This window comes from Candidatus Trichorickettsia mobilis, assembly GCF_034366785.1.
Lineage (GTDB): Bacteria > Pseudomonadota > Alphaproteobacteria > Rickettsiales > Rickettsiaceae > Trichorickettsia > Trichorickettsia mobilis_A.
Genome location: NZ_CP112932.1, coordinates 1 through 57,671 on the forward strand (window position 1 = coordinate 1; position 57,671 = coordinate 57,671).

General features: G+C 33.7%; 57 protein-coding genes and 1 tRNA gene. 39 read left to right on the top strand and 19 right to left on the bottom strand.

Features of this window, described 5'->3' with window-relative positions; translation table 11 throughout:
* The 6 genes from dnaA to Trichorick_RS00030 all read left to right on the top strand — a co-directional run bounded on the left by dnaA (position 1) and on the right by Trichorick_RS00030 (position 5,762).
* Positions 1-1,401 carry a chromosomal replication initiator protein DnaA gene (gene dnaA, locus Trichorick_RS00005; RefSeq protein WP_323738232.1) on the top strand — a complete coding sequence of 467 codons (1,401 nt, stop codon included), beginning with the start codon at positions 1-3 and terminating at the stop codon, positions 1,399-1,401.
* 26 nt (positions 1,402-1,427) lie between these two features.
* On the top strand, positions 1,428-2,579 hold the full coding sequence (dnaN, locus tag Trichorick_RS00010; RefSeq protein ID WP_323738233.1) for a DNA polymerase III subunit beta: 1,152 nt from the start codon (positions 1,428-1,430) through the stop codon (positions 2,577-2,579).
* A 444-nt stretch (positions 2,580-3,023) separates the two neighbouring features.
* On the top strand, positions 3,024-3,239 hold the full coding sequence (gene infA / locus Trichorick_RS00015; RefSeq protein WP_316353481.1) for a translation initiation factor IF-1: 216 nt from the start codon (positions 3,024-3,026) through the stop codon (positions 3,237-3,239).
* 397 nt (positions 3,240-3,636) lie between these two features.
* Entirely contained in the window at positions 3,637-4,230 is a 594-nt protein-coding gene (locus tag Trichorick_RS00020; RefSeq protein ID WP_323738234.1) for a Maf family protein, read from the top strand.
* Positions 4,231-4,248: 18 nt separating this feature from the next.
* A complete protein-coding gene (locus Trichorick_RS00025; protein ID WP_323738235.1) occupies positions 4,249-4,995 on the top strand; it encodes a YebC/PmpR family DNA-binding transcriptional regulator in 747 nt (248 codons plus the stop codon).
* Positions 4,996-5,069: 74 nt separating this feature from the next.
* The gene (locus tag Trichorick_RS00030; protein WP_323738895.1) at positions 5,070-5,762 is read left to right on the top strand and encodes a sugar phosphate nucleotidyltransferase; all 693 of its coding nucleotides are present in this window, start codon (positions 5,070-5,072) and stop codon (positions 5,760-5,762) included.
* A 171-nt stretch (positions 5,763-5,933) separates the two neighbouring features.
* Here Trichorick_RS00030 and Trichorick_RS00035 read toward each other — a convergent pair whose 3' ends face one another.
* Positions 5,934-6,227: a hypothetical protein gene (locus Trichorick_RS00035; RefSeq protein WP_323738236.1), complete on the bottom strand. Its 294-nt coding sequence runs from the start codon at positions 6,225-6,227 to the stop codon at positions 5,934-5,936.
* 182 nt (positions 6,228-6,409) lie between these two features.
* Here Trichorick_RS00035 and Trichorick_RS00040 point away from each other — a divergent pair, with 182 nt between their 5' ends.
* Complete coding sequence (locus tag Trichorick_RS00040) at positions 6,410-7,246, top strand: DEAD/DEAH box helicase family protein (RefSeq protein WP_323738237.1); 837 nt, start codon at positions 6,410-6,412, stop codon at positions 7,244-7,246.
* A gap of 191 nt (positions 7,247-7,437) precedes the next feature.
* Here the strand turns inward: Trichorick_RS00040 and Trichorick_RS00045 are convergent, their stop codons facing one another.
* Entirely contained in the window at positions 7,438-7,824 is a 387-nt protein-coding gene (locus tag Trichorick_RS00045; protein WP_323738238.1) for a hypothetical protein, read from the bottom strand.
* Positions 7,825-8,242: 418 nt separating this feature from the next.
* Positions 8,243-8,692 carry an arginine repressor gene (locus tag Trichorick_RS00050; RefSeq protein ID WP_323738239.1) on the bottom strand — a complete coding sequence of 150 codons (450 nt, stop codon included), beginning with the start codon at positions 8,690-8,692 and terminating at the stop codon, positions 8,243-8,245.
* Between the two features lie 123 nt (positions 8,693-8,815).
* On the opposite strand from Trichorick_RS00050, the gene Trichorick_RS00055 reads away from it, so the two are divergent.
* The 6 genes from Trichorick_RS00055 (at position 8,816) to recJ (ending at position 15,868) form a co-directional block, all read left to right on the top strand.
* The gene (locus tag Trichorick_RS00055) at positions 8,816-9,559 is read left to right on the top strand and encodes a substrate-binding periplasmic protein (protein WP_323738240.1); all 744 of its coding nucleotides are present in this window, start codon (positions 8,816-8,818) and stop codon (positions 9,557-9,559) included.
* Positions 9,547-10,194, top strand: a complete 648-nt coding sequence (locus tag Trichorick_RS00060) for an amino acid ABC transporter permease (protein WP_323738241.1) — start codon at positions 9,547-9,549, stop codon at positions 10,192-10,194. The genes Trichorick_RS00055 and Trichorick_RS00060 overlap by 13 nt, the downstream gene beginning before the upstream one ends.
* The gene (locus Trichorick_RS00065; protein ID WP_323738242.1) at positions 10,178-10,837 is read left to right on the top strand and encodes an amino acid ABC transporter ATP-binding protein; all 660 of its coding nucleotides are present in this window, start codon (positions 10,178-10,180) and stop codon (positions 10,835-10,837) included. The genes Trichorick_RS00060 and Trichorick_RS00065 overlap by 17 nt, the downstream gene beginning before the upstream one ends.
* A gap of 187 nt (positions 10,838-11,024) precedes the next feature.
* Positions 11,025-11,453 (top strand): HIT family protein, encoded by a 429-nt coding sequence (locus Trichorick_RS00070; protein ID WP_323738243.1) that lies wholly within the window; start codon positions 11,025-11,027, stop codon positions 11,451-11,453.
* Positions 11,438-14,113: a DNA mismatch repair protein MutS gene (mutS, locus tag Trichorick_RS00075; protein ID WP_323738244.1), complete on the top strand. Its 2,676-nt coding sequence runs from the start codon at positions 11,438-11,440 to the stop codon at positions 14,111-14,113. The genes Trichorick_RS00070 and mutS overlap by 16 nt, the downstream gene beginning before the upstream one ends.
* 3 nt (positions 14,114-14,116) lie before the next feature.
* Entirely contained in the window at positions 14,117-15,868 is a 1,752-nt protein-coding gene (gene recJ / locus Trichorick_RS00080) for a single-stranded-DNA-specific exonuclease RecJ (RefSeq protein ID WP_323738245.1), read from the top strand.
* Between the two features lie 59 nt (positions 15,869-15,927).
* On the opposite strand, the gene Trichorick_RS00085 is transcribed toward recJ, so the two are convergent.
* From Trichorick_RS00085 to lon, 5 genes are all read right to left on the bottom strand, one after another.
* A complete protein-coding gene (locus Trichorick_RS00085) occupies positions 15,928-16,422 on the bottom strand; it encodes an RNA pyrophosphohydrolase (protein WP_323738896.1) in 495 nt (164 codons plus the stop codon).
* Between the two features lie 8 nt (positions 16,423-16,430).
* Complete coding sequence (locus Trichorick_RS00090; RefSeq protein ID WP_323738246.1) at positions 16,431-17,363, bottom strand: divergent polysaccharide deacetylase family protein; 933 nt, start codon at positions 17,361-17,363, stop codon at positions 16,431-16,433.
* 164 nt (positions 17,364-17,527) lie between these two features.
* Positions 17,528-18,868 carry a S41 family peptidase gene (locus Trichorick_RS00095; RefSeq protein ID WP_323738247.1) on the bottom strand — a complete coding sequence of 447 codons (1,341 nt, stop codon included), beginning with the start codon at positions 18,866-18,868 and terminating at the stop codon, positions 17,528-17,530.
* A 13-nt stretch (positions 18,869-18,881) separates the two neighbouring features.
* Complete coding sequence (parE, locus tag Trichorick_RS00100; RefSeq protein WP_323738248.1) at positions 18,882-20,870, bottom strand: DNA topoisomerase IV subunit B; 1,989 nt, start codon at positions 20,868-20,870, stop codon at positions 18,882-18,884.
* A gap of 378 nt (positions 20,871-21,248) precedes the next feature.
* Positions 21,249-23,561 carry an endopeptidase La gene (lon, locus tag Trichorick_RS00105; RefSeq protein WP_323738249.1) on the bottom strand — a complete coding sequence of 771 codons (2,313 nt, stop codon included), beginning with the start codon at positions 23,559-23,561 and terminating at the stop codon, positions 21,249-21,251.
* Positions 23,562-23,839: 278 nt separating this feature from the next.
* Between lon and Trichorick_RS00110 the strand changes: the two genes are divergently transcribed.
* The 7 genes from Trichorick_RS00110 (at position 23,840) to Trichorick_RS00140 (ending at position 30,455) form a co-directional block, all read left to right on the top strand.
* Positions 23,840-24,835, top strand: coding sequence for a serine/threonine dehydratase (locus Trichorick_RS00110; protein WP_323738250.1), 996 nt, complete (start codon positions 23,840-23,842; stop codon positions 24,833-24,835).
* Positions 24,836-24,942: 107 nt separating this feature from the next.
* Positions 24,943-26,394: a leucine-rich repeat domain-containing protein gene (locus tag Trichorick_RS00115; RefSeq protein ID WP_323738251.1), complete on the top strand. Its 1,452-nt coding sequence runs from the start codon at positions 24,943-24,945 to the stop codon at positions 26,392-26,394.
* Positions 26,395-26,836: 442 nt separating this feature from the next.
* Positions 26,837-27,232 (top strand): dihydroneopterin aldolase, encoded by a 396-nt coding sequence (locus Trichorick_RS00120; RefSeq protein WP_323738252.1) that lies wholly within the window; start codon positions 26,837-26,839, stop codon positions 27,230-27,232.
* Between the two features lie 12 nt (positions 27,233-27,244).
* Positions 27,245-28,567, top strand: a complete 1,323-nt coding sequence (gene folP, locus Trichorick_RS00125) for a dihydropteroate synthase (protein WP_323738253.1) — start codon at positions 27,245-27,247, stop codon at positions 28,565-28,567.
* A complete protein-coding gene (locus Trichorick_RS00130) occupies positions 28,564-29,061 on the top strand; it encodes a dihydrofolate reductase (RefSeq protein WP_323738254.1) in 498 nt (165 codons plus the stop codon). Before folP ends, Trichorick_RS00130 begins: the two co-directional genes overlap by 4 nt.
* A gap of 4 nt (positions 29,062-29,065) precedes the next feature.
* Entirely contained in the window at positions 29,066-29,728 is a 663-nt protein-coding gene (locus Trichorick_RS00135) for a CADD family putative folate metabolism protein (protein ID WP_323738255.1), read from the top strand.
* Positions 29,718-30,455 carry a coenzyme F420-0:L-glutamate ligase gene (locus Trichorick_RS00140; RefSeq protein ID WP_323738256.1) on the top strand — a complete coding sequence of 246 codons (738 nt, stop codon included), beginning with the start codon at positions 29,718-29,720 and terminating at the stop codon, positions 30,453-30,455. Before Trichorick_RS00135 ends, Trichorick_RS00140 begins: the two co-directional genes overlap by 11 nt.
* 145 nt (positions 30,456-30,600) lie before the next feature.
* On the opposite strand, the gene Trichorick_RS00145 is transcribed toward Trichorick_RS00140, so the two are convergent.
* Together Trichorick_RS00145 and Trichorick_RS00150 are read right to left on the bottom strand one after the other, a co-directional pair.
* Complete coding sequence (locus Trichorick_RS00145) at positions 30,601-30,840, bottom strand: hypothetical protein (RefSeq protein ID WP_323738257.1); 240 nt, start codon at positions 30,838-30,840, stop codon at positions 30,601-30,603.
* A 346-nt stretch (positions 30,841-31,186) separates the two neighbouring features.
* On the bottom strand, positions 31,187-31,354 hold the full coding sequence (locus Trichorick_RS00150) for a zinc-finger domain-containing protein (protein ID WP_323738258.1): 168 nt from the start codon (positions 31,352-31,354) through the stop codon (positions 31,187-31,189).
* Between the two features lie 88 nt (positions 31,355-31,442).
* Here Trichorick_RS00150 and Trichorick_RS00155 point away from each other — a divergent pair, with 88 nt between their 5' ends.
* The 4 genes from Trichorick_RS00155 (at position 31,443) to Trichorick_RS00170 (ending at position 36,990) form a co-directional block, all read left to right on the top strand.
* Positions 31,443-32,222, top strand: a complete 780-nt coding sequence (locus Trichorick_RS00155) for a 3-hydroxybutyrate dehydrogenase (protein WP_323738259.1) — start codon at positions 31,443-31,445, stop codon at positions 32,220-32,222.
* 102 nt (positions 32,223-32,324) lie between these two features.
* Positions 32,325-35,135 (top strand): tetratricopeptide repeat protein, encoded by a 2,811-nt coding sequence (locus Trichorick_RS00160; protein WP_323738260.1) that lies wholly within the window; start codon positions 32,325-32,327, stop codon positions 35,133-35,135.
* 34 nt (positions 35,136-35,169) lie between these two features.
* On the top strand, positions 35,170-36,072 hold the full coding sequence (gene ftsY / locus Trichorick_RS00165; protein ID WP_323738261.1) for a signal recognition particle-docking protein FtsY: 903 nt from the start codon (positions 35,170-35,172) through the stop codon (positions 36,070-36,072).
* Positions 36,073-36,189: 117 nt separating this feature from the next.
* Positions 36,190-36,990, top strand: a complete 801-nt coding sequence (locus Trichorick_RS00170) for a hypothetical protein (RefSeq protein ID WP_323738262.1) — start codon at positions 36,190-36,192, stop codon at positions 36,988-36,990.
* 6 nt (positions 36,991-36,996) lie between these two features.
* Here Trichorick_RS00170 and Trichorick_RS00175 read toward each other — a convergent pair whose 3' ends face one another.
* Complete coding sequence (locus Trichorick_RS00175) at positions 36,997-37,788, bottom strand: RMD1 family protein (RefSeq protein WP_410250270.1); 792 nt, start codon at positions 37,786-37,788, stop codon at positions 36,997-36,999.
* 125 nt (positions 37,789-37,913) lie between these two features.
* On the opposite strand from Trichorick_RS00175, the gene ygfZ reads away from it, so the two are divergent.
* The 7 genes from ygfZ (at position 37,914) to Trichorick_RS00210 (ending at position 45,462) form a co-directional block, all read left to right on the top strand.
* Positions 37,914-38,723, top strand: a complete 810-nt coding sequence (ygfZ, locus tag Trichorick_RS00180; RefSeq protein WP_323738264.1) for a CAF17-like 4Fe-4S cluster assembly/insertion protein YgfZ — start codon at positions 37,914-37,916, stop codon at positions 38,721-38,723.
* Between the two features lie 27 nt (positions 38,724-38,750).
* A complete protein-coding gene (locus Trichorick_RS00185; RefSeq protein WP_323738265.1) occupies positions 38,751-40,016 on the top strand; it encodes a sigma-54-dependent transcriptional regulator in 1,266 nt (421 codons plus the stop codon).
* Between the two features lie 155 nt (positions 40,017-40,171).
* Positions 40,172-41,872: a tetratricopeptide repeat protein gene (locus tag Trichorick_RS00190; protein WP_323738266.1), complete on the top strand. Its 1,701-nt coding sequence runs from the start codon at positions 40,172-40,174 to the stop codon at positions 41,870-41,872.
* Between the two features lie 11 nt (positions 41,873-41,883).
* Positions 41,884-42,357: a hypothetical protein gene (locus Trichorick_RS00195; protein ID WP_323738267.1), complete on the top strand. Its 474-nt coding sequence runs from the start codon at positions 41,884-41,886 to the stop codon at positions 42,355-42,357.
* A gap of 133 nt (positions 42,358-42,490) precedes the next feature.
* Positions 42,491-42,946 carry a hypothetical protein gene (locus Trichorick_RS00200; protein WP_323738268.1) on the top strand — a complete coding sequence of 152 codons (456 nt, stop codon included), beginning with the start codon at positions 42,491-42,493 and terminating at the stop codon, positions 42,944-42,946.
* An 88-nt stretch (positions 42,947-43,034) separates the two neighbouring features.
* Entirely contained in the window at positions 43,035-44,642 is a 1,608-nt protein-coding gene (locus Trichorick_RS00205; protein ID WP_323738269.1) for an Npt1/Npt2 family nucleotide transporter, read from the top strand.
* Between the two features lie 466 nt (positions 44,643-45,108).
* Entirely contained in the window at positions 45,109-45,462 is a 354-nt protein-coding gene (locus tag Trichorick_RS00210) for a hypothetical protein (RefSeq protein WP_323738270.1), read from the top strand.
* A 161-nt stretch (positions 45,463-45,623) separates the two neighbouring features.
* Here the strand turns inward: Trichorick_RS00210 and def are convergent, their stop codons facing one another.
* Complete coding sequence (gene def, locus Trichorick_RS00215; protein WP_323738271.1) at positions 45,624-46,196, bottom strand: peptide deformylase; 573 nt, start codon at positions 46,194-46,196, stop codon at positions 45,624-45,626.
* A gap of 267 nt (positions 46,197-46,463) precedes the next feature.
* Between def and Trichorick_RS00220 the strand changes: the two genes are divergently transcribed.
* Entirely contained in the window at positions 46,464-47,306 is an 843-nt protein-coding gene (locus tag Trichorick_RS00220) for a TatD family hydrolase (RefSeq protein WP_323738272.1), read from the top strand.
* Here Trichorick_RS00220 and fliQ read toward each other — a convergent pair.
* The 5 genes from fliQ to sdhC are packed head-to-tail and all read right to left on the bottom strand — an operon-like array spanning position 47,256 to position 50,434.
* Positions 47,256-47,522 (bottom strand): flagellar biosynthesis protein FliQ, encoded by a 267-nt coding sequence (gene fliQ, locus Trichorick_RS00225; RefSeq protein ID WP_316353351.1) that lies wholly within the window; start codon positions 47,520-47,522, stop codon positions 47,256-47,258. The two genes, Trichorick_RS00220 and fliQ, sit on opposite strands and share 51 nt — an antisense overlap.
* 39 nt (positions 47,523-47,561) lie before the next feature.
* Positions 47,562-47,813 carry an HU family DNA-binding protein gene (locus Trichorick_RS00230; protein WP_323738273.1) on the bottom strand — a complete coding sequence of 84 codons (252 nt, stop codon included), beginning with the start codon at positions 47,811-47,813 and terminating at the stop codon, positions 47,562-47,564.
* 21 nt (positions 47,814-47,834) lie between these two features.
* A complete protein-coding gene (sdhA, locus tag Trichorick_RS00235; RefSeq protein WP_323738274.1) occupies positions 47,835-49,625 on the bottom strand; it encodes a succinate dehydrogenase flavoprotein subunit in 1,791 nt (596 codons plus the stop codon).
* Between the two features lie 15 nt (positions 49,626-49,640).
* Positions 49,641-50,024, bottom strand: a complete 384-nt coding sequence (sdhD, locus tag Trichorick_RS00240; RefSeq protein WP_323738275.1) for a succinate dehydrogenase, hydrophobic membrane anchor protein — start codon at positions 50,022-50,024, stop codon at positions 49,641-49,643.
* Positions 50,025-50,044: 20 nt separating this feature from the next.
* On the bottom strand, positions 50,045-50,434 hold the full coding sequence (gene sdhC / locus Trichorick_RS00245; RefSeq protein ID WP_323738276.1) for a succinate dehydrogenase, cytochrome b556 subunit: 390 nt from the start codon (positions 50,432-50,434) through the stop codon (positions 50,045-50,047).
* A gap of 207 nt (positions 50,435-50,641) precedes the next feature.
* Here sdhC and Trichorick_RS00250 point away from each other — a divergent pair.
* Positions 50,642-50,717, top strand: a tRNA-Phe gene (locus Trichorick_RS00250).
* 350 nt (positions 50,718-51,067) lie between these two features.
* Here Trichorick_RS00250 and gltX read toward each other — a convergent pair.
* On the bottom strand, positions 51,068-52,411 hold the full coding sequence (gltX, locus tag Trichorick_RS00255; RefSeq protein ID WP_323738277.1) for a glutamate--tRNA ligase: 1,344 nt from the start codon (positions 52,409-52,411) through the stop codon (positions 51,068-51,070).
* Positions 52,412-52,438: 27 nt separating this feature from the next.
* Positions 52,439-53,314 (bottom strand): branched-chain amino acid transaminase, encoded by an 876-nt coding sequence (locus tag Trichorick_RS00260; RefSeq protein ID WP_323738278.1) that lies wholly within the window; start codon positions 53,312-53,314, stop codon positions 52,439-52,441.
* A 76-nt stretch (positions 53,315-53,390) separates the two neighbouring features.
* Between Trichorick_RS00260 and Trichorick_RS00265 the strand changes: the two genes are divergently transcribed.
* The 6 genes from Trichorick_RS00265 to Trichorick_RS00290 are packed head-to-tail and all read left to right on the top strand — an operon-like array spanning position 53,391 to position 57,656.
* Positions 53,391-54,071 carry a response regulator transcription factor gene (locus Trichorick_RS00265; RefSeq protein WP_323738279.1) on the top strand — a complete coding sequence of 227 codons (681 nt, stop codon included), beginning with the start codon at positions 53,391-53,393 and terminating at the stop codon, positions 54,069-54,071.
* Positions 54,055-55,383: a sensor histidine kinase gene (locus Trichorick_RS00270; RefSeq protein WP_323738280.1), complete on the top strand. Its 1,329-nt coding sequence runs from the start codon at positions 54,055-54,057 to the stop codon at positions 55,381-55,383. The genes Trichorick_RS00265 and Trichorick_RS00270 overlap by 17 nt, the downstream gene beginning before the upstream one ends.
* Complete coding sequence (gene uppS, locus Trichorick_RS00275; RefSeq protein WP_323738281.1) at positions 55,373-56,065, top strand: polyprenyl diphosphate synthase; 693 nt, start codon at positions 55,373-55,375, stop codon at positions 56,063-56,065. The genes Trichorick_RS00270 and uppS overlap by 11 nt, the downstream gene beginning before the upstream one ends.
* Positions 56,058-56,705, top strand: a complete 648-nt coding sequence (locus Trichorick_RS00280) for a phosphatidate cytidylyltransferase (RefSeq protein WP_323738282.1) — start codon at positions 56,058-56,060, stop codon at positions 56,703-56,705. Before uppS ends, Trichorick_RS00280 begins: the two co-directional genes overlap by 8 nt.
* Positions 56,702-57,046 (top strand): FtsB family cell division protein, encoded by a 345-nt coding sequence (locus Trichorick_RS00285; protein WP_323738283.1) that lies wholly within the window; start codon positions 56,702-56,704, stop codon positions 57,044-57,046. The genes Trichorick_RS00280 and Trichorick_RS00285 overlap by 4 nt, the downstream gene beginning before the upstream one ends.
* Positions 57,030-57,656: a ribonuclease D gene (locus Trichorick_RS00290; protein ID WP_323738284.1), complete on the top strand. Its 627-nt coding sequence runs from the start codon at positions 57,030-57,032 to the stop codon at positions 57,654-57,656. Before Trichorick_RS00285 ends, Trichorick_RS00290 begins: the two co-directional genes overlap by 17 nt.
* Positions 57,657-57,671: the final 15 nt, after the last annotated feature.

Genomic DNA, 57,671 nt, shown 5'->3' on the forward strand with positions numbered 1-57,671 from the left:
ATGCTGGACAATGGAGTAGCAGTAATCGAGCGTAGCTATAATCACCAAGAAATTTGGTGTTTAGTATCTCGTGATCTAAGAGATTACTATGGAGAAGCAATCCATAGAAGTTGGTTTAGTAAAATATATTTTATGGAGTGTACAACTCATAATGTGGTGTTATCTACTCCAACAAATTTTATTCGTGATTGGGTTAAATCTCATTATTTAACTGTTATTTTGCAATTTTGGCAACATTACGACCAGAATATTAAAGTTATTGAGCTTATTACCAAGGTGTTATCAACTCAGGAGCAAGAACTGTTATCACCTAATGTGGGTACACAAATTGTTGTAGAAAGTAGTAGTAAGCAAATATTGGGTTCAGATAATAGTTTTGCAAACCTCGATCCACGATTCACTTTTGAAAATTTTGTTGTTGGTCCACCGAATGAACTTGCTTATGCAGCAGCGAGAGCGGTGGCAGAATCACGAAATGTAGTCGTTGAGTCTAATCCGTTATTTCTTTATGGTGGTGTTGGTCTTGGCAAAACTCATTTAATGCATGCAATCGCGTGGTACATAAGACATCATAATCCTTTGCGAAAAGTGATTTATATGTCAGCAGAAAAATTTATGTATCAGTTTGTTAAAGCTTTGCGTAATAAAGATGTGATGTCATTTAAAGAAGAGTTTCGTTCAGTAGATGTGCTAATGATTGATGATATTCAATTTATTTGTGGTAAAGATAGTACTCAGGAAGAATTTTTTCATACCTTTAATGCCTTAATTGATAATAATCGTCAGATGGTTATTTCTTGTGATCGATCTCCATCAGATCTAGACGATATAGAAGACCGCATTAAATCAAGACTCGGTTGGGGTTTGGTGGCTGATGTCCATAGTACTACCTATGAATTGCGGTTAGGGATTCTGGAATCAAAACTCGAGCAAATGAATATTCATATTCCACAAGATGTAATTGAGTTTTTGGCTGCTAAAATAACTTCTAATGTTAGAGAGTTAGAAGGAGCTTTAAATAAGGTAATAGCACATTCTACTCTTGTAAATAGAGAGGTTAACCTTAACAATACTCAGGATATATTACGTGACTTATTACGTTCTAATGAAAGAATTATCACTATAGAGGATATTCAAAGAAAAATTGCTGAACGTTATAATATTAAAGTGTCGGATATGTCGTCACCACGTAGGGTAAGATCGGTTGCAAGACCAAGGCAGCTAGCAATGTATCTGTCTAAAATACTAACCCCCAAAAGCTTGGCTGATATTGGCAAAAAATTTGGTAAAAAAGATCACACTACGGTAATGCATGCAATCAAGAAAATTGAAGAATTATGTGCGCTTGATGTAGAATTTCGAGAAGAAGTTAGTACCTTAACTAGAATATTACAAAGTTAATTTTCGTGTCATAGGAGTATGGAATAATGAATAAAAATGATCTGGAAATTATTGTTGAAACCAGAGAGTTAGTGCATGTATTAACTTTTGCCAATTCAGTGGTAGAAAAAAGGCATGTAATAGCAGAATTAGGCAATGTAAAATTAGCTACTATAGATAATAGCCTGGAAATTGCAGCAACAGACATGGATTTATATTTTAGTCAGAATATTGGTGCACAAATATTAAAATCAGGAGTTACTACCGTATCTACCAGAGTATTAACTGATATTATCAGAAAAATACCGGATAAGGAAATCAGAATCAAACAAACTAGTGATGGTAATCAGCTAGAACTAATTGGTAAGAATTGCTTTTTTAGCTTGCCGACATTGCCGGCAAGTCAATTTCCAGAGATGGATACCATAAAAGCAGAAACCGTGTTAACCGTACCTTGCTCAAGCCTAGTTAGATTAATTGACTGTACACAATTTGCAATGTCTACAGAAGAGACTAGATATAATTTAAATGGTATCTATTTGCATGTAAAGGAAAATCAACTTTGTGCTGCTGCTACTGATGGTCATAGATTATCGGTAGTTTCCGTAGAAATAGAGGCAGTAGTACAGGAGTTTGGTATTATTTTACCACGTAAAACTGTGCATGAATTATTAAAATTAATAAAAGATCCTAGATATGCGAATGCAGATATTGAAATATCTTTGGCAGTTAATAAAGTAAAATTTGTTTGTGGTAATGTAATTATTGTGTCTAAACTAATTGATGGTCAATTTCCAGAATATTCTGCTTTTATTCCCACTGAAAGCAATCATAAGTTAACTGTAAACCCTAAAGAATTAGCTAATATTATTGATCGAGTGGCAACTGTCACTATCGATAAATTCCGTGCCATTAAAATTACTTTAACCGATGCATTTATGCAGGTTACTGCTTCAGGTGAGGCAAGGGGAGTAGCAAAGGAACAATTGGCGTATTCTGAAATATTAGAAAATTATTGTATTTTTGAAGGTAATAGCGGAATCACTATAGGGTTTAACCCTAAATATTTAAGTGATGTATTAAATATTATTAAATGCGATCAAGTAGAATTACATTTTAAAGATTCTTTCTCTCCTGCTTTAATTAAAGTTCTCGAAAATCCCACAGATTATTTTGTGATTATGCCGGTAAAAGTATAAAACTTATATAGTTGGCACTTAAGTGAGTATACCGCAGATACCTCAATGAGCTATGCTCGTTAAGTTGAGAAAAAAGAGACGATACAAATCGTCAATCTTTGAGGTCATGTATGGTCGCAATCTAGATGTAGTTACTCGTTTTACTAGGCTCTGTGAACATTTCTCCATAATGGCCTTATCTTGCGTTGTTTTCGTCCTCGAATCCAAAATAAACTGAAGCAGCTGCGCGTCGAGAGAGCGAGAACGCTATATTAAGATCCGCTCATTACGTAGAAATGTTCACAGAGCCTAATGTAGTTTTTAATGGTTTATTGTGGATGCGAGTGCCAGAGGCACTCACATTATCCGCAAGAATGTAGAGTTTGTGAGAAGAAGTCTAATATAAATTGTTGATTTTAATATCTGATTTGGCTATTCTAACTCAACATTTATTTCAGGCATTTGATGACGAAAGAAGAGCTGATTACATTTATGGGTACGGTACTTGAATTATTACCCAATGCGACATTTAGAGTTAAATTGGAGAATGATCATATCATCATCGCTCATACCTCAGGTAGGATGCGCAAGAATCGTATCAGGATACTGATTGGTGATAAAGTGACTATCGAAATGACACCATATGATTTGACTAAGGGGCGTGTTATTCACCGCCATTAGTAGCTCGGTGAAAATTGAGAATTGCGTTGTCGCTCTCGAAGAATCTGCGATGCTCGCGTACCAAAGTGTACGCTGTGCTTCTCAGACGGAGGAACTCCTAGCACTTCTGCAATTTTGACTGTTGTCGGCTAATTCTTCACTTTGGTTTACCAATTTTTGTTATTATTTAGTGTCTGCTACTTAACCATACGCGTCAAGTTAAGGAAATGTAAGTAATATAATTCGTCATTGCGAGGCGTTGCCGAAGCAATCCAGAAAATAAAAACATGTTTAACTGGGTTGCCGCGACCACTAACGTGGTCTCAGCTCAGACGAATTATATTACTTACATTTCCTTAACTTGATGCGTATGGCTACTTTAACTTAACATCAGAAAAACATATACGGAATATAGTACATGTCTGGTTTGCCGATTATTTTAGCATCACAATCTCCTGCCAGGTTAGCGCTACTTAAGCAGGTAGGAATCACTCCTGATAAGATCATTGCGGCAGATATTGATGAATCATCAATGCGTAGAGAATTACCGCTGCATCTTGCAACTCGGCTAGCTTTAGCTAAAGCAAATAAAATTACCAATCAAATAGAGCAGGGAATTGTAATAGCAGCTGATACTGTAGTAGCTACCGGTAGGAAGATATTGCCTAAGGCTTTGAATAATGAAGATATTAAAGATTGTTTGCAAGAGCTTTCTGGTAGGCGTCATCGAGTATATACCGGCGTTTGTGTTATCAGGAAACTTGATGGACAATTGCAGGTCCGACAAAAACTAGTGCAAACAGTTGTCAAGTTTAAGAATCTAACTAATCAGGATATTGCGTTTTACTGTGACTTAGGTGAGGGATTAAATAAAGCTGGTGGTTATGCTCTGAGTGGCTTTGCTGAATCTTTTGTCATATTTCTTTCTGGATCTCATTCCAATGTTATTGGTTTGCCTTTATATGAAACTTTAAATATGTTAAATTCACTCAAAATTTTGACTGAGAGATAATTTTTTAAATGAGAGCATATGGCGGGGCATTCAAAATTTAAAAATATTCAACATCGTAAAGGTGCACAAGACAAAAAACGTGCAAAGATGTTTACTAAATTAGTGAGAGAAATAATTACAGCAGCTAAATTAGGAGGAAGCGATGTCCAAAATAATCCTAGGTTACGTAATGTAATTATTGCAGCACGTACTCATAATTTACCAAAAGAAAGAATAGAAAAGGCTGTAAATCAAGCTAGTAGTGATACTGAAACAGATAATTATGTAGAAATGCGATATGAAGGGTTTGCGCCATCGGGTATTGCGATAATTGTTGAAACTCTTACTGATAATAAAAACCGAACAGCGGCTGATGTGCGCGCTGCTTTTACCAAATTTGGTGGAAATTTAGCTGAAACTGGTAGTGTAAGTTTTATGTTCGATCATTTAGGAATGATACAATATGATGCTGCAATTGCAACTAATGATGTTATACTTAATGATGCAATTGAGTTGGCTGCAAATGATGTAGTGTCGGACGATTTATATCACTATATATACACTGAGATCGATAAATTTTCAGATTGTCTTAATTTTCTCACGCAAAAATATGGGGAACCAATTGAATCATATATCGGCTGGAAACCACATGATATCATCACTGTTGATGATCACGCTGCAGCTGAAAAATTACTTAAATTGGTAGATATTTTAGAAGAAAGTGATGATGTGCAAAGAGTATTTAGTAACTATCAAATATCAGATGAAGTACTAGCTTCGTTTTAACTTTAGAAATAGTAAATTAGGTTAAGTTTGTGAGTTGTCAAATTATCATTTTGGCGGCAGGAAATGGAAGTCGTATGGCTTCAGATTTGCCAAAAGTAATGCATGAGGTTGGTGGTAAGCCAATGATTGCAAGAGTGTTATCAAACACTCTTGCTGTGACTGAAGATATTGTTCTAGTTTATTCTGAGCAACTAAAACCTCATTTGGCTCCTTATAAAGAATTTTGTAAGTTTGCTTTACAAAAGCAGGCACTGGGCACTGCTCATGCTGTATATTGTGTATTGGATTTAATCGCAGAACACGTACCTGTAACTGTGGTATATGGTGATAATCCTTTTATTTCTTCATCGATTATTAAAAAGTTATTAAATCATTTAATATCAACAAATTCAGCTGTAAGTACTTTAATATTTGAGCGTAATGATCCTGGACAATATGGAAGAATAGTTACTGATAAATTTGGTAATCTTGTTAAAATTGTTGAATTTAAACATGCTAGTGAAGAAGAAAAGAAAATTACTTTATGTAATTCAGGAGTTATGGTATTTGCACCAGGTATATTAAAAAAATATATACCATATTGTGTAACACCAGAGCAAAAATTATCCAGTGAGTTTTATCTAACAAGTATAATTGAGATATGTCAGAATTATAATGAAAAAGTATCTTATTTATTATCTACTGATAACCAAATTGTAGTTGGTGTAAACACTCAACAGGAATTACTTGAGGCAAATAATATTATAAAAACACAGCATGAAGTATAACAAAAAGCACTTTAGGAAATGTTCAATAAATCATACGTGTTAAGTTAAAGAAAATTAATACTCAACCGTCAAGCTTTGAGACCACGTTAGTGGTCGAAGCAATCCAGTTCTTTGCACTGCATTTACTGGATTGCTTCGAGTTTTAGCTCTTGCAATGACGAGTTAAATACACTATTCATCATCACGAAAATATATTGCACCCCCCGGTTTAACATCAACATGTTGGAAATGATTATTTAGTTCTATTTCTGTGTTACCGATAAAAGTAACTATAATTCCATCCTCTACTAATATACTGGAGTGTAAAAAGCTTTTTGCAGTATTGTAAACTTCTTGGTCAAGGTTATTGGTTAATAAATTTATTGTTACTGATTGAGTAAATCGCCAAATAATAGCATTATTATCTATGTAACCATTCTTGCTGTAAGATGGAAGAAAATCCCAAGCACTATCTTCTATTGTCATACATCATCTCTTAATAAATTTTAGTTAAAGTTATAATACCATAAATAGTAAAAAAAACAATAGATTTATTAATAATTATAAATATTATTTAAATAATAATTTAAGTAGATCTTTTGCATAATATTTATTGCTATTTTTATATTTTTATATTACTAAGTTAGTTACAAAAATATAGGTAATGCATGAAGTTATTTCTAAATGAGTCTATTGTTAATTATTTATTGATGGAGTCATCTTTTCAGGCGCAATTAGCAGAGTTTCACTATTTTCCGTGTTATGTCGGTAAAGGAGATTTTATTCTCATTGCTGGAACCTCAACTGTCGGCAAATCATCTATTGTTAAAGGTTTAAAAGAGCTAGAGCCAGATCGTTTTGAAGAAGATCTTGATTTGCGTCGTGATCCACGAGACCCAACAGATCCATCGATGCAGTTTGCAATGTTTGATGACGCCATCAATCATTCATTAAATGGAAGATCGGTGATTATGCATGCTGATCAGAGTAGTCACTTTTTAGAATATCTTTCTACGCAAAATATTATTTTACCATTGAGATCAGTGTTGATATTTTGTCCGTTTACAGAGCTTTTAAAACGATTAGAAGATCGTAATGATCAGGCTCAACAACAAGATGGTGATATTAAAAATTTTCGTGATCCTTTAGTGCCACTTGATCAGTTTAGTAGAATTTATACGCAAAAACAAAGCTCCGAAGAAGCGTTGGAGCTACTTACTCGATCGCAAGTAATAGCGGCCTATAATAGCCAATTTGATAAAATGATTGCCTATGCCAGAAAGGCATTGCATCTACTGCCCACAGATGAACAAATTGCGATTGATAAGACTCTTTCCTTAAAGGAATTCTTATTAAATCTCGGTTTCAATGAAAAATTGGAAATTGTTGAAATTGCGCCAAGACATGCAACACATTACGATCTTATCTTTAATAGTGATGAGCTTAATTGCATTGAGATAGCAGGAGCTCTTCATGCAGAAACTATGATTTCTCTAGCTGAATAGGTGAAGGTACAAATGAGAGTGTTCGCTAAACTAAATTATATAAATTGAAATAATACTCGTCTCTTTTTCCTTAGCTTGATGCGTATGGTTTATTGAACACTCTTTACAAAGCCTCTCTCGCAAAATTCACTTTTGAAAGAGAGGTTTTGTTAACAAGCGGTACTATTTAGTACCAAGTGTATTATTGATTATTAGTTTTGTAGATCTAGATTAATTTCATTATGCTGTTGTCCAGCAAGATTGGTTTGTATTACATTATCATGAACTTGAAAGTCTACAAAAGGGACTGTAGAGTTTTTTTCATGTGATGCAACAAGTTTTATAGTGCTCTCTACATGTTGTTTAGTCCAATCGTTTAACGCTTGTTCTGTAACCACTGCGCCACCGTTAATGAATGTTTGAGCAGAATCTTTGATTGCCTGTTTAATTCCGTCATCTATATTATGCTTGCTTAATTCGTCATTCAATTTTTCTTCTAATAATTTAGCACCTACTTCTATTACTTTTTCAATCACAGGTTTGCAGCAAGTGCAAATCTTTTTTACAATATTAGTAAAACTTTCCCAACAGCCAGCCATAAATTTTCTCCATATAGTTAATTTATAATTAAAATATTAACATATAATAAACCAACTAAAACAGGAAAATATGTTTTATAATTAAGTTATTATTTAATGTGAGTTTATTGTAACACAACGGTTTAATGCATTTTTTGGCCATTAGATACTTTGAGATCAGCAGCGATTAAACAAATACTGTCGTTTGCATCAGCAAAACCAACCAGTAAAAATTGAGAGAGAAAACCGGCGATATTTTTCTCGCTTAAATTTACACAGCCAACAATAGAGCGTCCTAGTAGAGATTCCGGTGTGTAATGTATAGTAACCTGAGCTGAGGTTTGAAGAACGCCTATCTCAGATTTGTGTGTCGGGATGATGTTCAGTGTGTGCAGGAGGTAGATTATGGCAAAATTTGCTTAAACATAAAACTCCAGATTTAAGTAATTCTTAAATACGGAAATTCTGCTTGCAGAAGTTTTAGCACTTTGTTTAAATCATTTTTGCTTTTGATAATTAAAAGAATAGTATCATCTCCTGCTATTGTTCCTAGGATTCCAGAGTCTGAATTACGATAGTTTACATATTTCTGGTCTATAAAATAAGCAAGGCTACTAGCATTTCCTGGATGAGTATGCAATATAATCAAGCCAAATTCTGAGATTTGAATATTAAGCACAATGGGGAGAGTTGGCATATTTAAATCTATCGCTTTATATACCCCACTGACTTTGGCAATTTTTAATTTCTTTAATCTTCTGCTAAGAGTTGCTTGGGGTATATCATGTCCTCGTTCTTTTAGCATATTCTGTAAATCTATTTGCTCATGAATTTCATGACTCTGAATAATACTTAAAATATGACCATCTATTGCGTTACTGCGTGACATCTATAAACCTCTAATAAATGAATATGTAATCATTATTATTGAAATAATATTCATAAATCATTGACAATGCAAGTAGGAATTTGTATATTCATAAAGTGAATAAAATATGAATATAGGTAGATTATGAAAAAATATATTACCAGTTTACTAGTTGTTTCAACGTTTTTCTTTGCAGGTTGTAATAATAAAGAATCCGCAAATATTCTTAAGTTTGGCACTTCTGCTGAATATCCACCATTTGAATATTATGACCATGGTGAAATCAAGGGTTTTGATATTGACTTGGCTAAATTGGTTGCTAAGGAATTAGGAAAAGAAGCGGTTTTTGAAAATATACAATTTAGCAGTATTTTGCCGGCTCTTACGGGCGGGCAGGTTGATATAGGGATTGCTACTATAACAATCACTGAAGAACGTCAGCAAAATTTTGATTTCTCAGAACCGTATTATAACGAGAATTTTGCTACATTGTATAAAGATGAGCAGCCTATTACCAATAAATCACAATTATCCGGTAAGAAAATTGCCTGTCAGCTTGGGTCGACCATGGAAATATGGTTAAAAGCTAATATCCTTAAAGCAGAAATAATAGCTGTTGATCATAATAATCAAGCTGTAGAAATGTTAAAGGCAGGCAATTCTGATGTTGTTTTTGTAAATGGGGTGCAGGGTGCCATATTTAGTAAAGAAAACCCAGGTTTATCTTATGCGGTTATTGCTGAATCCGGCGATGGCTATGGCATGGCTTTTAATAAAGGTTCACCATTAAAAGATAAAGTAAATCTTGTTCTTAAAGCTTTAAAGGCGAGGGGTGAAATTAAAAAACTGGAAGCAAAATGGATGGAGAATATTGAATGGAAAAATTAATTCAGCATATTTCATTTATAGGTGGTGGAATTTTACTTACTTTACAACTTTTAATTGGTGGCATTCTTATCGGATTATTATTTGGGGCATTGTTAGCAATATTGCGATATAACAATATTGCCAATACTGTTATCAATCGTTTTATTTCAATAATACGTGGTACACCATTAATTTTACAACTTAGTTTTGTATATTTTCTGGCACCGATAATCATTGGAATTAAGTTAAATATTCTAGTAGCTGGCATATTAACTTTTGGATTAAATAGTTCTGCTTATATCGCAGAAATTCTAAGATCAGGGATTGAAAGTCTATCAAAAGGACAATTTGAAGCGGCAAAGACTTTACAAATTCCAAATTTTTATATGTGGAAAGATATAATCTTGCCGCAAGTTGCTAGAAATATCTTGCCGGCAATGATAAATGAAGTAATCGGGTTGCTTAAAGAGACTGCTTTAATTTCAACAATTGGCGGCATGGATCTGTTACGTAGAGCCCAAGTAATAGCAGCTGAGCAATTTACTTATTTTATACCGCTTTGTATAGCAGGTTGTTATTATTATGGCTTAGTCTTATTAATTGAATATACTGGTAAAAAACTTGAATTGAGATGGAATTATGCTAAGCATAAATAATATTTACAAGAAATATGGTACTAGCTTAGTCTTAAATAATATTAACTTGAACATAGAAACAAATAGTATTGTTGGTATTGCGGGGCCTTCTGGTGGAGGAAAATCAACCTTACTTAGATGTATTCAAAAATTGGAAGAGTTGGATTCCGGGGAAATCATATTTACTGGTAAAAGTGGTTTTATGTTTCAAGATTTTCAGCTTTTTCCGCATATGACTATATTGAAAAATTTGGTTTACGCACCAAATATTCATGACAGAAAATCGCTAGCTAATCATAATAATAATGCTATTAGGCTATTGCAGAATCTGGGCATGGCTGATAAGGTGGAATGTTTTCCTCACCAATTATCTGGTGGACAAAAACAAAGGGTTGCTCTGGCAAGAAGTTTAATGATGCAACCTGAAATATTACTTTGTGATGAGCCTACTTCTGGTTTAGACGTGGCCACTATCATCGATGTGGTGTCTTTATTAATCTCTATACGCGATATGAAAGTAACTATGGTAATAGCCTCACATGATTTAGATTTCATAACTAAGATTGCTGATCGTGTGATATTATTAAAAAATGCAACGGTAGCAGCTGATGTCAGGTTACAAGATTTAGAAAATCCGATTCAATATTTAAAGGCTTTTTATTAAAATTATAATAGTTTATTAAACATTCTCTATTTTGAGGTAATAATAGACCTCTTGCATAACCTAGAGACGGTTGAGGAATTTTTAGGAGACACGCAGGCGAGTACCGCAGCGTACCCTTGTACGTGAAGAACGGAGACAAGTTTTGACAACAAAATTACCAACCGGAATAGGTTATGCAAGAGGTCTAATGAATAATGATATATTTTATCTTGATCCAAGATTAAGTAATGATAGCTTTGAACTGATAAACCTTGCATTAAGTAAAGTAATGCTGGTAAATAATTCTTTCTTTCCATGGGTTATGTTGATACCTAGAAAAAATAATTTAAAAGAAATAATCGACTTAAATCAACAAGACAGAATAATTTTGATGGAGGAGATAAGTTTAGTTTCTCAAGTGATGATTGATGCCTTTGCTCCAGATAAATTAAATATAGCAGCTTTAGGCAATATAGTACCCCAGCTACACATTCACATTGTTGCCAGATATAGTCATGATCTTGCTTGGCCTCAACCGGTTTTTGGTGGTGATAAGAAAGCTTATGATCCGAATGTACGTAAAGATATAACCGATAAATTAGTAAAGCTCGTAGAAAGCAGATGGCAACCAACATGAACTTAGCTGAATTTCATCAAAAATATGGTTATGAACAATCTACTGTTGTTATGCAACAATATTTGGATCTTAAATTTGCTCATCTTGATTATTTGCTATTATTTCAAATGGGTGATTTTTATGAATTATTTTTTGAAGACGCAATTCTAGCTAGCAAAATCCTTGGTATTACTTTAACTAGGCGCGGCAAAATCGGTGAAGATGCTATTGCTATGTGTGGTGTTCCAGTGCATGCATTGGAACATTATTTAAATAAATTACTTGAAGCAGAACAGAAAGTTGCCATTTGTCAGCAGCTCGAAACTCCAGAAGATGCAAGAAAAAGAGGAGGTTACAAGGCGATAGTTAGAAGAGAAGTAACACGAATTATAACCCCTGGTACTATTACTGAAGATATATTAGTAAGTACAGCAACGCCAAATTATTTAACCAGTGTAGTCACAGTAAAAGATAAAGCAGCAATCTGTTATGTGGATCTGTCTACATCTTTTATTGCTGTAGTTGAATTGCCGTTATCGGAGGTGGTTAATGAGCTGGCTAAGCTGGCTTCAAAAGAAATTTTATTAAGTGATAGCCTAAGAGCCGGAGCATTAGCAGAAGCAATCCATAAGTTATTACAACCAATTACTTTTCAGGTTAATAGTTTTTTTAGCACCAATAAAACTCTAAAAATTATTTTAGATTTTTATAATATCTCGGATATCAGCGCTATTGGCGAAGTTTCAGAATTACAGATCAGTGCTATTGGTAGTATTCTTGAATATTTATCATTAACTCAAAAACAGCACCTAAATAAGTTACCTTTCCCTAAAATTGTAAACTACCATCATTTCATGAATATTGATATTGCTGCTAGGCGTAACCTGGAATTAACGGTAAATCTTAGCGGTCACGTTAAAGGTAGTGTTTTAGGTGTTATTGATCATACTATTACCAAAGCTGGTAGTCGTCTTTTATATCAATTCCTATCCGCTCCCTTAACTCAGATTGCGGCCATAAATGACCGTTTAGCAATAGTTGATTTCTTTTATAATAATTTAGTAATAACAACAAAAATCAGGGGCTTATTCAAAAAAGTTGACGATCTTGAACGTTGTTTGACGAGAGTAATTATGGGTCGTAGTTTACCTAGGGATTTATTAGGTATAAAAAATACTCTGGCTGTAGCTCTAGAAATTAAGGCGCTGTTTATCAGTAATTTTAGTATAAAGTTAGCTGATAATATAGAGCACTTAACTCAATTTTTATCCGGAGATACTGAATTATATGAGCTAATCAGTCAATCGATACTGGACACTGCTCCAAATAGTTTAAGTGAAGGCGGCATTATTCGCCCTGAATATCACCCACGAGTAGCAGAATTATACATGTTAATCAATGACGGTAAAACTCATATTGATAAGCTTAAAATAAAGTATCAGCAGGAAACTGGTATTGAAAATTTAAAAATATCGCATAATAACGTTATTGGCTTGTTTATTGAAATTACTGCACGTCATAGTAATAAAATTACTGATGAGCAGTTTATCCACCGGCAAACTACTGCTAATGCGGTGCGTTATACTACTGTTGAGTTACAGAAACTGGAAAGTGATATGGTTAATGCGCGTAGTCTGGTGGTAGCCTTTGAACAGGAGTTGTATGTTAAGATATGTCAGCAAGTTATTGATAAATCAACTATTATAGCTAGATTAGCTGAGAGCTTAAGCGCTCTTGATGTATTTTGTAATCTGGGTTACATTGCTGATGAATATAATTATACCAAACCCGAAATTGTTGATGATAGTAGTTTTGTGGTAAATGCCGGCAGACATCCGGTCGTAGAAAGAAGTCAGAACATCAATAGTAAATCATTTACTCATAATGATTGTGTTCTTTCTGAGCAAAATCGCATTCAGCTATTAACCGGACCAAATATGTCTGGTAAAAGTACTTTTTTAAGGCAGAATGCGATTATCACCATCTTAGCGCAAATTGGAAGTTTTGTGCCGGCAAGTTTTGCAAAAATAGGCATAGTTGATAAGATTTTTAGTCGTATTGGTTCTGGCGATGATCTGTTCAAAGGGCAGTCTACTTTTATGGTTGAGATGCTAGAAACTTCAGCAATTTTAGCGCAAGCTACCAGTAAATCACTGATTATTCTTGATGAGGTTGGTAGAGGTACTTCAACTTATGATGGTGTTGCTATTGCTTGGGCGGTACTTGAATATGTGCATGATACTTTAAGATGTAGATGTTTGTTTGCTAGCCATTATCATGAATTGATTAAGCTTGATAAATTATTACCAGCTTTAACTAACTATACTATGGATATTGAAGAACTAGGCAATGAAATTTTATTTTTACACCGAATCATTCCAGGCCATGCTGATAAATCATATGGAGTACATGTGGCTCAGCTTGCTGGACTGCCGTCAGCAGTAATATTAAGAGCCAATGAAATTTTACAGAAATTTGAAAATATTAGTGATAAACAGGAAAAAAAGATATTAAATACTGAATCTAATAATTTAAGTTTATTTAATTTCAATAATAGCGCTCAAGAAATAAAAATAGCGAAATACAGTAAGATAGTACAAGAACTTGGTAGTATCAATCCAGACAATTTATCACCAAAAGAGGCGTTAGAAGTACTCTATATCTTAAGAAGCATGATGTAAATTATGAGGAAATCAGTAAATGGTAAAATCTGGCAACAGAATCCATTAAACGAAAATTATATTCGAGATTTAAGTAATCAGTTAGTAATCAGTGATTTGCTGGCAAAATTATTATCATTTAGAACTAGCTCGCTGACAGAGGCTTCTGAATTTTTATCGCCAAAAATCAAGAACTTATTACCAGATCCTCTGCATTTACTAGATATGGATAAAGCGGTTGCCAGGACAGTCACTGCAATCAAAAATAAGCAAAAAATTTGTATATTTGCTGATTATGACGTTGATGGTGCTACTTCCAGTGCCTTGCTCAAATTATTTTTTCAAGATATTGGTGTAGCAGTTGATATTTATGTTCCGGATAGAATTCTAGAAGGATATGGCCCAAATATGACGGCGATGCAGCGTATTCGTGATGTTGGTACAGAATTGGTGATTACTGTAGATTGTGGCACGGTAGCTTTTGAGGCTGTAGAGCATGCCAATAATATTGGACTTGAAGTAATAGTAATCGATCACCACCTAAGTGTTGAGGGAATACCAAATGCCATTGCCGTGGTTAATCCAAATCGTATTGATGAAATTAGTGAATATAAATACCTAGCGGCCGTTGGAGTGTCGTTTTTATTTATTGTCGCATTAAGGACAAAGCTGATAAATGATGGTTACTTTAAAGGACAGTTACCACCAAATTTAATGCAATATCTAGATTTAGTAGCACTTGGAACCGTATGTGATGTGATGCCGATAATTGCTTTAAATAGGGCTTTTGTTGCTCAAGGGCTTAAAATAATGCTGCAACGTCAGAATATTGGCCTTAAAACATTATGTGATAATACTAATATAGCAGAGAAATTAAATTGTTATCATTTAGGCTTTGTTATTGGTCCACGGATCAATGCTGGTGGTAGAGTAGGGAAGGCTAGCCTTGGTGCAAATTTATTATCTACTAATATAATAAGTGAAGCTATAAAATTTTCTCAGGAATTGGAAGTATATAACAGTGAACGAAAGACTATAGAACTGCTAATACTTGAAGAAGCAATCGCAAAAGCAGAAGCTCAAAGCAGTGAAAATATACTGTTTATTGTTGGAGAAGGGTGGCATATAGGAGTTATTGGCATTATCGCAAGCCGGTTGAAAGATAAGTTTAATAAGCCAACAGCGGTGATTGCATTAAATAATGGTATAGGCAAAGCTTCGTGTCGTTCAATTAAAAATATTGATTTTGGTAGTAAGATTATTAATGCTAAGCATCAAGGCCTAATTGTAAATGGAGGAGGTCATGCAATGGCTGGAGGTTTTACTGTGGTGCAAGAGCAGTTAACGGCGCTTCAACAATATTTTAATCAGTCATGTTCGCTTGATGAGATGAGTGTTGATGAACAGTGTATGGTTTATTATGATGCAGAGCTAACCAGCAAAAGCCTAACTCCAACATTTATGGAAGAGATAAACCGTTTAGAGCCATTTGGTAATGGTAATCCTGAACCAATATTTAAATTCTCTAATCTCTTTGTCTTAAAAGCAAATATTGTTGGCACTAATCATATTAGTTGTTTATTAGCTCCTAATAAAGATAGTTATAATAATAAGTCGATCAGCGCAATAGCGTTTAATGCGATTGATAGTGCAATTGCTGATATTTTACTAAATGCGAAACCTTATACCTTATCTGTCATTGGTACATTAAAATTAAACAGCTGGCAACAAATGACAAAAATTCAATTGCAGATAAAAGATATTATTATAGAGTGAAGCGTTGTTCATGATTTTAGAAAAAGTCGTCTGAGCTTAGAGCTTGTTAAAAATCGAAGCTATGCACCTAGTAATAATGAAGATAATACTTCAGAAAATTCATCGATGACGGCTTGATATAGTTTACGTTTAAAAGGAATAATAATTATTGGCAATTCTGCAAAACTAACCCATCGCCATTCACTAAATTCTGGATTATACGCGTTAATATTAATATCATGATCGGATCCAGTGAATCTAATCAAAAACCAGCGTTGTTTCTGTCCACGAAAACTACCATTCCACAATTTTGGAATTAAAAATTTAGGCAAATCATAACTGTACCAATATTTACTTTCTGCCAAAATATAGCCCTTATCAGAACCAATTTCTTCTGCCATTTCTCGCATTGCTGCACTGCTTGGAGTTTCTCCGAGGTCAATACCACCCTGAGGCATCTGCCATGCTTCAACTCTAGTATCAACACGTTTACCAACAAACACCATATTTTTGTCATTGATTATCATCATCCCGACTCCTGGCCGATATGGTAAAGTGCTGTAATTTTTTTGCATAATATTATTCACAGATCTGACTCTTTGAATAATTCAGATATTGGCACTAGTTCAATATTATGCTGTTTTAATTTTGGTAGCCAATCTTTTATTATATCTAGAGTAATAGCATAACCATGCACATAAGCTATAGCAGTTTTATCTGTTTTTGCTTGTTCTATTAATAAATCAAGCTTTTTCTTTATTTCTTCATCTTCCGCTTCTTGATCTATTATTATACTAGTTGGCATAATTTGTTTTTTACCTAAGATATATTTCGGTAAAACTGTATTTATATCTTTACCGACTATAAAAATAAGTTTCCTGGCAATCAATTCCTCTAGTATTAAATTTATAAAATTATGGTTATTAATGAAATTTTCTTGATTTTTACTATAGACTCCATGATATCCACTACAAGTAGCTAATATATTTTTTAACTTCTTAATATTTTCATCAGCAGAGAAATTAGTACTAAGTCCATGATTAGTATAATGATCTGTTTCAAATGGTATATTAATGTATATTTCATGACCATCTTCTTTAGCTTTATACAACAAAGGTTTTAAGCTTGTAGTATATGGCAAAAATCCTAAAGCAATCTGAGGTGGCATAGTTAAAGCAAGCTCTGTCAGTAATCTATTTAATCCAAGGTTAGTAATAATTATTGCTATGCGGGGATGTTGAGTTCGGTGAATAAATTTATGGCCATCATCTATTTTTGCTTCTTTATGTTCAGTAGTTTTTTGTTCTGGGCTGGGGTTTAAAACAGCTTCGCTATTTTGAGCTAGTTTTTTTAAATCAAAAAATATGTATTGTTGAAGTTTAGTGGCTATTGCAACTTGCTGTGGTTGAATAACAAATACTCCAAATATTAATAGTGCCAAGGTTGCAGAGCCAAGCAAGATATTAATAATAATCAAATAATTTTTGATACGTTTTTTATTGGTGTACATATCCATATATACATGTGTGCTTTTAGGCTTGAGTTTGAGTATACTGCGCAATAGCTGCGAATTGCTCTTTGATTTTATCAAAGATTCAGGTGCTCACATAGAGCTTACTATGCTGCGCGCCTTCACCTCTCAAAATCAAATTCAATTCTTGAAAGATGAGCAGTATACCATTACTTATTTTTACTTAAAATTAATCCACGAATTAAATCATAAGCTCTAGCAAATTGGTAATCCTTTTTATACAGCTCTGACGGTTGATAATTCTCAGCTTTTTCTATTTTTAATTCTGGCTTATCTTTATCTTTTTTAAGTTTATCTTTGTCTTTTTTTTGCTCATTATCTTTTAAGTCTTTATTATCATTTTTTAAATAGTTTTTTAAAGAAGATTCAGAAAAACGTCTCTCTTCATTTTTTTGTCCAGGATACTCAACTTTTGCTGGCTCAATAATGATATCTGGTTCAATACCTTCAGCCTGGATCGAACGACCTAAAGGTGTATAATATCTAGCAGTAGTGAGCTTGACTGCAGCCCTAGGGCTGACTTGTACAAAAGTTTGAACTGAGCCTTTGCCAAAAGATTTAGTACCAAGAATTATTGCTCGTTTATAATCCTGTAAAGCACCGGCAACAATTTCAGAAGCAGATGCTGACCCCGAATTGATTAAAACTACTATCGGAACATTTGGCGCTTTTGCGGTAAATTTACTAGCAGTAAGCACTGAATTATTAGTATCAGTACGACCTTTAGTACTTACAATAGTTCCTGAGTCAATAAAATATTCACTGACAGCGATTGCTTGATCCAATAAACCACCTGGATTGTTTCGTAAGTCAAGTATAATACCTTTAATGCCACCATCAGCAGTGTTGCTAGCCTCAACACTTTTGAAAGCTTTTTTCATCTCTTGGATAGTATGTTCATTAAATGTCACAATCCTTACATAAGCGATTCCACCTTCTTCTAAATGAGACTTGATTGGTTTGATTTTTACTATTTCTCTGGTTAATTCAACATCTTGTGGCTTAACTTCATCATTTTTAATGACAAATAACTTTACCTTAGTACCAGGTTCACCTCGCATTTCTTTGACGGCTTTATTAAAACCAATGGTCGACACTAATTCATCATTTACTCCAACTATATAATCTCCAGCTTTAATACCTGCTTTGTCGGCTGGTAAGTCATCAATCGGTGAGATTACTTTGATTGCACCATTATCATACATCACTTCAACACCAATACCGCCAAATTCACCTTTAGTCTGATTAATAAAATCGTCTAAATCTTCATCAGTATAATAACCGGAATGAGGATCGAGAGAAGTTAACATGCCATTAATTGCAGAATCAGTCATTTTTTGTTTATCAGGATCTTGTACATAATCTTTATTGATGCGTTCAAAAATTTCCTGAAATTGCTTATAATATATCTGGTTCGATGTTTGTTTATCCGCAAGTGCATATGTGCAAATAAGTAAAACAATATTAAATGTGATTAGGCGTAAATACATATTTAACTACTTTTTAAATATCTAAATTATTTATAATATTTCCCATCTTAATCAGGGCTTGATTCTGAATAAATTCAAAACGTTTTTCTGGTTTTTTGCCCATCAAATCATTTACTATAGTATATGCTTCTTCCTGATTTTGGAGATTTACTTTAAACATTCTCCTGTATTCAGGGTTCATGGTCGTCTCTTTTAATTGTGCTGGGGTCATTTCTCCTAGCCCTTTGAACCTACCAGTTTCAATTTTGCTTTTACTATTTTTTGATAATTTTTTTATTAAAATGGATTTCTGATCTTCGTTTGCAGCGTAATAAGTTTTACTACCTTGTGTCAAGCGATAAAGTGGTGGTTGGGCAATATATAAATGTCCCATAGTGATTAATTTGGGCATTCTAAAGTAAAAAAATGTCATTAGTAATGAGGCAATATGAGCACCGTCAATATCAGCATCAGTCATAATAATAATTTTTTCATATCGTAAATTTTCAATACGAAAATTTTTTAGCGATCCGCAAGCAAGTGCTATTTCTAAATCTTGTATCTCTTGATTATTGGCAATTTTATCCACAGTTGAGTTGGCAATATTAAGTATTTTCCCACGAAGAGGTAATACTGCCTGGTTTTCACGATTCCTGGCTTGTTTAGCAGATCCACCAGCAGAATCGCCTTCAACAATAAATAATTCCGTACCTTGCGCTGTTTCTTTTATGCAATCCGCTAGTTTGCCAGGTAAGCGTAATTTTTGGGTTACGGTTTTTCGAGCAACGTTTTTTTCATTCTTACGGTTAATTCGTAAATCAGCAGTATTTATAATAAATTCTAATAAGCTTGTGGCTGCTGCTTTATTACTACTGAGCCAATGATCAAAATGATCTTTGATAATATTCTCGATAATTTTACTAATAGAAGGTGATACTAATTTTTCTTTAGTTTGTCCTTGAAATACCGGATCTTTAAAAAATACTGACATGATAATGCAAGCAGAATCTAGGATATCCTCAATTATTATCTGCTGAGCCTTTTTGTTTCCTACCATCTCTCCATAAGTTTTCAAGCCACGCAATAAGGCATTTTTTATCCCTTGTTCGTGAGTTCCGCCTAGCGGAGTAAAAATAGTATTACAATATGATTTGATAAAACCAGTGTCATCATGCCATGCAATAGCCCATTCAAGTTTTATAGATTCTTCATTGGCACGGTTACCACTGAAAATATTACCGGCAATTATTTTGTCTTGATCGATTTTAGAACTTAAATAATCCTTCAATCCCGCTGGAAAATGAATAATGGCTTTTGCTGGAGTTGTGGAATCATTAATCAAAGCAGGGTGGCATTCCCATTCTATTTCTACACCCTGATATAAATAGGCTTTTGATTTTGCTAGATCATATAATTTTTGTGGATTAAAGCGTGTTGAGTTACCAAAAATTTCTTGATCAGGACGAAAGGTAATAGCAGTGCCTTTCAATCGTTTTGGCGCATCTGCAGTTTGTAACGGAGTTAAAGGCTGGCCTTTAGCATAGGTTTGAGTAAAAGAAGTGCCTTGTTTATAAACCGTAACTTGTAGATGTTCAGATAATGCATTGACTACCGAAATGCCAACTCCATGTAGCCCTCCAGCTGTTTGATAAACATTATCAGAAAATTTGCCACCAGAATGCAGTGTGGTTAAAATTACCTCAAGCGCAGATTTATTACGAAATTTTGGATGATTATCTACTGGGATTCCTCGACCATTATCAGTAACCGTAATGCTGCTATCATTATGTACAGTAATGCTTATCAAATTTGCAAAACCAGCCACCGCTTCATCCATGGAGTTATCCAATACTTCAGAAACCAAATGATGCATGGCGGTAATATCAGTACCACCTATATACATACCAGGTCTTTTACGAACCGGTTCTAAACCTTCCAGGACTTCTATATCTTTTGCGGTATAGGAAGATTGCTCTTTGTTTTTCAGTTTTTTTTGTTGATCAAAGTTGAATAAATCTGACATATGATTAAAAACTAGTTGAGTAGATGTTGAAGTTATTATAGTCAATTGATTAGAACTTACCAATGACATTCAACGTCTTGAGATCATTCCTTACTTTTTTGTTATTCTGCCCCCCAATATCATCTCGAACCTAACAATGTCATCTCGAGCTCCAATGTCATCCCGAACTTGTTCGGGATCTTATAAAGTCTTGATGAGATCCCGAAACAAGTCCGGGATGACACTCTGTGTTCGGGATGACAAAGAAAGTCGAGATGAAAAAGATAGCAGTAGCAACAAAGGCAAATGAGGAAGTAGAGTAATATTTAACTCTTGCTATACATTCCAGTGATGTTGGTGATGCTTTTTAGCACAAACTCATCGCAAGATCAAATACTTCTATTTCGCTAATGCAAACTCTAAAACTTGATTGATAGTTGCTACCGGCAAGATTTCTAAATTATCTTTAATATTTGCTGGAATATCTTTTAAATCCTTAACATTATCTTGAGGAATTAAGACAGTTTTGATCCCACCTCTACTAGCAGCAAGTAATTTTTCTTTCAACCCACCAATAGGTAGAACTTTACCACTTAAAGTAATTTCTCCAGTCATCGCTACTGTATATTTTACTGGTCTTCGTGTCATTAATGATACTATAGTAGTAAAAATTGCAATCCCTGCAGAAGGTCCGTCTTTTGGAATCGCTCCTTCCGGTACATGTATATGAATATCCAGATCTTTGTAATCTTCATATTTTAAACCAAAACTATCAGCACAAGTTCGGAAACAACTGTAAGCAGCTGCAGCAGATTCTTTCATTACATCACCAAGTTTACCAGTAGTTTTGATGTCGCCTTTACCAGGAAAAGATACTGCTTCAATAGTTAATAAATCACCACCAACTTCAGTATAAGCAAGACCAGTAGTAGCACCAATTTGATCAGTTGCTTCAGCTAAACCAAAACGATATTTTTTAACTCCCAGATATTCTTCGAGATTATCTGGAGTAATAGTTAATTCTAGAATATTTTTATTACTAAGAATTTGTTTTAGTCCTTTACGAGTTAGTGAGCCAATTTCTCGTTCTAAGGAACGAACTCCTGATTCTTTGGTATAATATCTGATCAGTTCCAGAATTACTTCATCAGTAATATGGATTTCATTTTGTTTAACGCCATGCATCTTAAACTGTTTAGGGACTAGATACTTTTTTGCAATTTGCATTTTTTCTGCTTCCACATAACCGGAAATATTTATTATTTCCATGCGATCTAATAATGCACGTGGTAAGTTATAAGTGTTAGCAGTAGCGATAAACATCACATTTGATAGATTATATTCTACTTCTAGATAATGGTCAACAAAAGTGCTGTTTTGTTCGGGATCAAGCACTTCTAGTAAAGCGCTTGCTGGATCTCCTCTAAAATCAGCTGCCATTTTGTCGATTTCATCTAGCAACATTACTGGGTTATCAGTCTTTGCTTTTTTTAATGAATTAATGATTTTGCCAGGCATTGAACCGAGATAAGTTTTTCGATGACCACGAATCTCAGCTTCATCTCTAACACCACCAAGAGCAAATTTAGTATATTTTCTGCCAACTGCTTCAGCTATCGATTTCACTAAAGAAGTTTTTCCCACTCCTGGAGGACCAATAAAACATAATATTGGTCCTCTGATTTTTTTAGAACGTTGTAGTACTGCTAAATATTCAATGATCCGTTCTTTAACTTTTTCTAAGCCAAAATGATCACGATTCAAAATTGCTTCAGCTTTCTTGATATCTATTTTGTCTTTATCAATTTTTCCCCAAGGCAAAGCTACTAGCGTATCCAGATAATTTCTAATCACTGAAGATTCAGCTGACATTTGGTTCATCATTTTCAATTTTTTAAGTTCAGCCTCAGCCTTAGTTTGGGCTTCTTGTGACATTTTTAAGGATTTAATTTTTTTCTCAATATCGTAAAAATCAGACTTTTCATCACCGCCATCTAGCTCTTTCTGGATAGCTTTCATTTGCTCATGCAAGTAATAGTCTCGTTGAGTTTTTTCAATCTGTTTTTTTACTCTATGCTGCAATGCTTGTTCAGTATTGATTTGAGCCATTTCAGCTTCAATAATTTGTATTAATAAATTTGCTCGTTGCAGCAGATTTACTTCATTAAGCAGAGTTTGCTTTACTTCTACTGCGCAAGTTAAATGAGATGATAAAATATTTAAGATATAACTTGGATTTTTTTGCTCATTAATTATATTTAAAATTTCAGGATTAATTTTTTTATTTTGCTGCACATATTCTTTAAAAATGTTTACCACATTTAATGTAACCATATTCAGTTCTTCCAAATCATCAACTTCTTGATCCGGCATAATAGTATAGTTGGCTGTTAACCATTCATGATTAGAAATTTTTGATAGTTCAACTCGATTAATGGCCTCAACTAAAATTTTTGCATTATTATTAGGTAGCTTAATCGTTTGAATAATTTTGGCGATTACTCCAATTTTATAAAGATCTTCAGGTTTTGGGTCATCAGCATTCTGTTGTATCTGAGTAACTAATAGTATATATTGACTACCTTCAACTTTTTGTGCTGCAGAGAGTGCTAAAATAGATTTTTCGCGTCCAACAAAAATAGGAGCTATCATCCCTGGAAATATTACTATATCTCTGAGTGCAAGTAATGGTAGTGTTTGTGATGCTTGCATGTAAAAACCTTGATAAATATTTTTGAATTTTTATAATTCTCAACTTATTAGCTTATATAAGCTGTATTACTCTACATTTCAAGATATACTCGATCAACTTCAAGAATTGGCGTCGTCGTTCTTGAAGATCTGCGGTGCTCACGTACAAGTGTACGTTCCGCTCCTCGACTTCAGAACTCCTAGCTCTTCTTGAAGTTGATCTTCGTCTATTTGACTCAGCAAAGGTGTGGAGTTTATTGTGTTAATCACCAGCAATTATATACTATAAATAAATTTTTATGTTTGATTATATTCAATCACCATCAGTAATAGCTAAAGCTTATATGAGAATAAGTGCATATTTGCATGAAACTCCAATATTGCATTCTGAAACTTTAAACGAGCTGTTGGATGCTGAAATTTACTTTAAAGTAGAATCATTACAAAAAACTGGTGCTTTTAAAGTACGAGGTGTGCTTAACCATTTGCTGGAATTACAAGAACAAGAGCAGTTGCCTACAAAAATAGTTGCTTATAGTACTGGCAATCACGGTATAGGTTTAGCTTGGGTAGCAAAAATGTTAGGAATCAAAGCAAGAATATATCTTCCTAAAAATACTAGCCAAGTAAAACAACAAGCAGCAACACATTATGGCGCTGAGGTTATTTATACTGAAGGCCGAAAGGAAGCAGAGCTGCGAGCAAAAAATGACAGCGCAAATGGCTTTTATTATTTACACCCTTCAGATAGTGATGCAACAATTGCTGGAGCAGGTACTATGTGCTATGAAGCTCTACAACAACTAAAATTTAGTCCTGATGCTATTTTTGCTGCTTGTGGTGGTGGAGGTTTGATTTCTGGAACTTATCTGGCTAAAGAATTACTGTCTCCTACAAGTTTATTAATAGGCTGTGAGCCAATGCAGGCTAATGATGCTTTTCTGTCTTTACAGCAAGGACATATATTTTCGTTTGCAGAGTCTCCTGATACCGTAGCTGATGGTCTTAAAACTCTTGCTCTATCAGAACGCACGTTCTATTACTTGCAAAAAATAGATCAATTTTTACTAGCTGAGGAATATGAGATATATTACTGGACCGCATGGCTTATTCATTTATTAAAAGTAGCTTGCGAGCCTTCATGTGCATTAAACATGGCTTGCGTACAAGACTGGTTAAGGAATCAACAAGGTTCAAAAAAAATTCTCATATTGCTTTCAGGGGGAAATATTGACCCTATATTGTATAGAGAAATATGGAAAGAAGATTATTTGCTAAACAAGCCAAAAAGGTAAAAAATTTTTTTACTTAAGAGTCAATATAGTTGTTGATCCTTAACTGATATAATTATATAATTAATTTATAATATAATATTAATTATATAAGTATGGAGAAAGTTTTTATGAAAACTATATTAGAACAAAAATTAGAAGAAGTTCAACAACAGCTAACAAATATTTATAACAGTGAAGAGGAGATAACAATATCGCTAAATGATATTGAAAAGTCATTGATACAAGTGTTAAAGCGTGACGATATAGAGTTAAATAAATTGGCGTCACAAGTGTTACGAAATGTCAGTATGGAACTGTCACAGGAAAATTTATCGGATGCTAAAACTGCGTGTTTGTGGGTTATTGGGAATGGAGAGAAGAATTGTTTTGCGGATAATTTTGCAGATAATATTGAGGAAGCTATCAAAAATCGATTGTCATACCATAATGAACTTACTGCTACACTGGAAGGTAATCAAACAATCAAGTCCTTCTGTATAAGTGAGAGTAGTAAATTTATTGATTCAACTAAATTCATGCAAAAGTTTGCTGATATTTTGCCCACTACCCAAATTACCAGCCTAACTTTATCTAAAGATAATATTATAGTGTCAGGTGAAGTAGCGAAAAAACTAGCAGCATCTTTGCCATACAGTAATGTAACTAACCTTGTTTTAAATAGGTGCATACGCAGTGATGGTGTAAAAATATTGACAGAAATTTTACCAACTACTAAAATTACCAAGCTTGATTTATCTGAAAACTGTTTTGGCGGTGAGGAACTACAATCATTAGTAAATATATTGCCTCAAACCCAAATTACTTTGCTTAACTTATTATCATTAAAATATGTTGATCACTCAGCGTGGGTGTCGTTGTTAAAGATTATACCTGATACTAAGCTTACAGAGCTTTATTTTGGCGAACATGGTACTGGCCATAAGCAGTTAAGTGAGCTTATGACTTTAATCATTGATAGTAAAATCTCTCAAATTTATTTTAACAATAACACTGGATTCTCAAATACAATTTCAGATTTAAATAAATTATCTAATAAAGAAAGCTTTGATTATAATGAATTGTGTAAAAAATTGTGCTTGGATTTAATTGATGATGATTATAACGATGTATTAAAGAGTTTTATAGTAAATTATAATATAAAGTTAGACAGTGTAAATTATGGGCATAGACAAAGCTTATTTGATTTGTTGGTCAGTCGTAAACCTGCAATACGATCATTGTTGGAGGAAATTAAAGAAGAAGCAAGGGTAAAAAATGTAGATACTCAGGAAGTATATGATATTTGTAGTACCTTACTAGAAGAAGGGAATTATGAAGGTTTGAAGAAGTTCCTAATTGACAATCATCATAATCCAGCTCAAGCTATTACTGTTATAAGTCCTAATCTTGAAAATAAAAGCTACCTTTTAAGAGAATTATTAGGATTTCTTAACGAAGAATTGCATCCAGAAGGTCAAGAATATGCAGGTATGTTTGCTAGTACGATGGATGAAGTAAGTGCATTAATTGGTGTAATACCAGATAATATTACATACACAGCCTTATATTCTGAGAATTGATTTTATTCTAGTATTGTGCTTAAACTTTAAAAATTAAAGTATAATAAATTATATTGTTAATAACTTATTTAGCTGTACCTATCGAACTTCAATAGGTACAGTATTGCTTTCTGGCAGCAATATTGATACAATGTTATATAGAGAAATATGGGAAGAAGATTATTTGTATCTATTGTTCACGTCCCCGGCAAACCTTTGCTATATCAGGTATACAGATGGTGAGTTTGACAACAAACTGCTTCCACGATGTCATTCCCAGCAGCGGCGGGAATCCAGCGTATATCTAAGCATTTGAGGCTTTTATTCCTAGATTCCCGCCGTTGCTGGGAATGACATCGAGTGCGTTAATAAGACTAATGTATATATCATACACCTGCGGTTTGCCAGACCCCTGAATAGATACGATTATTTACTGACCACACCAAAAAGATAAGAGGAGTATGTGTCTGATCAAATTAATTTACCTAAATTAAAAATTACTGATTTACGACTTTGGGTACATCTTGGTTGCAGCGCTGAAGAAAGATCAAATCCACAAGCAGTGAGTATTAGCGCTCATTTTGTTTTTCCAGTAGCGCCCAAGGGAGCCTATACTGACCTTATCAGTGATAGTATATGCTACCGACGAGCAGTAGAGTTAATTAAAGAAGCTGTCGAAGGCAAAGAATTTAATTTGATTGAGCATCTGGCTGTAAGAGTTTATGATGCTTTGTTTAGTTATATCAATGAAGTAGGATATAATAATCTAAAAATTAAAGTAGTCGCTACTAAAATATCGCCACCAATACCAGGGTTGTATGGTGGGGTATCCTTCAGCTATTCTGGAAAGCAACATTAGGTATTGTATACAATGATTTATCTTAGTCTTGGTTCAAATCAAGGTAATCGGTTAGCTTATTTACGAAAAGCGGTGATGGAGCTAGAGAAGTATGGTTTTACAGTATCAGAAGAATCAATTGTTTTGGAAACTAAAGCATTGCTGCCTGCAAATGCACCAGAATCCTGGGATATGCCATATCTTAACATGATAGTTGCAGGTCATACAACTAAATCTCCTCTCGAGTTATTATCAGATCTTAAAGCAATAGAAGTGTTATGTGGTAGAGATAAGCTACGGACAAAGTGGGCTCCTCGTCCAATAGATATAGATATATTACTGTGGGATAACCATAATTTTGAGCTGTCGGATTTGAAAGTGCCACATCCGCAATTATTATCACGGCCGTTTTTAATTCATTTACTAGCAATGATGGATGTGCAATATTGCTGTCAAGAAGTGGACAGTAATTATTATGGTATGAATTTCGCTCAGATAGCTCACCAAAATGTAAGAGTGGAAGAATGTTTTCTAAGAAGTTTAGTTTTAAATCCAAAATTGGTGGCTATTGTCAATGTCACCCCAGACTCTTTCTCTGATGGCGGTTTATATCTTGATCCGCAAGTCGCTATGCAAAAAATATTAGCTTTGAGCGAAGAGGGAGCTTATATAATTGATATTGGCGCTCAGTCTACGCGCCCAAATGCAATAATGGTTGGAGCAGAGGAAGAATGGAGGCGCCTGCAGCCGGTTTTACAAAATATTAAGCAGTGGCAAGAATCTGGTTATCAATTGACTATCAGCATCGATAGTTTTTTACCGGAAGTGATCCGTAGAGCAATAATAGAATATGAGGTTGCGTGGATTAATGATCAAAAAGGTAGTTTAGATGATCATAGTTTAAAGTTTATAGCGGATCATGGCTGTAACATTGTGGTAATGCATTCGCTTTCTATACCTCCAGATAAAAATAATTGTGTAGATTTTAATGTATCACCTATTGATACTATATTATTATGGGCAGAGAAGATTATCGCTCGTTTGATTGCTTGTGGTTTTACAAGACAACAGATTATTCTTGATCCCGGCATTGGCTTCGGTAAATCAATTTATCAAAACCTAATATTATTCAGAACTATTCAGAAACTAAAAGAGTTAGAATGTCAGATATTTATCGGTCATTCAAGAAAGTCCTACATGACTAGTTTTTGTAAAGCAGAGGCTATAGATCGAGATATAGAAACTTTAGCTGTATCTCAGGAACTATGTCAGTTAGGAGTTGATTATTTACGCGTGCATGATATCGAAAAACATCAGCGCTTTTTTGTAGCAAAAAAAGCAGTGTTTAATAGATGAGTAACAGACCAATAATAACTGGAATTATGGCCTGTGATTTGATGGGTGCTATCGGCAAAAATAATAAATTACCATGGAATTCAGAAGAAGAATTAGAACATTTCCGTAAAACAACCATTGATAATGTGATGATTATGGGCTATCAGACATTTACTTCAATGCCTGAGAGAGCTTTGGAAAATAGGCAGAATATAGTTTTTTCACGAACAGCTAGAATTCAGATTAAAGAGAATATAGTATTTGTGTCATCTCTACAGGAATTTTTGAGTTTAATAAACGATTATAAAGACCAGAAATGTTTTATGATTGGCGGTGCTCAAATTGTAAATTTATTTTTAGCAAATAATTTAATTACAGAATTTATATTGACTAAATTTAAACGAACCTATGGAGGAGATGTATTTTTTCCGTTGCATTTACTTGAGAATTGGTCTTATATCATAATTAGTGAACATACTGATTTTATCATTTATAAATATTTAAATCCCGGGTAAAGATATGAATTTTATTACTAAATTAAATGACGAATTAGAGCAATATAATTTGCTAAACCATGATTTTTATAAATCTTGGAGTGCCGGTTGTTTAAGTAGCGAGACCTTGCAATTATATGCTCAGGAATACTATAAGCATGTAGCTGCTTTTCCAAGATATGTCAGTGCTATTCATTCTTCATGTGAGCATTTACCCCATCGGCAGATATTATTAAAAAATTTAATTGAAGAAGAGCAGGGTGAAGATAATCATCCGGAGCTATGGGCACGTTTTGCTGAAAAGTTGGGTTGTAATCGTCTTGATATGCAAAATGAGCCTACTTTAAACGAAACCAAGTTACTGGTAGATGGTTATTTTAAACTAGTATATAAAGATTTTGCCAGTGGTCTTGGTGCTTTATATGCATATGAACGTCAAACTCCAGGAGTTGCCAAATCTAAAATAGAAGGTTTACAGAAATTTTATCATGTTAATGATGAAAGGTCGTTAAAATTTTTTACAGTGCATTTAGAGGCAGATGAATGGCATTCTGCCGAATGTGCTAAGATTATTGAGGAGCTTGATAATACGCAGCAGCAACTAGTTGTTGATGGAGCAATAAATGGAGCTAAGTTATTGTGGCAGTTTTTAGATGGGATGACCAGGAGTATAGCGAGTGCACATTAAGGCTGTTAAAACTGCTCCAATTAGTTTAGGTGAAGAAATTACTAAGGTACTGGATAATTATCTGCCACCACTTGTTGAAAATACAATAATAGCCATTGCTTCCAAAATTATTAGTCTAAGCCAGAATCGCATATTGGCTTGTGCGGACGTAGCCAATAAAAATGGGCTAATAAAAAAAGAAGCTGATGCTTTTATTGCAGATGAGTATAATAATGGTAACGTTTGTTTAACAATAAAAAATAATATATTAGTACCGTTTGCTGGGGTTGATGAATCAAATGGCAACAATCATTACATTTTATATCCACTTGATATACAACAAACTGCTGCTAAGATTTGGCAATATCTGCGTACAAAAAATAATATCAGCAATTTAGGAATAATCATTACTGATAGCAATATCACGGCACTGCGCCGAGGAGTGACTGGAGTTGCAATCGGATATTATGGTTTTGAACCGTTATATAATTATGTTGGCAAATTAGATATTTTTGGCAAAACTATCAAAATGACTTACATAAATAATTTAGATGCCTTAGCAGCCGCTGCCGTGTTAGTTATGGGTGAGGGCAATGAGAGTACTCCCATTGCTATTATCACTGATGCTCCAAGGATTGAGTTTTCATCAACTTCTGACTTTAACATGAATAAAATTAGCATGCCAATAGGTGAGGATTTTTATTCACCTATTTTACGAACAGTGCGCTGGATCTGGAACCGGAGATAGCAGAATCCTTGAACTTACCTACCTGAGGAGGTTGGTTCTGCTCAAGTTTACGCTTTTCTAGGATTATCTGATTATAATGCTCATTTTCACTTGAGGAAAGAAAAACCGCAGCAATTCTGTCCAGCTCAACACCACCACTAAGCTGTCAAGTCGCTGCTGCCGTTATTGAAGTATTGGTCAAGTAAGTACCAAGCTCTAGAGTTGCAGCTCCCATCATCACAACTTGTGTCATTGCCAATTGCGGCTGTGGCGCAATTTCTGGACGCTGCTGGTATTGCTGAAGGGATAATTGTTGTTTGTCGTCTGTGTCTGTAGACTTGAGTTCATTAGCCAGTGATTGATGTTTTGGCGATATTGGCTCAGAAATTTCCGTTATATTTTTCATATTGACCTCTTGCAACAACTTATAGTCGCAATAATCTTATAATTGCAACTATAAGTGTATGTACTTTCTAATTAGCAGTCAATATTAATCTTGATGGAATTATCTTGTAATTAGCTGAGATTTTAAAGAATATTCAATGAATCATACGCGTCAAGTTAAGGAAAATTAACACTCAATTGTCTGAGCTGAACCCATTTACGAGCGCGACAATCTAGTTAAATAGAGTTTTTCTGGATTGCTTCGGCTGTGCTTCGCACTGATGGTTTGTATCATCTCTTTTCCTTAACTTGACGTGTATGATTCATTGAACACTCTGGGATAAGGTAATAAATAGCGAAAGAAATTATTAGGCTTCGTTATCCTTCAGTATAAATTTCTTGCTACAATATGGACAAACTATAGAACCATTCTCTGTATCTATCTCTAAATATACTTTGGGATGATCGTAAGGCACTTCTTTGCCTGCACAAGAAACGGAACTGGTTTTTGTGTTCACAATTTCAACAATGTTCATAAATTTAATGTGATATAAGATATTTTTAATAATTAACTTACAATAAACTGTTACTATAGGTCTTTATTTTAAGTCAGGAGATAATAACATGCAAGATAAAATAGTGGTTATTACAGGATCTACTAGTGGTATTGGTCTTGGAATTGCTGAACATTTAGCTTCACTTGGAAGTAAGGTGGTGATTAATGGTTTTGCTGCAGCAGATATGGTCGAACAAATTTGTCTTAAATTAAAAAATTTAGGAGCTACAGATGTTTTTTACCATAATGCTGATTTATCAAAACCGGTAGAAATTACAGCAATGTTCGAGCAAATACTTGAAAAATTTGGCAAGATTGATGTCTTAATCAATAATGCTGGCATCCAATTTGTAGCACCGATCGAAGATTTTCCTCCAGAAAAATGGGAAGCAATATTACGTATCGATTTAATTTCAGCATTTTATACCATAAAATATGCGCTACCGAGCATGAAAAAAAATGGATTTGGACGCATCATCAATATTGCTTCTGCCCATGCTTTAGTAGCATCCCCTTTTAAGTCAGCTTATGTTGCTGCTAAACATGGTTTGCTTGGGCTAACCAAAACTGTTGCTCTTGAATGTGCTGAATATGGAGTAACGGTGAATGCGATATGTCCAGGGTATTGTCAAACACAATTAGTACTGGATCAGGTAGCAAATACAGCAAAAGTCAGAAACATTAGTGAAGAAGAAGTCATCAAAAAAGTAATGTTGGAACCTCATGCAACAAAGAAATTTATTAAAATTGCCGAGCTTGCAGCATTGGTAGAATTTTTATGCAGTAGTAAATCTGCCTCAGTTACTGGTGCAGCTTTGCCAATGGATGGTGGATGGACAGCTCATTAATTATAAGATCAGGCTATCAAGGATAAAATTTCTTTACTTGAGCTGCTATTGATAATATTTTCTTCTAAAAGCAATTTATCCTATTTAGGCTACAGTAAAATAATGACCAGATTTAAAAATACCATTTTGCTATTTTTATTATTGTTAATGCATACTAACGTTGCGATAGCCATTGAAGCGCCAATTAAAATAGAAGTTAAAACTTTTGATGGTAACACAATTTTTATATTTTATCATGGTAGAGAGCAGCAATTAAAAGTTGCTGCGAATGGTAACAATGTTTCAGTAACTATGAGTATTCCTACTGGATTTGAATTATTGAATCCAGGTGATTTTAGCGGATTTGCTACTACTCCACAATTAAGTAAAGACCAAAAACTAATTACTTTTTCTACAAAAGCAGAATTTAAATCTCAATCCATTATTAATGGCGAAAAACTTACAGCAATAAAATTTCGCGCCGAACCAGAGGAACAAGAGCTTCAAACTTCAGCTCCAGCAGTGGATCAGAAAACAATAGATGATTCCTCTAATTCAAAAACACCAGAGCCAAAGTCTGAGATCAAACAAGAAAATAAAGATAATATAGGATATAAACTAATTAAAGGAGAGCATATCCTAACATTTGATTTTGGTGAACAAAATCCTGGAATGGCTGCCTTTTTTAGAGGTAAATATCTTTGGATAGTATTTGATCAACCAAAAATATTTACCTTTATTAATAATTCAGTGTTAACTAATTTTACTCAAATAGCTTCTGATACCAATACTATTTTAAAAATGAAAGTTAACGGTTATAAAAATGCACGGGTTACTAAAACCGGTAAATTATGGAATATTATTATTTCTCAAGTTGAGAATAAAGACAAAAAATTGGTATTGACTCCTCAAGTAGCAGAGAATCAGGATGAATTGACAATTACCGGTGATTTTGAGAATAGTAGATTTATAGAAATTAATGATAAAGTAGTAGGAGATATTATAAAACTTATTACTTTTAAAACTCCCTCTATACGTGTTGAACAATTAAAAGAGTTTATTGATTTTAATCTTATTCCTTCTATTCAAGGATGTGTTACAGCTATTAGTAGTGATGAAAGTGTTGAATTCAGCAAAGATAAAAATTCACTACATATTATTTCCAAAAGTGATTTTTTAAATACTAATCAAAATAATAGTAATGACAACACTTCCAAGATTCTTCTATCCACTGATCAAGGTAGCTTACTCCCTGTCGGACATTGGGTTGACGATAAGAAATTTATTGATACACGGAGTCAATTAATTAGCGAGGCCGGACTTGCGGATAATAAGACTGTTCTATTTAGTAAAAGGCTTGAGCTTGCAAAATTTTTCTTTGAGCATGGCTTATATAAAGAATCATTATCAGCTTTAGTTTTAGCTCAGAAAACTACAAACGACGAATATAAAGTAGATCTTAAAAGCCAGTTTTTAACTGCCGTAGATTATACTTTGGTAGGAGTACTTGATGAAGCAGCTAAGATTTATACTAGTTTGTTGGCAATTGTTGATCAATCAAATGCAGATGAAATTAATTTATGGAACAATTATAACGCATTTCTATTTGGTAAAAATCCAAATAAAATAGGCTTTCTAAGTAACTTAGACAAGTTTGTAAATTTATATCCTGACGATTTATATTGGCCGTTAGCTTTCAGTGAAATTGATTTATGTTTGCTTAGTAATGATCTAAAAACTGTTGAATCAATGTTTAAGATATTACGCAGTGCCCCTCTTGGAAAATACACCAACAGTTTGCAATTTTATAAAGCAAGCTATTATAGAAAAAAGAAACAGCTAAATTTAACTCAGCAATTTCTAACTGATCTAGCACAAAAAGAAGATGATCCATTTAATCAAGTGCGTGCAGAGATGGAACTGGTAAAATTACAAGTTAGTAAAAAAGAAATTAGTTTGGCTGAGGCAACAAAGCGTTTAGAAGCATTAAGATTTCTCTGGCGTGGGGATACGTTAGAATATGATTTACTACTATTATTAGCTGGATATTATCGTGATCAGAATGATAGTATGAATGCGCTCCGAACTTATATGTATATCTCAAATGCATTTAATAACCAACTTAGCAATTTCTATATTACTTCAGAGATGGTAAAAATCTTTAATGGTATTTTCTTACCAGGCGGCACTGTTGAGAAGATGTCTCCTTTTGAAGCAGTATCATTGTTTAATGAATTTAAAGAGCTTAATCCTATAGGCGTTCAGGGTGATGAGATTATTTTGTTGATCGCCAGAAAATTAATGGAGCTCGACCTACTTGATCAAGCTGTTGAATTATTAAAACACCAGGTTTCTTATCGTCTTACTGGAGAAAAACGTATAATTAATGCTGATCATTTGGCAATAGCACTGTTAATGGATAAAAAACCTTTGGAAGCGATTAAGGTTCTAGATGAAACTGATAAGGATAATTTTAAATTTGATGAACATAAATATCGCTTACGGCTTAAAGCTAAAGCATTAATTGATACGAATCAATATCTTGAGGCTTTAGACGTTTTGGCTGAAGATGATTCTAAAGATGCTCAGATTCTAAAAAAAGAAAGTTTATTCCAAGCAGAAAAATGGAAGGAATATATTGATTTAGTAGCGCCAATAGTGAACAACATTGCTAAAGATAAAATAAATGATGGCGCAATGATTCAGGATATTTTAAGGTTAGCTATCGCTTATTATATGATTAATGACCAACCGGCACTAGCAGCTTTAGTACAATCTTTGAATCTTAATAGTGAAAATGAAATGCTTAAAAATACAGTAGATTTATTATTAACCACTGGTAAGCCGATAGATTATAAAAATTTGGATCAAAGTTTGGATATTAACCAAGTACAGATTTTACTTGAAAAATATAAAAATCAGCTGTTTAGTTAAGCATTCTCATTAAATTTATACGTAAAGCCTAGATATGTTTAATAGAATCAAACAAGCGTTAATTAATACCTCAGGTAAAATCTCTAGTGGTATTGACAATATATTCTTTAAAAAAAAGCTGGATGATAATAGTTTAAATGAATTAGAAGAATTATTAGTCGCTGCAGATATGGGCAGCGCAGTTGCTGCACTGCTAATTCAACGTTTAAAAACAACGAAGTTTGACAAAGATATTACTGTTGAATTAATTAAAGAAAAACTAGCAGAAGAAATCTCTAATATCCTGGCAGTTAGTAATAACAAATTTACCTGTGATCATCCTGGATTAAATGTAATTTTAGTGTGTGGAGTAAATGGTAGTGGTAAAACTACTACTATCGGTAAATTAGCAGCTAGTTATATGCAGTCTGGAAAAAAAGTGGCCATTGCTGCTTGCGACACCTTCAGAGCAGCAGCGGTAGAGCAATTGGCTGAGTGGAGTATTCGTTCAAATACGATGTTGTTCACTGGTGATATAGAAGCGGATCCAGCTAGTGTTGCATATTCAGCGATGCAGCAAGCAATAGCTAATAATATTGATATTTTATTTATTGATACCGCTGGCCGATTACATAATTATCAAAATTTGATGGATGAACTTAGTAAAATTGTTAGGGTATTAAAAAAAATTGATCCCATTGTTCCTCATCATTGTTTATTAGTAATTGATGGTACTACTGGTCAAAATGTTTTTAATCAGGTAGAACAATTTACTGCCATCGCTGGCGTTACTGGCTTAATTATTACTAAATTAGATGGCACAGCAAAAGCAGGAGCCATTGTTGGAATAGTCAAAAAATTTGCTTTACCAGTACATTTTATTGGGGTTGGTGAAAAAATTGATGATCTCAAGCAGTTTGATCATCTAGATTTTGCTAAAACATTGGTAGGTATTTAATTGTATTTATACAAAACTATCTATTTAGGCAGAAAATTATATTTTAATATAAAAATATTGACATACATATTGAGTTATATTAATTTTTATTCATAATCAACTTATGAGGTAAAAATTATGTCTAAATCAACTGACTATGATAAAAAGTCATTATATAAACGAATAATGAAGCTGAGTCATGGTCAGTCACAAGATGAGTGGCTAATTAATCTAAATTTTACTAGGCTTCAGTTTCTTGAGGTTAAGGACAAGCTATCGGCGCTAAAAGAGCTGATTGGCATGGTGGCTGTGACTGGCATGAACGTTGATAGTACAACGATGAGAATGATGAAAGATTGGGTTGAAGATTTAACTCAGCAATCTGTTAATGAGCTTCAACGAGAACAGCTACCATTATTCTATTGGAACACTCTGTCAAAGAAAATAGTGGAATATGATGTTGCCGCTGGAGATTTGAGTTTGTCTATCTATCAAGACCTAACTATACAAGATATTCTTAAATATCACAAAGAGAATGGTAATATTATTGTATTCATCACTGGTAATTATATTCCTAATTCTCGAGAGCTTATAGAGCAGATATTTCAAGGGTTGGCAATTGCAGAATTTATAAAAGATAAATTTAATGATGATAATGTTACTACTATACCTTTGAATGAATATTATAAGTTAAGAGCTTATGACCAATTTAAAGACAAAGATTTGCTAAAGAGTATAATGACAGAATATTTGGATTTAGATGTAAATACGGCGCTTAACTCTGTTAATAATTTTATTAAAGATAATTTTTTTTCGTTATCTGGAATATGCAAGGCAGCTGTCTGCATTACCGGAGTAGAAGAAGTGGATCACCATATTACTAATTATCTTTCAATTGAACTGCATGGGCATGTTAATGAAAGTAACTTAGATCAATAATAACAATTAAAATAAATCTAGAAATTTAGATACAATATTGCTGTGTCCTAGCGCTAAGATGACTTCTATTGCAATTAAAATAACTATAGTTATTTCTAATCTAGAGGAGTGTTTATTATTAAGTTCATTAGATAATATATTATAGAGTTCCTGAATCATATTAAGGCGGTGAGTTAAAATATTTTGCCGCACTTGAATATCCTGGAACTCAGCAGTCATAAGATATAAAGGTTCGTAGCTTGGGCGACGCCAGAAAAATTCTGGAGTATCTAGGATATCGCTATGTAGATTGATTGAATAACGTTCGTTGAATAAGATACCAATCTGCTTTGATATTTCTTTTTTTGATAAGGAGACACTACCAGTGCTTGCTAATTCTTGTTGAATTGGAGCAGTATTATTTAAAAGCGTACTTACAGATTTTTCTAATACATTTAATTTTACTGATTGTGCTAAAGCATGTGAGATAGATAGTTTTATAAATTCTGATTGATCTCCTAGAATAATTTCATTTTTTTCTTCATCAATAAAGGTTTTTTCTGCTTCCTTATTATAATCAAAATAAATAAAATCAGAAGTTGAATTGTTGAGTTTTTCTACTTCAAAATCTAAAAGTTCTTGCAAAATTGCTTTTTCCTGAATTTCATCGCCACCCCAAATAGTTATACAGCCAAAAGGAAAGAAAAAAATATCAATGTGATTGGCTCCTTTCCGGTTTTCTTTTTGCGCATATATTACGTCATCAAAGTGTTTTGGTTCTAGTCCATTATTATTTAAGTACTCAACTAGCTTATTAATCTTATAATCGGAAGCTGTGCAGTAAGACGAACATCGCATAAATTTATTTAGTTTTTTTATTTAGTAAGTTAAAGTATTTTGGATTATAGTGTAGCTATAAAACTGATTAAGTCAATATGTAACATATGTATGAAATTTTAACTGATCGCTCAATCCTGGAAGTTAGCGGCGTTGATGCCAGTAAATTTTTGCAAAATTTAATAACCAACGATTTAACCGTTAATGATTATTGTTATACTTATATGCTCAATAATCAAGGTAGATATTTATTTGATTTTTTTATAATCAAACTGTCATCAGAAAAGTTTTTAATAGATATTAGTCAAACAATTTCAGCGCAATTTATTGAAAAACTAATGATGTACAAGCTGCGAGCCAGAGTTGAATTTTTTAACTCAAGCGATAAGTATAGTGTGATATACTCTAAAAATAAACCGGAATTTACTACAATATTTTCATCACACGATCCCAGATATCAACAACTAGGTATACGATCAATAGTGAATAAAACGGTGAAATTTGTTCCAGATGCACAGCTAGATTTATATTTAAATGATAAGTATAATTTTGCGATACCGGATGGTGATATTGATTTAATTCCTGGAAAATCAATCCCTGTGGAATATGGCGCTGAAGAGCTTGGTGCTATAAGTTATGATAAAGGTTGTTATATCGGTCAGGAAGTAATATCTCGTACTAAGTACCAAGGAACAGTTCGTAAAAAAATATTTAAAATTCAAGCTAAGACTGACATGAATAATCAATTAAAGACAAATGAGATTGTCAGTAGTTCTGAGGTTATAGGTAGGGTTTGTTCAACTTATAAAACTCAAGGTCTGGCATTGGTCAGAGAAGAAAACTATTTTGCTTGTAGCAATGAACTAATTACAGTAGATGGTATAGAAATAAAGTTGTCAATACCAGAGTGGCGATAAAATCAATATAAGGGAATAAATACGATCATGAGATTATTAATAGTTGGCGATATAAATAGTGAAATAAAAAAAGCGATAGATTTAGCACAAGCAAGAAAAGTACAGGTAATGATGGTTGGTAATGTGGAAGAAGCCTTGGATTTTGTACGAGAAGGCAAGGGTGCTGATTTGGTGCTGATAGATTGTAAATATGATCTTGGATTATTAATAAAATCAATGCATCAAGAACATATTTCAACACCGGTAATCGCTTATGGTGTTGATTGCTCTCCTGCCGTTGCAGTTGCGGCAATTAAAGCTGGAGCAAAGGAATTCTTGCCTTTGCCGCCTGATGAAAAATTAATTGCTGCAATTTTTACAGCAATTTCTGATAATACCAGACCACTTATTGGAACATCAGCTGCAATTCAGGAAGTAATTGCTATTGCTGATAAAATTGCGCCAACTGATGCCAATATATTAATTACCGGAAAATCTGGAACCGGTAAAGAAGTATTTGCACACTATATTCATGAGCACAGCACTAGAGCCCAAAAACCATTTATTAGAGTAAACTGCGCAGCAATTCCAGAGAATTTATTAGAATCAGAATTATTTGGTCATGAAAAAGGTGCTTTTACCGGAGCTGTAGCTAGAAGAATAGGTAAATTTGAGGAATCTAGCGGTGGTACCTTATTATTGGACGAAATCAGTGAAATGGATATTAAGCTGCAAGCAAAATTACTGAGAGCAATTCAAGAACAAGAGATAGATAGAGTAGGTGGTACCGGTCCAATTAAGGTTGACCTCAGAATTATTGCTACTTCCAATCGTAATTTGCTGGAAGAGATTGCTAATGGTACTTTTAGGGAAGATTTATACTTTCGTTTGAATATTATTAATATTGAGTTGCCAAAATTATCAGAACGCAAAGAAGATATTGTAGTATTAAGTAATAATTTTATTAATAAATATGCTACTAATAATAAACTAGCCGTAAAACCACTGTCTAAATCAGCTATAGATAAAATGATAAATTATTCCTGGCCCGGTAATGTTAGAGAACTTGAAAATGTAATTCATCGAGCTGTGCTATTATCAAATGGTGAGAAAATTCAAGCTGAAGATATATATTTAAAAAGTGAAAGTTTTGTTGGTAAAAAAATTGTTGATGTGGAAAAAGAACTTATAGTTAACACAGTAGGTTATTGCTTGGGGGATCTTACTAATGCAGCCAATATACTAGGAATTTCTATTAGTACACTTAAAGAAAAATTAGAATTATATACTAATGCCAATGCAATTAATAAGTGATGGGTATAGAGAGAATGCTTTATAGTTTGTCCCCATATTATAGCAAGATTTGTATTAAAATATCAACTAATGATTGACTGTTAATTAGAAAGTACATACACTTATAGTTGCAATAATAAGATTATTATAACTATAAGTTGTTGTAGGAGGTCAATATGAAAAATATAACGGAAATTTCTGAGCCAATATGGCCAAAACATCAATCACTGGCTAATGAACTCAAATCTACAGGCACAGGCGACAAACAACAATTATCCCCCAAAAAATCGATCGAAGATGTTATCAGCAGCAACACAAAAGCTGCTGAAGTAATAACCTATAATAGTTTAGGTATTAGTAATAAAATTCCGCCACAAGATATTCATATTCTTTGCAAAATTCCTGTAGCGTTGCAGGAAATACACCGGAACATCAAAGAAAACCCTCGAGATATTAGTAATTATCTGCGTGCAAGTTATTTATATGGAGCTATGGGAGAACGCAGTAAAGCTCAAGGTTACGTAAAGCTAGCCAAACAGATTGATCCTGTGGCCATTAAAAATCCGGAGTTGCTACAACAGTTTCAGACGGAGTGTGTTAACACTCAACATATTTTGAATAGTTGTGAAAGATTGCTGGCTTATAACCCTGATGATGTAAATGCGCATTACGCTCATGGTTTAGTAAATTATGGCATGACCGGTGCAAATCAGAATTATGCTGAAAGCTATAGTAGTTTTAAGCGAGTAATAGCACTAGACCCGTCATTTACAGCAGCTTATGCGTATCTAGCCAGTACTGCGAAGGCACTTGGTAATAAGAGTGAAGCAATAGAGTATTATAAGCAAGCAGTATCATTGAGACCGGATGATTTTGAATCATGTCGCGAGTTGGTTGGATTATTACGTGGTACCGAAGAAGAATCTGTGTATCAACAGCAGGCGGATGTAGCGCGGTTGCAGATGCAACAATTCAATATAGAACAACATATCTCACAGGAACAAGAACGCAAAAGTAAGCAGGAAGATGTCGTAACCATAACTAAAGCTGATGTAGCTGAACATATGGTAAATCCATATGAGCTGGAGGTAGAACTGGATTCTTACCGAGAAAGAATTGCTGAGAGGGTGCAGGAACGCCTTGCATTGTCTAGTTCTATTTCGGAACAAGATGCGCAAGTGGTTGCGAATATTATTCAGCGAGTTAAAGCAGAATATCCGGAGCTTGCAGTAGAAGCGCAAGAACAAATCGAGACGCTTGCGTATTTTACATACCAGCAATATCAGCAGCGCCCGGAAATTGCACCGCAACCGCAATTGGCAATGACCCAAGTTGCAATGATGGGAGTTGCAACTCTAGAGCTTGGCACTTACCTGATCAATACGGCAATAACGGCAGCTGCAGCCTGGCAGCTTAGTGGTGGTATTGAGCTGGACAAAATTGCTGCGGTTTTTCTTTCCTCAAGTGAAAATGAGCATTATAATCAGATAATTCTGGAGAAGCGCAAACTTGAACAAACCCAACCTCCTCAGGTAGGTAAGTTCAAGGATTCCACTATCTCAGGCATGCCCGACCCGGACGATGAAGATAGATTTAAATGGCAAGTTAAAAATAAAAATGAAGCTGATAAAATATCTAGACATGAAAAATTTGGTAATTTTTATCGAGACCCACTCCAAAAATTAGGTAATAAAGATATTTGGTGGTCTAAAGACACAGCTGGTCATGGTGGTTCTAGGTATAAATTGTTTGAAGAAACCTCTAGAGGTTTAGAGTGGTTTGCTGATGCAGATGAATTTGGCAATATAATACAAAATAAACATAAAAGTGATGTTGGTAGATTAATAGAATGGAAAGATTTAAACGGAATTAAATAACGATGTAACCTATGAAAATTTTCTCTCCAGAAAGAATATTTTATAATTATTCTGAGAACGATATTAATCTTGAAGCAGTAAAAAATCTTTCTTACATTATTGCAGAAGAAGACGAGGACTTGAAGTTGCTCACGTTTCAAAAGTTTAAAAATCTTTTCTACAAGATTGTAGATAAAAAAGCGTCTATTATCTTCAAAGATTTTCAAAATAAAAGCATGTTTTTTTATTCTTGGTTTGATACATCTAAAATATCTTTCAGCCTTGTATCTTCAGTATATAAGAGGTTGCCTTTTGAAACTGAAATAATATTACAATCAAACTTAAGGTGTATATTTGATGACTTTATAAATTTTCAAGTAATTTCTTTCAATGATATGCAAGAAATTACTTATGAAGAGAGCTTACACGAAGAAGAATCTCATCAGGTTCAAGTTTTTGCTATAGAGTTACCAGCTAAAAAGGTATTATTTCGATTTGATTATTAATTAGATTAAAGTCGTGTAAGAAAAATATCCGGAGCTTGCAGTAGAAGCGCAAGAACAAATCGAGACGCTTGCATATTTTACATACCAGCAATACCAGCAGCGACCGGAAATTGCACCACAACCGCAATTGGCAATGACCCAAGTTGCGATGATGGGAGTTGCAACTCTAGAGCTTGGCACTTACCTGATCAATACGGCAATAACAGCAGCTGCAGCCTGGCAGCTTAGTGGTGGTATTGAGCTGGACAAAATTGCTGCGGTTTTTCTTTCCTCAAGTGAAAATGAGCATTATAATCAGATAATTCTGGAGAAGCGCAAACTTGAACAAACCCAACCTCCTCAGGTAGGTAAGTTCAAGGATTCCACTATCTCAGGTATGCCCGACCCGGATGATGAAGAGCATAAGGTTGGCCAGAGAAAATTTAATTGTGAAAAAGCTGAAAGCCCAGTCTGGAGAGAGTTGCAGAATTATAAGAAAGATATTAAAACGAATGGCTTAAGTGGAAAGGATAGAAGATATTATAAATGGGATCATTTGCACAATGAGATCGAAATGTATGATCGTAATGGTAATCCTATAGATGCATAGGTATACGAAAACCGAAATAATTATTGACGAATTTAACAAAACTCTATACTATGCAGATCTAGCCACATATTAGAAAAGGTTAGGCCTAATGGCATTATGTTATAGAAATTTTTTTCGTTCATTTCTTGCTAATTTTCAAAATTATTCCTTAATACATCTAAAATTCAACAAATTTTTTTCCAAAATCTCAGTAGAATTTCAAAATAAACCTACTAAATTTATCAATTACATTTGGCCAATTAACTCTGCTGAATTACCGAAATTTTTATCCATAACCTTGTTGATGTTTTGTATTTTATGTATCCAGAATCTAATTCGAGCTTTAAAAGATAGTATAGTCAATACCATGATTGGTCCGGAAACCATTTCATTCCTAAAATTCTGGGGAGTTATGCCAGCTGCATTCTGCTTTACTATAGTTTACGTCAAATTAGTAAGCAGTATTAAAAGTGAATATATTTTTTATCTAATAATATCCTTATTCTTAACATTTTTTGCTTTATTCGCTTTCTATATTTTTCCAAATCATCAATTACTGCATTTAAGCACAGATCATGCTCAACAGTTAATTAGTAACTATCCTAATTTTAAGTGGTTTATATTGTTATTATCAAATTGGAGTTTTTCATTATTTTATATAATTGCAGAATTATGGCCCAATGTGGTCTTTGCTTTATTATTTTGGCAATTTGTCAACACTATCACCAACGTTGAAGAATCAACAAGATTTTACCCATTATTTGGTTTGTTGGGTCAAACAGGACTTTATGTTTCCGGACAATTTTTATCTAATTTAGCAGATATTAACCAATATTTTGCACTACAATTTAATTTATCACTTTTATTGGATCATGTTTTATCAATACAGATAATATTAATTACCGTACTGATCTTAGGAATCATCGCATTATTTATATTCTGGTTACTGAACCATAAAATATTAGAAGCCTCTGCTGTTGAGCAATTAAAATTTAAGCCCGGTAAGATTCAGGTGGGGTTAAGAGAAAGTTTAAGAATGGTATTATCTTCACGATATATCATGTTAATTACTATTTTACTGGTCTGTTATGGGTTAGCAATTAATTTGGTAGAAGGACCATGGAAAGCAATGGCAGCCAAGGTTTATACTACGCCCACAGAATTTGCTAGTTTTGTTGGTGGTTACCTGAAATATACCGGTATTTTTACCGTGGGTTTTGTAATACTAGGGTCAAGCATAGTGAGAACACTAGGCTGGTATACTGCTGCTATCATTACACCCATAATGGTGTTGGTTACTGGTTTGTTATTTTTTACTATTGCTAATTTTCAAGTTGCAGCAACGTTAATAGTAGCTACTTTTGTTTTCACTGATCCTGCAGTTATGGCAGTAACTATCGGTGCTATCCAGAATGTTCTCAGCAAATCCAGTAAATATACTTTATTTGATTCCACCAAAGAAATGTCTTATGTACCTCTAGACGATGATTTAAAAACCAAAGGTAAAGCAGCAGCTGATGTTATCGGTACTAAAATTGGTAAATCAACTAGTGCGTTACTACAGTCGTTAATTTTTATGATTCTACCAACTGCTAGCTATCAATCAATCTCAATTTATTTAATGATGATCTTTACCATGGTCTGTGTTTTGTGGATTTGGGGTGTAGGGGAACTAGATACAGAATATAAGACAGTAATAGAAAAAACAAATAAATAAAGTTTAATATTTTTGTTGCATTATTCATATTATTATATTATATATAATTATATAAATATAAAATATGGTAAATGTTATGAAAAGAAAGCAAAAACACACTAATCCAAAACAAAAGATATAGATATCAACTTGTTAGCATCAGCGTTTACAGTGTTGGTTAGAAATCAAAGCATTGATGCATTTGACTATGTTGATTTTGCTAATCCACGACATAAAGAAGCATTTGAATGCATGATATTTGGAGGTATTATTCTAAAAATCTTAAATCATGGTTGTTAAATAAAGCTTTGGAAAAAGGATATGATTGGTAGACTGATACATGAAGGTACTCATGCGGCGTGCAAAGTGTTCTTTGATAATGATCATAAACCTTACCCTAAAATTATTAATGGTAAAAAAGAAGAAAATTTTTTTAACTAATTAATAAAAAATTGTACAAGAACCAGTTATAGTAGAAGCTTATAACTTGACCAACTGGAGTGATGCTAGATTGAACGGTGAGGTAGTATATGTACAAGAATTTATAGCTATTTTCGTTGAGAATTATTTTAGCTCTTCTTTATTTAGACCGCAAATAGAGAGTTTTCAAGCGTATGTAAGAGCTGTGTTGTGGCCAAACTTCCGAGAAGATTGTCCGCATGTATGTAAAATGCTACAACAATTTGCTGGTTATTTAGATGATGGTTTCGTTAAAAACGCTCATCATAGCCTGAAATTGATAGCTGAGCATAACCTAAACAAATCAGCTGCAATATTCTTTAGCCCGGATATCAGCGATGTAAATATTGATTATATAGGTGATAGTGGTATTGATTACTGATTTGTTTTATAAGAACTGAAGCAACGTTATTAATAGATAGCTTAGCTATTTATAGGCGCTTTACGTCTTGCTTGAGCCAAAGGCGAAGCAATCTAGCTGGAAGCGGGATTTTCCTTTCTGGATTGCTTCGCCTTTGGCTCAAGCAAGACGTTGCATAAGGCCTAATGGTGATGGCAATGTGCACCATGAACATGCGGTGGGTTTAATTTTAAATATTTTATCATTTTCTTTAACAAAAGATCTTGCTTCATTTTCGAAAGATAATCTAAAAATATCTTGCCATCCAAATAATCAACCTCATGCTGAATTACTGTTGCCAACAAACCTTCAGCTTCTAGTGTCTGCGAAATTCCATGATAATCTAAATAAGTCATTTTGATTGCTTTAGGCCGTGTAATTTCGGCAGCTATACCAGGAAAACTTAGTGATGACTCATTAAATATTTGAGTATCAGTGCTACGCCAATTGATTTCTGGGTTAACAAATATATAAGGAGTGCGTATACCATTTTCTTGAAGATCAACAACTGCAATCCGCTTAAGTACACCTACCATATTAGCGCCTAGGCCAACAGCTCGTTCAGTATACATAGTGGTTAGCATTTGATCAGCTACGGTTCTGATATTATCATCAATAATTGTTATAATTGCTGCTTTCTGCCTAAAAATATCGTTTGGAGCATAAACCAAGTTCAAATATTCTGCCATTTTTATAATAAATACCAATTTGCTCATAGTAGGTATAAAATATAGTTGCAATTTTTGCAAATCATTTTTGTAAAAGAGGAGATTAATAGCTCATCACTCTTATAAGAAAAGTTTTATAATATATATTATGGAAAATAAGAGCATTGGTTACTAGCTTTTTAAGTCGTATCATATTAAGTCGTATCATATGGACTAAACGCATAGAAAATGTTATATTACACAACATTATTGATCATTGATCTCAAATTAGTTTTGAGATTCAACACTGTTTTATAACTGTATAAGTGCAACCAAATGTTAGTAGACTCGCATTGCCATTTAGATTTATTAGTAAATAAAACTAATGATAGTTTGTCGGATATTATAACTCGTGCAAATAAAAACGGTGTTAATTATATGCAAACAATCTGTACCAAACTTGATGATTTTCCAAATATCTTAAAAATCGCAGAAGAATTTGAAGCTGTGTATGCATCAGTTGGAGTACATCCAACTGATGCAATTGATACTCTTTCTTATTTAGATCTAATAAAACTATCAGAACATGTTAAAGTTATTGGCCTTGGTGAAACTGGATTGGATTATTATCATGATTCCACTAGAAAAAAGCAGCAGAAACATAGCTTTCTTCAGCATATAATTGCTTCACAAAGCAATGCTCTCCCTGTTATCGTACATACTCGTGAAGCAGAGGAAGATACTATTGATATTATCACTACTGAGATGAGGAACTCACCGTTTCCAGGGCTAATTCATTGCTTTACTGCTTCAAAGCATTTAGCACAAAAAATGCTTGATCTTGGGATGTATATTTCTATTTCCGGCATTATTACTTTTAAAAATGCTGATCATTTACGAGAAATAGTAAAATTTTTGCCATTAGATCGATTATTAATTGAAACAGATTCCCCTTACCTAGCACCAGTACCAATGCGTAGTTCTGTCAATGAACCATCATTTGTAGAATTTGTAGCTACTGCGATTGCAGATCTTAAAAATATTTCTAAAATGGAGCTAGCACAGCAGACAACTGATAATTTCTTTAAACTTTTCAATAAAGCGCAAGAGGCGAGGAAGTTCAAAAGCTCACCGGTATTGAGTGATGTGCTGAATAATATGATCAGTAAAGATTTTTAATTTTGATAACATATATGGCAGTATTATCAGCATACTAATATAAATAGTAAGAATCTTAGGTACAAATGTTAATGTGGTTTCCTGGATTTGTGTTAAAGCTTGAAATAATGAAATAATTAAACCAACTGCCAAAGATAGAATTAGTATAGGGCTAGAAACGGCAATTAAAACATACAGCGCTTCTCGAGTAATTTCATTAAAAGAACCTGTATCCATAATTGTCTTTATATTTCTATCTATGATTATTATCGTGATCTATATAGTTGTTGAATCCATGACATTTTTTGCCATACGATAGTAAACTGTATTATACAATTTATTAGAGTTTGCATATTTTCTACTACGTATTGAAAAGCTACCGAAACCTCTAATTTCTATCTTATTATGCTGAACAAGCATTTCAGTTAAGTATTCTAAAACTAAATTGACAACCTCACTGCTATCTTCTTTGGATAAATAGCTGATTTCTTTACTTAGAGCTTCTATTAAGTCATTTTTAGTGGCCATTAATACCGCGTATTATACTTATTAATATACTCTCTTGACCGGTGGCACTGACTCCACTTCATCAGTCATAGTTGTAAGCGTTACCGGCTTATAATCAAGAGTTACTGCACCAACATCATCAAGTTGAGCTAAGGTATGTTTCATCCAATGTTCATCATCTCGCTCAGGGTAGTCTTCTCTTGCATGAGCTCCACGACTCTCACGTCTGTTAGCGGCAGAATGCATAGTCAATACTGCTTGATCTAATAAATTAGACAATTCCAAAGCCTCTACTAAATCACTATTCCAAATTAATGAACGATCGGTAATAGCAATATTACTATATTCTGATCGCAACGCATCAATCATCGTAACGCCTTCATTTAGTACCGCTTCATTTCTAAACACCGCAGCATGATTTTGCATTACTCTTTGCATTTTTAAGCGTAATTTTGCGGTAGTAATTTCACCGCTAGCATGACGCACTCGATCAAAACGACTGAGTATTTGATCAAGAGCTGATTCAGATAAAATTTTATGAGAAGCACCAGGTTTAATTATTTCTGCAGCCTTTAGTGATGCTGCTCTGCCAAACACTACTAAATCTAGTAACGAGTTTGACCCCAAACGATTTGCTCCATGCACTGATACACAAGCAACCTCACCGATTGCCATCAAATTTGGAATTATTTCATTAGTACCATCTTTGTTTTTCTTAAGAACTTGTCCATGATAATTAGTAGGCACTCCTCCCATATTATAATGTACAGTAGGTAAAACTGGAATTGGCGCTGAATTTATATCAACTCCTGCAAAAATTTTAGCTGTTTCAGAAATCCCAGGTAAACGTTGATGTAAAATTTCTGGTGATAAATGATTTAAATGTAGATGTACATGGTCTTTAAGCGGTCCTACACCACGGCCAGCTCTAATTTCCATGGTAATCGCTCTTGATACCACATCTCGTGAAGCAAGATCTTTAGCTGATGGCGCATATCTTTCCATAAAACGTTCGCCTTCAGAATTCACCAAATAGCCTCCCTCACCTCTTGCTCCTTCAGTAATCAAACATCCAGAACCGTAGATTCCAGTTGGATGAAATTGGACAAATTCCATATCTTGCAATGGGATTCCGGCACGTACTGCCATACCACCGCCATCGCCTGTACAAGTATGAGCAGAGGTAGCAGAAAAATACGCTCTTCCATAGCCACCAGTAGCAAGTACTACACAAGAACTACGAAAACAATGAATATTACCATCGTCAAGGTTCCAAGCTACTACTCCTCGACACTCACCATTTTCCATAATTAAATCTAAAACAAAATATTCAATAAAGAACTGCGCCTTATGTTTTAGGGCTTGTTGATATAAAGTATGTAAAATAGCATGCCCAGTACGATCTGCTGCAGCACATGTTCGTTGTGCCGGCTTACCTTTACCGTAAGCAGTTGTCATACCACCAAATGCTCGTTGATAAATTTTACCATCGACTGTTCTCGAGAAAGGCACACCATAATGTTCTAGTTCTAATACCGCAGCTGCAGCATTTTTACACATATATTCTATAGCATCTTGATCTCCTAACCAATCAGAGCCTTTAACTGTATCATACATATGCCAGCGCCAATCATCTGCTCCCATATTGCCAAGTGCAGCACTAATGCCTCCTTGAGCTGCAACTGTATGGCTGCGAGTTGGAAATACTTTAGTAATACAGGCTGTAGAAAGTCCAAGACTTGCCATGCCGAATGTAGCACGCAAGCCTGCTCCTCCAGCTCCAACAACTACAACATCAAATTCATGCTGGATAATATTATAAGCTTTTGACATGTATAATAATTCCTCTTAGATATTAGTCATCATATAAAACAAAGCCACTATAAACGCAATTATAGTGATTAAACAAAATATTTGTAATAACACTATAAATGAAAAGCGCAAAGCTAGACAACTAATATAGTCTTCTATTATTACCTGCATTCCCAACATCCCATGATATAGCGAAACCACTACAATTATACCCAATGGAACTATATTATATGGCCTTTGTATTATTGTAATAAATGTACTCAAATCCTTATTGCAGCTACATTTAATAAACATTAATAACCAAATAGTAAAAAATACCATTATAACCGCTGTTAAACGCTGATGCCACCAATGATGCGTTCCTGTTTTAGCACTACCTAAACCTTTTGCTTTTGCTAAATTTGTACGTAGATTCTGCATTAATTTATATCCCCACTAAATTATAGTGACCACCAAAATATTAAAGTAAAAAAGAATGTGCATATTACTGCTAGCCATCCAGTAACATTAATTGAATTTATTGAAAAACATTTACCTGTATCCCATATTAAATGCCTTATACCGGTGCATAAATGATAAAAACCAGCTAAACTAATAAAAAACAACGCAATCTTTAATAAGTTGCACTTTATTAGTTGTATATAGTATGGATCAAATTTACTAAATACCCAAAAAATAAACCACCATGTACTAATAACAATAGCAAAAAACAGCATTACACCAGTCAAGCGATGAAAAATCGATAATACTGAGCTAATTTGTTTACGATATATCGTGAGATGTGGAGAAGTTGGACGACTAATATGAGAATCTTGCTTTGTTTTTGTCATTATGAGCCTATAAATTATATTCTATATCATAAGTAGAACATAGTGGATTAGCTTTTATTTGAAAAGATAATAGCGTTTACACAACTATGATGCAAGGTTATGTTAAATTTGCTAATTAAAAATTATCATAACGGGGCATTAGTACATAAATTTTATGGACATAGCCTAATTAATTGGTTATAAACAGCTCGTGAACTTATTTATTATGGCTAGGTAGCTCAGTCGGTAGAGCAAAGGACTGAAAATCCTTGTGTCGCCGGTTCGATTCCGGCCCTAGCCACCACATTCTTTAATCGCATTCAAAATTTTTTAATCACAATTCAAATACTTTCCAAACACATAAGGTCATTTAGAAAACACGCAATATCATCCCGAACTTGTCAATGTCATCCCGAACTTGTTTCGGGATCTTATGAAGTCCTGATGAGATACCGAAACAAGTTCGGGATGACTTCATGTGTTCGGGATGATATTGCGTGTTTTCTAAATGACCTTATGTGTTTTCGGATGACTATAGTTCCAGGTATACTCGTTAAACTTACCAAAGAGCTAGGAGTGTCAAAGTCGTGCAACGCAGCACTTCTATAGTACGTGAGCAGCACAAATCTTTAGACACGACAACGCCAATTTGGTTTAACGAGTATATTTTGTGAGACGTTTAATGATCTCCTCTCTCCCAATCAAAGGAAGGATATTTTTTAACTCTGGACCTCTTTCCATTCCAGTAATTGCAAGCCTAAGTGGCATAAATAATTCTTTGCCGCTTTTACCACTAGCTTCATTAATTTTATTTACCCACTTATTCCAAGTATCAACAGTTACTTCTTCATTTGGAAACAAAGTTTGCGCCAAGCTGATAAATTCCTTATCTAACCCACTAACTAATTCAGGTTGATATAATATTTTCCACCATTCTTTAACTTCATGCAATTTTTGTAGATTTGGTCTTACAGTTAACCAAAACTGTTCATCAATTTCCAGTCCAAATTGCTGTAATCGCTCTTGCACTTCAATAAAATTTAATTCTATCAATAGTTTATGATTTAAACGCTCTAGCTCTACGGGCAGATAAGTGGTAGGACTTTTAGAAAAACTGTTAAGATCAAATTCTTTAATTAAATCCTCCATAGTCTTACAAACCGAGACTGTTTTCGATGAGCCAATAGTACTAAAAAAACTATTAACAGTCATTGCTTCAAAACCTGCTTCATCACGAAGAGCAGTAATTTCAAACCCCCCTACTCTTTTGGAAATCTTCTCGTCACTAGCTTTAATTAAGCTTAGGTGACCAAAGTTTGGCGCAGCTGTTGCAAGAGCAGCAAACATTTCAATTTGAATTGCAGTATTAGTGACATGATCTTCGCCACGAATAATATCAGTAATGTTGTAGTCAATGTCATCAATTACTGAACACAACATATAGGTCATACTGCCGTCTTCCCTAACTACAATAGGATCACCTAAATGAGCTCCAAGATACTTTACCTCACCTTTTATTAAATCATTCCATTGAATCAACTCTGCTGCGATTAAAAAACGATAATGAGGTTTACGGCCGCTTTGAATATAATTTTCAATTTGCTGTTTTGACAAGTTTAAGCTAGCACGATCATAAATAGGGGGTAAGCCACTATTTAGCTGCAATTTACGCTTTACTTCTAATTCTTCTGCACTTTCAAAACAAGGATATAACCTGCCATGCTCTATCAATTGATTTTTGATCAATTCATACTTATCTAATCTTGCTGATTGAGTAATTAATTGATCCCAATGCAATCCCAACCATTTTAAATCTTTTACTATAGCTTCTTTATACTCTTCTTTGCTGCGTACAAGATCTGTATCATCAAAACGTAAGAAAAACTGTCCATTATTTTTTCTGGCATATAGAAAATTAATTAGTGCCGTTCTGGCATTACCAACGTGTAACATTCCTGTTGGTGATGGCGCAAATCTAGCTTTAACTTGTTTGGTCATATTACTCTTGATTATAAATTTTATATTTTACTGCTCAGATCTAGTAAGAGCTGCATATTCTTGTTGTAATAAAGAAGTTATTCTATTATCGGCAAAAGTTATTTGCAGCGAGTGTAGAGCAATCGAATTTACCAATTTTATTTCAGCAGCAGTACCAGTCAAAAAACATTCATCATATTTTTCTATGTCTGATAAAGATATATGCTTTTCTTGAACCTCAAGACCTAATTTTTTAGCTAAACTGATAATAGTTTGTCTAGTAATGCCATTTAAAAAACTATCTGCTATCGGAGTTATCACCCTGTCTTTGTATACAAAAAAGATATTGGTGGTCGTGCATTCTGCAATATACCCACGCCAATCAAGTAAAATAGCATCACTATATCCTTGAAGCTTTGCTTCTTCTAATGCTACTAGCATCATTGCATAGTGACCAGATGATTTAACTTGTGGTGGCCATGAATCCGGATGTGGTTTACGCCAACGACTAATATGTAAACTAACATTATCTGCTGGTTTTGGAGAAGATGCAATTGCTGCAATCATGAAATTTATTGATAAACTCTTATTAGTAAGGTTTAATGATTCAGCTCCACGCCATACTAATGGCCTGATATAAGCATCGGAAATCTTATTCTTTACAATTATTGACTCATGCGCAGCAATAATTTCATCAAAGCTATAAGGAACTTGCATTTGCATGGTACTTGCTGAAGCTAATAATCTTTCGGTATGCTCATGGATTTTAAAAACTCGTCCTCCATATGATCTTTCTCCTTCAAACACAGCCCCCGCATAATGTAAACTATGAGTTAATGCGTGTACTCGCGCATCTTGCCATTTTACAAGATCACCATTAAGCCAAATATACCCTGATAATTGATCCAAGAAAGTAGTTGTCATTGTTAATAATCCACACTTTAAATATTGTCAACTCACTGTAATTTTACTAATATTGAGCCAAAATCCATTTTAAATTATGCCAGCAGTAAAACCACACATTCTCATTGTTGATGATGATATCAGAATACTTAAACTTTTGAAGAAATTTTTCGAACAAAATAATTTTTTGGTGTCAAAAGCTGTTTCAGCCAAAGAAGCAGAAATATTTTTACGATATTTTATTTTTGATTTATTAATTTTAGATATAATGCTACCCGGTATTACCGGTTTGGACTTTACCAGAAACACAAGGTCAAATGATAATAAAATGCCGATAATTATGTTAACGGCACTGGCAGAACCTGAAGATCGCATTAAAGGGTTGGAAGCCGGTGCTAGCGATTATCTGACTAAACCGTTCGAACCACGAGAATTATTACTAAGAGTAAAAAATTTAATTGATGCCTATCATCAATACCAACAACAAGATCAAAGCAAGCGCTTTGGTGATAATTGCTATAATTTACGTCTGAAAGAATTAACAAAAAAAAATCGATTAGTTAAACTTAGTTACACTGAACAAAAATTATTAAATATTTTTATTACTAATACCGGTGTAATTTTTAGTCGTGAAGATTTATCTACTCAAATGGGAGGACTTGAACTCAGGTCAATTGATGTACAGATTACAAGGATTAGAAATAAAATAGAGGATGATCCAAGACAACCACAATATTTAAAAACGATTCGCGGTATAGGTTATGTTTTCAATACGTAACCTTATACCTAAGACTTTATTAGCTAGGTTCATGCTAATTATAGTAGTACCGAGCCTAATTGGACAAATGTTAGCAGTATTTCTATTTTATGATCGACATTGGTATAATGTTTCATATTACACTAGTAATATAATTGCTAATGAAATTAAATGGTTGCTAGATAATTATCATAATGTTCAGACTACTGATACAAATCAACATATAAATGAATATTTAAATCTATCGTACCAATTTTATCAAGGAATAAAATTACCAAAAATTCGACCAAAACTTAACGAGGAATTAGAAATTTTTAAGAATATTCTAAACTTAAAACTTAAAAAACCAGTTATTGTTACCTTGGATCATGAAAAAAAAATTATTGTATCTATTGCTTTTAACAATGGTTTACTAAAAATCACCTTTCCTACTAAATTATTATTAAATCCTACAACTTATATATTTGTATTGTGGTTAATATTTTTAACCATCTTATTACTATCAGTATCATTGATTTTTTCTCGTAATCAGATTAAATCTATTCTGGAGTTAGCCACTGCAGCTGATGCTTTTGGCCGAGAGCAAAGACTTGATTACAAACCATCGGGAGCATATGAGATTCGCCAGGCAGGTCTGGCTTTTTTAAAAATGAAAGATCGTATTGACAAACAAATTGCTAACAGAACTCAAATGTTGGCAATGATTTCACATGATCTACGTACACCACTAACTAGAATGAAATTACAATTAGAACTAATGCCTTCATCTGAAGCCACTATAGAACTACAGCAAGATATCAATACAATGACTCAAATGATTGCAACTTACCTTGATTTTGCCAGAGGTGAAGGTGGAGAAAATTTTCAAATAATCGAAGTTGCTGATTGGGTAGTAAATTTTATTCAAACTAAATATCCTGGTCGTGATATTACATTTGACATTAAGCCACAAAAACATAAAGTACAAATTAAACCATTTGCTTTTGCCAGAGCGATATCTAATTTAATCGATAATGCCATTAAATATTCTACCAAAATAAAAATTTCTATCAGTGAAACTAAAACATCCACTCTAATAGAGGTTGAAGATAATGGTATTGGCATTCATGGTCAAGAAAAAGAGTTAGTGTTTAAACCATTTTATCGATCTGATCATGCAAGATCACTGGAATATTCAAGTAATGTCGGCTTAGGACTCGCTATTACTAAAGAAATTATTACCGGCCATTATGGCACTATTACTTTAGAGGATAGTAAATTATTAAATGGTTTATTAGTACGTATTAGTTTGCCAATTATTAAAGAAATTAAGGATAAAACTAATGAAGCCTAATCTTCAACATCTAGCTATAATCATGGATGGCAATGCCAGATGGGCAACGGCAAAAGGACTATCCAAAACTGAAGGGTACAAAAATGGAGCAGAAAGAGTAAAAAAGTTAATAGAGGTGGTAATGGAATATAATATTCCTTATTTGACTCTCTATGCTTTTTCTTATGAAAATTGGCAAAGATCAAGACGAGAAGTATCTTTTATAATTAATTTATTCAATTCTTATTTATCTAATGAAGCAGAATCATTAAATAAAAATAATATTAAATTAAAAGTGATCGGACACTTAAACAACATTGATAAATATACTAAGCAACGAATAGCTGAAGCTGTAGAACTAACCAAGCATAATAATAAAATGACCTTATGTCTTGCTTTTAGCTATAGTAGTAAACTTGAAATCGTTGATGCTTATCAAAAAATTATTGATGCTAAATTATCGACATTATCTGTGGATGACTTTAAGCAATATCTCTATGATCCTGAGATGCCTGATGTCGACTTATTAATCCGTACTGGTAACGTATTAAGAATCAGTAATTTTTTATTATGGCAATCAGCATATGCTGAGTTGTTTTTTACTGAGAAATATTGGCCGGATTTTGATAGAGAAGATTTGATTGCTGCACTAGCTGACTATTCAACACGAAAACGTACTTTTGGAGGAAGGTCTCATGCCTAACTTTGTACTACGGATTATATCTAGCATCGTCCTAGTTATATTATTTGTTGCTTCTATATTATGGCTTCCACCATTATTTTGCCTTTGCATGATATTAGTAGCCAGTGGTATGTATTATGAATGGTATAAAATGACTCAGGATCATATAGTACATTTATTATTAGGGTTAGTCATTATTTCAATTCCAGTTATAACGTTGATTCTGATAAACTCTCAACCTCAGCATCAATGGTTATTGCTAGGATATTTTATCATGATCTGGTCAGTTGATACTTTTGCAATGATTGGTGGCAAAATTCTACAAGGGCCAAAACTTGCTCCATTTTTGAGTCCTAAAAAAACCTGGAGCGGCTTAGTTGTTGGTGTCATTAGCAGCGGCATAATTGTAATTGCTTTTGACACAATAATAGATAATAAAATATCGCATTATTATCAACTAAATCGATTTTATTTGATGTTAAATACAGGAATTCTTGCTATAATAGCTCAAGTAAGCGATTTGTTCATTTCTTATTTTAAACGTTATCATCAAATCAAAGATAGTGGTAATATCATACCAGGACATGGCGGCGTACTTGACCGATTCGATAGTATTATTTTAACTGCTCCAATATTATTTTATACAATTTATATATTATGAGTTATTTGCGTTTAATTACTTTAACAAGATTCTCAAAACAATTGTTGTTTAATATCTTGCTTTTAATGTCGTTAGGGTATTTTATATTTCATACTATTTATGGCGACCTTGGTGTTTTCGCTTACTTCAGGCTAAATCAACAACTAACAAAAACCCAAAGTATCCTTGAAGATTTAATGGCTAAAAATATTGAACTAGAGCATCACGTTAAGCTTTTAAAATCTGGAGATAAGGATTTTTTAGAAGAAAAAGCTCGTAACATTTTAGGAATAGCGTCTCCGAGAGAGCTAATATTTTCAACAACTCAAGCATCAGTAATATCAAATGAGCAAAACCCATAATAACATAATAATGTTTCAAAACGATCTTCCAGATAATTTTGAAATACCAGGCGATTTGGCAATTGATACCGAAACTATGGGACTCAACTTACAACGTGATCATCTTTGTTTACTGCAATTGAGTAATGGCGATGGTAATGCCTACTTGATCCAGTTTATTGATAAGAACTATGTAGCCCCTAATTTAAAGAAATTACTTGCTGATGAAAGTAGGTGCAAAATATTTCATTTTGCCAGATTTGATTTAGCTGCAATAAAACATTATTTACAAACTGATTTGACAAATATTTTTTGTACCAAAATTGCCTCAAGATTAATTAGAACTTACACTGATGCTCATAGTTTAAAAGAATTGTGTCGGGAATTACTAAGCATTCAGATCTCTAAACAACAACAATCTTCTTACTGGGGCAATGATGAATTGACTAATGAACAAAAGGACTATGCAGCAAAAGATGTATTATATTTACATAAGATTCGTACTACATTACAAGATATGCTGATAAAAGCAGACCGGCTTGAACTTGCAAATAAGATTTTTGCATTTTTACCGACTAGAGTGCAGCTGGATTTGATGGGATGGAGTGAGACAGACATCTTCCTCCACTAGATATACTCGGTGAAA

Excerpts from the sequence above, each read along its gene's own strand:
- dnaA (WP_323738232.1), top strand. The coding sequence starts at position 1 with ATGCTGGACAATGGAGTAGCAGTAATCGAGCGTAGCTATAATCACCAA.
- dnaN (WP_323738233.1), top strand. The coding sequence starts at position 1,428 with ATGAATAAAAATGATCTGGAAATTATTGTTGAAACCAGAGAGTTAGTG.
- infA (WP_316353481.1), top strand. The coding sequence starts at position 3,024 with ATGACGAAAGAAGAGCTGATTACATTTATGGGTACGGTACTTGAATTA.
- Trichorick_RS00020 (WP_323738234.1), top strand. The coding sequence starts at position 3,637 with ATGTCTGGTTTGCCGATTATTTTAGCATCACAATCTCCTGCCAGGTTA.
- Trichorick_RS00025 (WP_323738235.1), top strand. The coding sequence starts at position 4,249 with ATGGCGGGGCATTCAAAATTTAAAAATATTCAACATCGTAAAGGTGCA.
- Trichorick_RS00030 (WP_323738895.1), top strand. The coding sequence starts at position 5,070 with ATGGCTTCAGATTTGCCAAAAGTAATGCATGAGGTTGGTGGTAAGCCA.
- Trichorick_RS00035 (WP_323738236.1), bottom strand. The coding sequence starts at position 6,227 with ATGACAATAGAAGATAGTGCTTGGGATTTTCTTCCATCTTACAGCAAG.
- Trichorick_RS00040 (WP_323738237.1), top strand. The coding sequence starts at position 6,410 with ATGAAGTTATTTCTAAATGAGTCTATTGTTAATTATTTATTGATGGAG.
- Trichorick_RS00045 (WP_323738238.1), bottom strand. The coding sequence starts at position 7,824 with ATGGCTGGCTGTTGGGAAAGTTTTACTAATATTGTAAAAAAGATTTGC.
- Trichorick_RS00050 (WP_323738239.1), bottom strand. The coding sequence starts at position 8,692 with ATGTCACGCAGTAACGCAATAGATGGTCATATTTTAAGTATTATTCAG.
- Trichorick_RS00055 (WP_323738240.1), top strand. The coding sequence starts at position 8,816 with ATGAAAAAATATATTACCAGTTTACTAGTTGTTTCAACGTTTTTCTTT.
- Trichorick_RS00060 (WP_323738241.1), top strand. The coding sequence starts at position 9,547 with ATGGAAAAATTAATTCAGCATATTTCATTTATAGGTGGTGGAATTTTA.
- Trichorick_RS00065 (WP_323738242.1), top strand. The coding sequence starts at position 10,178 with ATGCTAAGCATAAATAATATTTACAAGAAATATGGTACTAGCTTAGTC.
- Trichorick_RS00070 (WP_323738243.1), top strand. The coding sequence starts at position 11,025 with ATGAATAATGATATATTTTATCTTGATCCAAGATTAAGTAATGATAGC.
- mutS (WP_323738244.1), top strand. The coding sequence starts at position 11,438 with ATGGCAACCAACATGAACTTAGCTGAATTTCATCAAAAATATGGTTAT.
- recJ (WP_323738245.1), top strand. The coding sequence starts at position 14,117 with ATGAGGAAATCAGTAAATGGTAAAATCTGGCAACAGAATCCATTAAAC.
- Trichorick_RS00085 (WP_323738896.1), bottom strand. The coding sequence starts at position 16,422 with ATGCAAAAAAATTACAGCACTTTACCATATCGGCCAGGAGTCGGGATG.
- Trichorick_RS00090 (WP_323738246.1), bottom strand. The coding sequence starts at position 17,363 with ATGGATATGTACACCAATAAAAAACGTATCAAAAATTATTTGATTATT.
- Trichorick_RS00095 (WP_323738247.1), bottom strand. The coding sequence starts at position 18,868 with ATGTATTTACGCCTAATCACATTTAATATTGTTTTACTTATTTGCACA.
- parE (WP_323738248.1), bottom strand. The coding sequence starts at position 20,870 with ATGTCAGATTTATTCAACTTTGATCAACAAAAAAAACTGAAAAACAAA.
- lon (WP_323738249.1), bottom strand. The coding sequence starts at position 23,561 with ATGCAAGCATCACAAACACTACCATTACTTGCACTCAGAGATATAGTA.
- Trichorick_RS00110 (WP_323738250.1), top strand. The coding sequence starts at position 23,840 with ATGTTTGATTATATTCAATCACCATCAGTAATAGCTAAAGCTTATATG.
- Trichorick_RS00115 (WP_323738251.1), top strand. The coding sequence starts at position 24,943 with ATGAAAACTATATTAGAACAAAAATTAGAAGAAGTTCAACAACAGCTA.
- folP (WP_323738253.1), top strand. The coding sequence starts at position 27,245 with ATGATTTATCTTAGTCTTGGTTCAAATCAAGGTAATCGGTTAGCTTAT.
- Trichorick_RS00130 (WP_323738254.1), top strand. The coding sequence starts at position 28,564 with ATGAGTAACAGACCAATAATAACTGGAATTATGGCCTGTGATTTGATG.
- Trichorick_RS00135 (WP_323738255.1), top strand. The coding sequence starts at position 29,066 with ATGAATTTTATTACTAAATTAAATGACGAATTAGAGCAATATAATTTG.
- Trichorick_RS00145 (WP_323738257.1), bottom strand. The coding sequence starts at position 30,840 with ATGAAAAATATAACGGAAATTTCTGAGCCAATATCGCCAAAACATCAA.
- Trichorick_RS00150 (WP_323738258.1), bottom strand. The coding sequence starts at position 31,354 with ATGAACATTGTTGAAATTGTGAACACAAAAACCAGTTCCGTTTCTTGT.
- Trichorick_RS00155 (WP_323738259.1), top strand. The coding sequence starts at position 31,443 with ATGCAAGATAAAATAGTGGTTATTACAGGATCTACTAGTGGTATTGGT.
- Trichorick_RS00160 (WP_323738260.1), top strand. The coding sequence starts at position 32,325 with ATGACCAGATTTAAAAATACCATTTTGCTATTTTTATTATTGTTAATG.
- ftsY (WP_323738261.1), top strand. The coding sequence starts at position 35,170 with ATGTTTAATAGAATCAAACAAGCGTTAATTAATACCTCAGGTAAAATC.
- Trichorick_RS00170 (WP_323738262.1), top strand. The coding sequence starts at position 36,190 with ATGTCTAAATCAACTGACTATGATAAAAAGTCATTATATAAACGAATA.
- ygfZ (WP_323738264.1), top strand. The coding sequence starts at position 37,914 with ATGTATGAAATTTTAACTGATCGCTCAATCCTGGAAGTTAGCGGCGTT.
- Trichorick_RS00185 (WP_323738265.1), top strand. The coding sequence starts at position 38,751 with ATGAGATTATTAATAGTTGGCGATATAAATAGTGAAATAAAAAAAGCG.
- Trichorick_RS00190 (WP_323738266.1), top strand. The coding sequence starts at position 40,172 with ATGAAAAATATAACGGAAATTTCTGAGCCAATATGGCCAAAACATCAA.
- Trichorick_RS00195 (WP_323738267.1), top strand. The coding sequence starts at position 41,884 with ATGAAAATTTTCTCTCCAGAAAGAATATTTTATAATTATTCTGAGAAC.
- Trichorick_RS00200 (WP_323738268.1), top strand. The coding sequence starts at position 42,491 with ATGACCCAAGTTGCGATGATGGGAGTTGCAACTCTAGAGCTTGGCACT.
- Trichorick_RS00205 (WP_323738269.1), top strand. The coding sequence starts at position 43,035 with ATGGCATTATGTTATAGAAATTTTTTTCGTTCATTTCTTGCTAATTTT.
- def (WP_323738271.1), bottom strand. The coding sequence starts at position 46,196 with ATGAGCAAATTGGTATTTATTATAAAAATGGCAGAATATTTGAACTTG.
- Trichorick_RS00220 (WP_323738272.1), top strand. The coding sequence starts at position 46,464 with ATGTTAGTAGACTCGCATTGCCATTTAGATTTATTAGTAAATAAAACT.
- fliQ (WP_316353351.1), bottom strand. The coding sequence starts at position 47,522 with ATGGATACAGGTTCTTTTAATGAAATTACTCGAGAAGCGCTGTATGTT.
- Trichorick_RS00230 (WP_323738273.1), bottom strand. The coding sequence starts at position 47,813 with ATGGCCACTAAAAATGACTTAATAGAAGCTCTAAGTAAAGAAATCAGC.
- sdhA (WP_323738274.1), bottom strand. The coding sequence starts at position 49,625 with ATGTCAAAAGCTTATAATATTATCCAGCATGAATTTGATGTTGTAGTT.
- sdhD (WP_323738275.1), bottom strand. The coding sequence starts at position 50,024 with ATGCAGAATCTACGTACAAATTTAGCAAAAGCAAAAGGTTTAGGTAGT.
- sdhC (WP_323738276.1), bottom strand. The coding sequence starts at position 50,434 with ATGACAAAAACAAAGCAAGATTCTCATATTAGTCGTCCAACTTCTCCA.
- gltX (WP_323738277.1), bottom strand. The coding sequence starts at position 52,411 with ATGACCAAACAAGTTAAAGCTAGATTTGCGCCATCACCAACAGGAATG.
- Trichorick_RS00260 (WP_323738278.1), bottom strand. The coding sequence starts at position 53,314 with ATGACAACTACTTTCTTGGATCAATTATCAGGGTATATTTGGCTTAAT.
- Trichorick_RS00265 (WP_323738279.1), top strand. The coding sequence starts at position 53,391 with ATGCCAGCAGTAAAACCACACATTCTCATTGTTGATGATGATATCAGA.
- Trichorick_RS00270 (WP_323738280.1), top strand. The coding sequence starts at position 54,055 with ATGTTTTCAATACGTAACCTTATACCTAAGACTTTATTAGCTAGGTTC.
- uppS (WP_323738281.1), top strand. The coding sequence starts at position 55,373 with ATGAAGCCTAATCTTCAACATCTAGCTATAATCATGGATGGCAATGCC.
- Trichorick_RS00280 (WP_323738282.1), top strand. The coding sequence starts at position 56,058 with ATGCCTAACTTTGTACTACGGATTATATCTAGCATCGTCCTAGTTATA.
- Trichorick_RS00285 (WP_323738283.1), top strand. The coding sequence starts at position 56,702 with ATGAGTTATTTGCGTTTAATTACTTTAACAAGATTCTCAAAACAATTG.
- Trichorick_RS00290 (WP_323738284.1), top strand. The coding sequence starts at position 57,030 with ATGAGCAAAACCCATAATAACATAATAATGTTTCAAAACGATCTTCCA.